At 47.4% G+C, this 57,671-nt stretch carries 48 protein-coding genes (2 of these 48 running past the window's edge); 26 read left to right on the top strand and 22 right to left on the bottom strand.

Annotated features, from left to right (window positions below; all coding sequences use genetic code 11):
• Both RIG68_RS18105 and RIG68_RS18100 read left to right on the top strand, forming a co-directional pair.
• A protein-coding gene (locus tag RIG68_RS18105) for a metal-dependent hydrolase family protein (RefSeq protein ID WP_350125791.1) crosses the window boundary here: on the top strand, window positions 1–102 show its 3' end. 1,176 nt of this gene lie to the left of the window's left edge; the window shows 102 of its 1,278 coding nt (coding positions 1,177–1,278); the start codon falls outside the window, past its left edge; it ends in the stop codon at window positions 100–102.
• A gap of 82 nt (window positions 103–184) precedes the next feature.
• Window positions 185–688 (top strand): hypothetical protein, encoded by a 504-nt coding sequence (locus RIG68_RS18100; RefSeq protein ID WP_350125397.1) that lies wholly within the window; start codon window positions 185–187, stop codon window positions 686–688.
• Window positions 689–761: 73 nt separating this feature from the next.
• On the opposite strand, the gene RIG68_RS18095 is transcribed toward RIG68_RS18100, so the two are convergent.
• Complete coding sequence (locus tag RIG68_RS18095) at window positions 762–1,664, bottom strand: YybH family protein (RefSeq protein WP_350125394.1); 903 nt, start codon at window positions 1,662–1,664, stop codon at window positions 762–764.
• 302 nt (window positions 1,665–1,966) lie between these two features.
• Here RIG68_RS18095 and RIG68_RS18090 point away from each other — a divergent pair, with 302 nt between their 5' ends.
• From RIG68_RS18090 to RIG68_RS18075, 4 genes are all read left to right on the top strand, one after another.
• Complete coding sequence (locus RIG68_RS18090) at window positions 1,967–2,515, top strand: thioredoxin family protein (protein ID WP_151997222.1); 549 nt, start codon at window positions 1,967–1,969, stop codon at window positions 2,513–2,515.
• A 414-nt stretch (window positions 2,516–2,929) separates the two neighbouring features.
• The gene (locus RIG68_RS18085; protein WP_350125391.1) at window positions 2,930–3,724 is read left to right on the top strand and encodes a sulfite exporter TauE/SafE family protein; all 795 of its coding nucleotides are present in this window, start codon (window positions 2,930–2,932) and stop codon (window positions 3,722–3,724) included.
• Window positions 3,725–3,858: 134 nt separating this feature from the next.
• The gene (locus tag RIG68_RS18080) at window positions 3,859–4,416 is read left to right on the top strand and encodes a YeeE/YedE family protein (protein WP_350074521.1); all 558 of its coding nucleotides are present in this window, start codon (window positions 3,859–3,861) and stop codon (window positions 4,414–4,416) included.
• Window positions 4,417–4,425: 9 nt separating this feature from the next.
• Window positions 4,426–4,836, top strand: coding sequence for a DUF6691 family protein (locus RIG68_RS18075; protein WP_350125388.1), 411 nt, complete (start codon window positions 4,426–4,428; stop codon window positions 4,834–4,836).
• A 36-nt stretch (window positions 4,837–4,872) separates the two neighbouring features.
• On the opposite strand, the gene RIG68_RS18070 is transcribed toward RIG68_RS18075, so the two are convergent.
• The 6 genes from RIG68_RS18070 to RIG68_RS18045 all read right to left on the bottom strand — a co-directional run bounded on the left by RIG68_RS18070 (window position 4,873) and on the right by RIG68_RS18045 (window position 13,241).
• A complete protein-coding gene (locus RIG68_RS18070; RefSeq protein ID WP_350125385.1) occupies window positions 4,873–5,271 on the bottom strand; it encodes a response regulator in 399 nt (132 codons plus the stop codon).
• 348 nt (window positions 5,272–5,619) lie between these two features.
• Window positions 5,620–6,387: a YdcF family protein gene (locus RIG68_RS18065; RefSeq protein ID WP_350125382.1), complete on the bottom strand. Its 768-nt coding sequence runs from the start codon at window positions 6,385–6,387 to the stop codon at window positions 5,620–5,622.
• A 4-nt stretch (window positions 6,388–6,391) separates the two neighbouring features.
• Window positions 6,392–8,734, bottom strand: a complete 2,343-nt coding sequence (locus RIG68_RS18060; RefSeq protein WP_350125380.1) for a S9 family peptidase — start codon at window positions 8,732–8,734, stop codon at window positions 6,392–6,394.
• 53 nt (window positions 8,735–8,787) lie between these two features.
• Window positions 8,788–9,189: a hypothetical protein gene (locus RIG68_RS18055; RefSeq protein WP_350125378.1), complete on the bottom strand. Its 402-nt coding sequence runs from the start codon at window positions 9,187–9,189 to the stop codon at window positions 8,788–8,790.
• Window positions 9,186–12,224: an ATP-binding cassette domain-containing protein gene (locus RIG68_RS18050; RefSeq protein ID WP_350125375.1), complete on the bottom strand. Its 3,039-nt coding sequence runs from the start codon at window positions 12,222–12,224 to the stop codon at window positions 9,186–9,188. The genes RIG68_RS18055 and RIG68_RS18050 overlap by 4 nt, the downstream gene beginning before the upstream one ends.
• Window positions 12,225–12,329: 105 nt before the next feature.
• The gene (locus RIG68_RS18045; RefSeq protein ID WP_350125373.1) at window positions 12,330–13,241 is read right to left on the bottom strand and encodes a hypothetical protein; all 912 of its coding nucleotides are present in this window, start codon (window positions 13,239–13,241) and stop codon (window positions 12,330–12,332) included.
• A 167-nt stretch (window positions 13,242–13,408) separates the two neighbouring features.
• On the opposite strand from RIG68_RS18045, the gene RIG68_RS18040 reads away from it, so the two are divergent.
• Both RIG68_RS18040 and RIG68_RS18035 read left to right on the top strand, forming a co-directional pair.
• Window positions 13,409–13,609, top strand: coding sequence for a hypothetical protein (locus RIG68_RS18040; RefSeq protein WP_339816184.1), 201 nt, complete (start codon window positions 13,409–13,411; stop codon window positions 13,607–13,609).
• A 117-nt stretch (window positions 13,610–13,726) separates the two neighbouring features.
• Window positions 13,727–14,650 (top strand): S1C family serine protease, encoded by a 924-nt coding sequence (locus tag RIG68_RS18035; protein ID WP_350125370.1) that lies wholly within the window; start codon window positions 13,727–13,729, stop codon window positions 14,648–14,650.
• A 1-nt stretch (window position 14,651) separates the two neighbouring features.
• Here RIG68_RS18035 and RIG68_RS18030 read toward each other — a convergent pair whose 3' ends face one another.
• Entirely contained in the window at window positions 14,652–14,939 is a 288-nt protein-coding gene (locus RIG68_RS18030) for a YciI family protein (RefSeq protein WP_350125367.1), read from the bottom strand.
• 111 nt (window positions 14,940–15,050) lie between these two features.
• Here RIG68_RS18030 and RIG68_RS18025 point away from each other — a divergent pair, with 111 nt between their 5' ends.
• From RIG68_RS18025 to RIG68_RS17995, 7 genes are all read left to right on the top strand, one after another.
• Window positions 15,051–16,883 (top strand): 7TM diverse intracellular signaling domain-containing protein, encoded by a 1,833-nt coding sequence (locus RIG68_RS18025; protein ID WP_350125364.1) that lies wholly within the window; start codon window positions 15,051–15,053, stop codon window positions 16,881–16,883.
• 240 nt (window positions 16,884–17,123) lie between these two features.
• Window positions 17,124–20,162, top strand: a complete 3,039-nt coding sequence (locus RIG68_RS18020; RefSeq protein ID WP_350125361.1) for a SusC/RagA family TonB-linked outer membrane protein — start codon at window positions 17,124–17,126, stop codon at window positions 20,160–20,162.
• The gene (locus tag RIG68_RS18015; RefSeq protein WP_350125358.1) at window positions 20,162–21,676 is read left to right on the top strand and encodes a RagB/SusD family nutrient uptake outer membrane protein; all 1,515 of its coding nucleotides are present in this window, start codon (window positions 20,162–20,164) and stop codon (window positions 21,674–21,676) included. Before RIG68_RS18020 ends, RIG68_RS18015 begins: the two co-directional genes overlap by 1 nt.
• A gap of 43 nt (window positions 21,677–21,719) precedes the next feature.
• The gene (locus RIG68_RS18010) at window positions 21,720–22,991 is read left to right on the top strand and encodes an Ig-like domain-containing protein (protein WP_350125355.1); all 1,272 of its coding nucleotides are present in this window, start codon (window positions 21,720–21,722) and stop codon (window positions 22,989–22,991) included.
• Between the two features lie 79 nt (window positions 22,992–23,070).
• Window positions 23,071–25,071, top strand: a complete 2,001-nt coding sequence (locus RIG68_RS18005; RefSeq protein ID WP_350125352.1) for a glucoamylase family protein — start codon at window positions 23,071–23,073, stop codon at window positions 25,069–25,071.
• 6 nt (window positions 25,072–25,077) lie between these two features.
• A complete protein-coding gene (locus RIG68_RS18000) occupies window positions 25,078–26,430 on the top strand; it encodes a glucoamylase family protein (protein WP_350125349.1) in 1,353 nt (450 codons plus the stop codon).
• A gap of 72 nt (window positions 26,431–26,502) precedes the next feature.
• Window positions 26,503–28,896, top strand: a complete 2,394-nt coding sequence (locus RIG68_RS17995; RefSeq protein ID WP_350125346.1) for an ABC transporter permease — start codon at window positions 26,503–26,505, stop codon at window positions 28,894–28,896.
• 6 nt (window positions 28,897–28,902) lie between these two features.
• Here the strand turns inward: RIG68_RS17995 and RIG68_RS17990 are convergent, their stop codons facing one another.
• From RIG68_RS17990 to msrB, 4 genes are all read right to left on the bottom strand, one after another.
• The gene (locus tag RIG68_RS17990; RefSeq protein ID WP_350125343.1) at window positions 28,903–29,373 is read right to left on the bottom strand and encodes a hypothetical protein; all 471 of its coding nucleotides are present in this window, start codon (window positions 29,371–29,373) and stop codon (window positions 28,903–28,905) included.
• A gap of 51 nt (window positions 29,374–29,424) precedes the next feature.
• Window positions 29,425–30,342, bottom strand: coding sequence for a class I SAM-dependent methyltransferase (locus RIG68_RS17985; protein WP_350125340.1), 918 nt, complete (start codon window positions 30,340–30,342; stop codon window positions 29,425–29,427).
• A 142-nt stretch (window positions 30,343–30,484) separates the two neighbouring features.
• Window positions 30,485–30,883 (bottom strand): RNA-binding regulator, encoded by a 399-nt coding sequence (gene rbp / locus RIG68_RS17980; protein ID WP_151997202.1) that lies wholly within the window; start codon window positions 30,881–30,883, stop codon window positions 30,485–30,487.
• Between the two features lie 214 nt (window positions 30,884–31,097).
• Complete coding sequence (msrB, locus tag RIG68_RS17975; protein ID WP_350125337.1) at window positions 31,098–31,547, bottom strand: peptide-methionine (R)-S-oxide reductase MsrB; 450 nt, start codon at window positions 31,545–31,547, stop codon at window positions 31,098–31,100.
• 262 nt (window positions 31,548–31,809) lie between these two features.
• Between msrB and RIG68_RS17970 the strand changes: the two genes are divergently transcribed.
• The 4 genes from RIG68_RS17970 (at window position 31,810) to RIG68_RS17955 (ending at window position 36,619) form a co-directional block, all read left to right on the top strand.
• Window positions 31,810–32,778 (top strand): Kelch repeat-containing protein, encoded by a 969-nt coding sequence (locus RIG68_RS17970; RefSeq protein ID WP_350125334.1) that lies wholly within the window; start codon window positions 31,810–31,812, stop codon window positions 32,776–32,778.
• 593 nt (window positions 32,779–33,371) lie between these two features.
• Window positions 33,372–33,884 carry a hypothetical protein gene (locus tag RIG68_RS17965; protein WP_350125331.1) on the top strand — a complete coding sequence of 171 codons (513 nt, stop codon included), beginning with the start codon at window positions 33,372–33,374 and terminating at the stop codon, window positions 33,882–33,884.
• Between the two features lie 100 nt (window positions 33,885–33,984).
• Window positions 33,985–35,025: a bifunctional transcriptional activator/DNA repair enzyme AdaA gene (locus RIG68_RS17960; protein WP_350125328.1), complete on the top strand. Its 1,041-nt coding sequence runs from the start codon at window positions 33,985–33,987 to the stop codon at window positions 35,023–35,025.
• A 331-nt stretch (window positions 35,026–35,356) separates the two neighbouring features.
• Entirely contained in the window at window positions 35,357–36,619 is a 1,263-nt protein-coding gene (locus RIG68_RS17955) for an IPT/TIG domain-containing protein (protein ID WP_350125325.1), read from the top strand.
• A 337-nt stretch (window positions 36,620–36,956) separates the two neighbouring features.
• Here RIG68_RS17955 and RIG68_RS17950 read toward each other — a convergent pair whose 3' ends face one another.
• The 3 genes from RIG68_RS17950 to RIG68_RS17940 all read right to left on the bottom strand — a co-directional run bounded on the left by RIG68_RS17950 (window position 36,957) and on the right by RIG68_RS17940 (window position 40,156).
• The gene (locus tag RIG68_RS17950) at window positions 36,957–37,391 is read right to left on the bottom strand and encodes an HU family DNA-binding protein (protein WP_350125322.1); all 435 of its coding nucleotides are present in this window, start codon (window positions 37,389–37,391) and stop codon (window positions 36,957–36,959) included.
• A gap of 965 nt (window positions 37,392–38,356) precedes the next feature.
• Complete coding sequence (locus RIG68_RS17945) at window positions 38,357–39,475, bottom strand: GmrSD restriction endonuclease domain-containing protein (protein WP_350125319.1); 1,119 nt, start codon at window positions 39,473–39,475, stop codon at window positions 38,357–38,359.
• Window positions 39,476–39,478: 3 nt separating this feature from the next.
• On the bottom strand, window positions 39,479–40,156 hold the full coding sequence (locus RIG68_RS17940) for a hypothetical protein (protein WP_350125316.1): 678 nt from the start codon (window positions 40,154–40,156) through the stop codon (window positions 39,479–39,481).
• A gap of 275 nt (window positions 40,157–40,431) precedes the next feature.
• Between RIG68_RS17940 and RIG68_RS17935 the strand changes: the two genes are divergently transcribed.
• The 4 genes from RIG68_RS17935 to RIG68_RS17920 all read left to right on the top strand — a co-directional run bounded on the left by RIG68_RS17935 (window position 40,432) and on the right by RIG68_RS17920 (window position 44,936).
• Window positions 40,432–41,202, top strand: coding sequence for an HNH endonuclease (locus RIG68_RS17935; RefSeq protein ID WP_350125313.1), 771 nt, complete (start codon window positions 40,432–40,434; stop codon window positions 41,200–41,202).
• Between the two features lie 2 nt (window positions 41,203–41,204).
• Window positions 41,205–41,423, top strand: coding sequence for a hypothetical protein (locus tag RIG68_RS17930; RefSeq protein ID WP_350125310.1), 219 nt, complete (start codon window positions 41,205–41,207; stop codon window positions 41,421–41,423).
• Window positions 41,424–41,758: 335 nt separating this feature from the next.
• Entirely contained in the window at window positions 41,759–43,141 is a 1,383-nt protein-coding gene (locus RIG68_RS17925; protein WP_350125308.1) for a discoidin domain-containing protein, read from the top strand.
• Between the two features lie 139 nt (window positions 43,142–43,280).
• Window positions 43,281–44,936: a DUF4139 domain-containing protein gene (locus RIG68_RS17920; RefSeq protein ID WP_350125305.1), complete on the top strand. Its 1,656-nt coding sequence runs from the start codon at window positions 43,281–43,283 to the stop codon at window positions 44,934–44,936.
• 509 nt (window positions 44,937–45,445) lie between these two features.
• Here RIG68_RS17920 and RIG68_RS17915 read toward each other — a convergent pair.
• Window positions 45,446–46,546, bottom strand: a complete 1,101-nt coding sequence (locus RIG68_RS17915; protein WP_350125302.1) for a sialidase family protein — start codon at window positions 46,544–46,546, stop codon at window positions 45,446–45,448.
• Window positions 46,547–46,639: 93 nt separating this feature from the next.
• Entirely contained in the window at window positions 46,640–48,361 is a 1,722-nt protein-coding gene (locus RIG68_RS17910) for a PQQ-dependent sugar dehydrogenase (protein WP_350125299.1), read from the bottom strand.
• 354 nt (window positions 48,362–48,715) lie between these two features.
• Here RIG68_RS17910 and RIG68_RS17905 point away from each other — a divergent pair, with 354 nt between their 5' ends.
• Window positions 48,716–49,105 carry a DUF983 domain-containing protein gene (locus tag RIG68_RS17905; protein ID WP_350125296.1) on the top strand — a complete coding sequence of 130 codons (390 nt, stop codon included), beginning with the start codon at window positions 48,716–48,718 and terminating at the stop codon, window positions 49,103–49,105.
• A 4-nt stretch (window positions 49,106–49,109) separates the two neighbouring features.
• On the opposite strand, the gene RIG68_RS17900 is transcribed toward RIG68_RS17905, so the two are convergent.
• The 5 genes from RIG68_RS17900 to RIG68_RS17880 all read right to left on the bottom strand — a co-directional run bounded on the left by RIG68_RS17900 (window position 49,110) and on the right by RIG68_RS17880 (window position 54,054).
• Entirely contained in the window at window positions 49,110–49,676 is a 567-nt protein-coding gene (locus RIG68_RS17900) for a hypothetical protein (protein ID WP_350125293.1), read from the bottom strand.
• Between the two features lie 79 nt (window positions 49,677–49,755).
• Window positions 49,756–51,477, bottom strand: a complete 1,722-nt coding sequence (locus tag RIG68_RS17895) for a M28 family peptidase (RefSeq protein WP_350125290.1) — start codon at window positions 51,475–51,477, stop codon at window positions 49,756–49,758.
• 159 nt (window positions 51,478–51,636) lie between these two features.
• Entirely contained in the window at window positions 51,637–51,852 is a 216-nt protein-coding gene (locus tag RIG68_RS17890; protein ID WP_350125287.1) for a hypothetical protein, read from the bottom strand.
• Between the two features lie 51 nt (window positions 51,853–51,903).
• Window positions 51,904–53,343, bottom strand: a complete 1,440-nt coding sequence (locus RIG68_RS17885; RefSeq protein WP_350125284.1) for a GH1 family beta-glucosidase — start codon at window positions 53,341–53,343, stop codon at window positions 51,904–51,906.
• 18 nt (window positions 53,344–53,361) lie between these two features.
• Window positions 53,362–54,054 (bottom strand): hypothetical protein, encoded by a 693-nt coding sequence (locus RIG68_RS17880; protein ID WP_350125281.1) that lies wholly within the window; start codon window positions 54,052–54,054, stop codon window positions 53,362–53,364.
• A gap of 158 nt (window positions 54,055–54,212) precedes the next feature.
• On the opposite strand from RIG68_RS17880, the gene RIG68_RS17875 reads away from it, so the two are divergent.
• Both RIG68_RS17875 and RIG68_RS17870 read left to right on the top strand, forming a co-directional pair.
• Complete coding sequence (locus tag RIG68_RS17875; RefSeq protein WP_350125278.1) at window positions 54,213–55,022, top strand: hypothetical protein; 810 nt, start codon at window positions 54,213–54,215, stop codon at window positions 55,020–55,022.
• A gap of 34 nt (window positions 55,023–55,056) precedes the next feature.
• Window positions 55,057–57,671, top strand: the 5' portion of a protein-coding gene (locus RIG68_RS17870; protein ID WP_350125275.1) for an ATP-binding cassette domain-containing protein. Its footprint extends 481 nt past the window's final position; the window shows 2,615 of its 3,096 coding nt (coding positions 1–2,615); the start codon lies at window positions 55,057–55,059; its stop codon lies off the right edge, out of view.

The following is a 57,671-nucleotide window of genomic DNA, read 5'->3' as shown; positions in this document are numbered from 1 at the left end:
GCTGATATTGTTGCCGTGAAAGGCGATCCTTTGAAAGATATTAAAGTGCTACAGGACGTAAAGTTTGTGATGAAAGCTGGGGCCGTTTATAAAAGCGAGTAAATTTTAGCTTCAAAGGAAATCAAATGATGGGGAAAAGCGTTTATTGGATGTTATATTTGATAAACGCTTGCCCCTTACCGTTATGAAAAAGCATCACATTTTAGTTTTGGCCATTGGAATGCTTGCAATGGTTTCTTGTAAAGACGAGGAAGCTGACCCTACAGCACTCACAGGTAAAAGTGTTACTTACTCGCTTTTTACAGGCTCGAATGATTGGGGCTACCAGGGTGAGGTGACATTCTCTGAGCGAAATGATGGTCTGGCGGTAATAGGCATCAAACTCGATGGCCCCACAGGCACATCAAAGTTTCCCGCACACCTTCACTTTGGGCAATACAGTGTTGAAGCAGACATGGCAGCTATGCTGAATCCGGTGGATGCGGCAACTGGTGAAGGCAAAACACTGCTCACACAGCTAGCCAATGGCGACGAGATCTCATACGCAGAGCTTATCGATTTTGATGGGCACATCAAAGTGCATTTGGGTGACGGCGACAACAAAAGCGTGATTTTGGTCTACGGAAACATCGGCAGCAACCCTGCTACTGCCAATGCGGCTAACGTCGCCAATTGTGCCAGCTGGTAAGCCTGGTAGTTATTTTCCACCTAGGTAATTAAAGGGGTTACTCTGTGCTTCAGCACAGAGTAACCCCTTTAATTTAGGATCTGCTTTTCACATTGTCGGACAGGATTTCCGCAGCCAGGTACCAGTATCCTTGCGGGTTTCTCCTCCAAATTCTGACGAAATAACCTTTTTCTTTCATCAGCGCATCTATTTCATAACTGCCGTAGCTGTAGCCAAGGTCTTGCGAAACTGCCGTCCCGGAGTCGATGGTGGAAAAAATAGCAGAGCCTTTCATGTAGGGCGATGCTTCTGAAGATATCCAGGATAAAAATGAGCGTTTGTTGTAGAAGGGGTGAAACCCATTGATGGTTGACAGGAGATTAGTGGAAGCCATTTTTTGGTAGGCCGCTTTGATGCCGTTGGTGGCCATCACATTGAACAAGTAGTCGGCTTCCTCCAGGCTCCTCGCTTTGCTTTTGCCATTGTCAGCCTCTCGTTTTCTCACGTCGTATTCTGCGCCAAACACATGCTCAGGGCCCGCTGCAGGTGCAGTGGTGCCGAGGTCAAGCAATACTTTCCATTCCCCCGAAGGCTGCTTTTTCCACACTGAAAAGAAATAGCCGTATTGTGGAGGCTGGGCGTTTGAAGTGGTTGCAGTAATTCTCCATGGGCCGGTGTTGAAGCCGAGATCCCCACCAATGGACGTGGTGCCATGATAGGGCTCCCAATAGAGGGTGCTGGCAGGTGGTTTAGGGGAGGGGATTTTATCTTTATTGGCTTCCAGTGCATTTTTAGGGTGCGGTTGGAACACCAAACCATCAGATGCAAAAAACTTGACCCATGCCTCTGGCACGCCATTGTCGCCACAAAAAGCTGCAAAGTCCCTTTCCACATTAATGAGCCCCTCGACGGAATCTTGCGCTGCCGTTTTTTGGGGCAACACAAGCAAGGCAACAAAAAATATCAGGCTCGATACTGACGCTACTTTTACGTGCATATAATTGAGTTTGAAATCAATAAACATCTATCCGCCAATTACCCTTAACCCTATTTATCGCAAACTGCTATTTTCCGCATTTTATCAGGCACACCATCTATTTGATTCGTCGGGGTTACATGTTGCCCCTGATCGCTTCATGTATGAATATAGCTAATTTTTCATTGAGAGGTAGCTTTAAAACCCAAAATGAAACGAAGTTGGCGAGCGGCAAAGAACCTAATCGCATGCCGTAACGTTATGGCTGAACGGTTACTTTTTTGGCCGGAAGTTTATAAATTGGCAAAGTAATTCACTTGGATATGAGTTTTAGGATAAAGACATCTGTAGTTCTTTTGGCTCTTTTTGCAGCATTTACCTCATTCAACGTGCCCGAAAAAAAGGCAGAGGAGGGTGGTATTAAATGGATGACCTTCGAAGAAGCCGTTGCTGCCAACAAAGTGGCACCTAAAAAAATATTCATTGATTTATACACTGACTGGTGTGGGTGGTGCAAGGTAATGGATAAGAAAACCTTTTCTGTTGAGGCCATTTCGTCCTATGTCAACGCCAACTATTACGCAGTGAAATTCAATGCAGAGCAAAAGGAAGATGTAATTTTCGATGGACACACCTTTAAGTTTGTCGCCAGCGGTCGCAATGGCTATCACGAGCTCGCCGCCACACTTACTCAAGGCAAGCTGAGTTATCCAATGGGCGTTTTTATGGATGAGGAAATGAGAATACTCACCCTGTTGCCAGGCTTTCAGGAGGCCAAATTTTTCGACACGGTCATTAAGTATTTTGGTGAAAACGGCCATAAAAAAGTTTCCTGGGAAGAGTGGCAAAAGTCTTACCAGTCCAATTTGTAGGAACTTTCGGATCTTTCAACCTTTTTGTACCTGAACGGCTCGGTTCATCAATCGTTCGTCACCATGAAATACCCGGTTAGCCTTCCTCACGCCCCCACCCACGCTAAATTCACATCAGCGGTTCCCCGAGTTTATGGTATTGATTAATCCTATATCTGATGCGCATTGTCGTCAAATTCCGGATCAAGCAACATTTCCGGGGGATTGATTTTCTTGACAAGGGTATTTTGTCTTTACATAAAGAAGCAAAACTGGTTCAATGCGTCCCGCCCGGCCGGGTTAGGTTTGGACCTTTTGCTTCTTTATGATCTCCAATCGCTGAATAGGATAGCTCTATTTTTGAGTTTTACTCCCCAGGTTTATTGCTTGATCCCAAATTCCCCTAGTTTTATGACTTACTAAGGGAGCGAGAAGATGATTGTAGCGGGCTATGTTGCGGCTGTTTTTATTGGACTGGTGTTGGGCTTAATAGGGGCAGGTGGTGCTGTACTTGCTGTGCCTGTGTTGGTTTATCTTTTCGGCATCGACCCAATGCTGGCAACAGCCTACTCGTTATTTATCGTCGGTGTTACGTCCTCCATTGGGGCAGCAATTCGCTACAAACTCATTATTATGCACTTGCGCATCGCCATGCTGTTTGCTGTGCCCTCGCTCACCACCATCTTCCTCACCCGCATGTACGTGATTCCCGCCATCCCTCCGGTGATTTTTGAAGTCGGTGGATTTCAACTTACCAAAGGGGCAATGTTGCTGTCTATTTTTGCCATCGTGATGTTTTTCAGTGCGTTTTCCATGATAAGGAATGAGCAACCAGAGGAGGAAGCTGCGCCAACCGTGATCACCAATTACTTTATACTTGTTTTAAGGAATGCATCGATAGGTGTGCTCTTTGGTTTGGTAGGTGCTGGCGGAGGTTTTCTCATCGTGCCCGCATTGGTGATTGTCATGAAACTGCCGATGAAGCATGCCATTGGTACTTCACTTTTCATTGTCAGTATCAATACGCTGCTCGGCTTTCTTGGCGATGTGGCCAATCAAGTGATTGACTGGCAGTTTCTTGCCGGTTTTTGCGGTATTTCAATTGCCGGGATGCTATTTGGAAGCTTCCTCGGTAAGAAAATAGACGGCAAACATTTGAAAAAGGGTTTTGGCTGGTTCGTACTTACCATGGCTGTTCTCATCTTCGCAAAGGAACTCTTTCTCTTCTGATGCTATTTTAAACTAAAGATGTACCTACATGAACTATTTTGAAGTAGAACCGTTATTTTCGAATCTGCGAGAAGAATGGAATTCCCGACAATAACACCTTCTTGCAGCAACTTCAACACCTGAAAGAGTAACTTATGATGGAATGGTTAAAATCGCCATGGCCGTGGTACGTGGCTGGCCCGCTGATTGGGCTCATTACCCCTGCTTTCCTTTTGCTAGGGAACAAGACTTTTGGTATATCGTCGTCCCTGAGGGATATCTGTGCCGCATGCTTCCCATCAGGGATTGAGCTGTTCAAATACAACTGGAGGGAACGCACCTGGAACCTCGTTTTTGTTGCTGGAATTGTCATTGGTGCATTTCTATCCAGTCAATTCCTTTCTGACGGATCACCTGTTGCTATTTCTGATTCTACAAAGAGTGAGTTGATGGCCCTTGGCATTTCCGATTTCCATGGCCTGGCACCTGTAGAGCTTTTCTCCTGGCCCAACTTATTGACAGCCAAGGGATTTATTTTTATTATCCTCGGTGGTTTTCTCGTGGGCTTTGGCACCAGGTATGCAGGGGGCTGCACCTCAGGCCACACCATGTTTGGCCTTTCCTATTTTCAGATGGCTTCCCTTGTGGCTTCTATTAGCTTCTTTGTTGGGGGGCTGATTATGACTCATTTCCTGTTTGACTTTCTTTTTTAAAATTGCGCCATGAAAAATATCAGGTATTTATTTTTGGGAATCGTCTTTGGTGTTATTCTGACGAAAGCTGAGGTTATTTCCTGGTTCAGGATTCAGGAGATGTTTCGGTTTCAGTCCATACATATGTATGGGATTATTGGCTCAGCAGTAGTGGTGGGCGCTGTACTCGTATTTATTATCCGGAGACTTTCCCTGAAAACAATTGATGGAGAAACCGTTACCCTTCCGGCCAAGCGGATGGACAAAGGAGTAGTGATTGGCGGCACAATTTTCGGTCTCGGCTGGGCATTGACCGGCGCTTGTCCGGGTCCGCTGTACGCTCTGGTTGGAAGTGGAACCACCGTTATGATAGTAGCACTAGCCAGTGCACTGCTGGGCACGTGGACGTATGGAGCCCTTCAAAAGAAACTCCCGCATTAAAAGGATGAAGGATTGGATTAACACAGAGCCTTGCCTTTAGCTGAGCCCAAAGTGTTCTTTGGCGATACTTCTGAGATTAGACTCAGACAGTGGCTTTATGATGAATCCGGTTACTGATTTATAAGACAGGGCTTTCTCTTTGTCCTTTATATCTACTGAGGACGAGAGGATAAAAACCTTGCAGTTTTTGATGAAACTGGATCCTGCTTTTTCTAAGCCCTCTATTATTTCCCATCCATCAAGTAAAGGCATGTTGATATCTACCATCAGCATGGTTGGGTAACTTTCTTCAGTCAGTTGTTTGGTGAGATAGTCAAGCCCTTTCTGGCTGTTCGTGAACTTTTTAATCTCTTTAGTGAGTCCGATGTTTTCCAATGCTTTGCTACAGAGAAACTGGAAAATTTCATCATCATCTATAATTACTACTCGCTTCATAGAGATCCAGAGAATGTGTATTCAATTAGTTTGTACTATTGATTTTAAAAGGAGTGATGGCCTGCAAATTGATACCTACTTATAACAACCGTTGTTTAATGACTGTTCTCTAATCTAGTTGAAAGACTGAATTATTTGTATGTATCTACTTTAAATTTTATCGAATGCTTTTGGAGAGTAGATTTTGGCAGGGAAGAAGATTTTCACCTGCTTTTTTTTATTGATAGCGAGCCGAATAGGTCGAACTTAAATGTATATTATCAACAAAATTATTGCTGATAATAACATTAAATATACCAATTTGTTTGGCGAAAGCCAGTTGGCGGCCGTTGTTTATTTTAGAAGTAGTTAGATATAACCAGCCACTTTGTAACTAGTGATGCCGACCCACTCTCTAATTAACACTTCCCAAATGCGGAGGCTGTTGCTGGACGGAATTATTAAATCCAAAGGATTCCATTCCCATGGGCCCGAGTAAAGATCGGTGCTGAACGCCACAGGTTGGAGCCCAACCTTTCTGAAGCAAGCCAGTGATCGCCGCATGTGAAAAGCGGATGTGATTAACAGAAACGGTTTTTCTGGCCAGTTTTTTTTAATAAGCTCGGCACTGTAAAGGGCGTTCTCTCTGGTGTTGCGGGAATCACCCTCAACGAAGAGGTGGTCGGGAGAAACGCCAGCCATTAGAGCGGTTTGTTTCAATCCCTCAGATTCGGATACTTCCTGATGAAGCAGAGAACCAGAACCACCTGTGATCAGGATGTTGTCTATTTTGCCTTCATGGTAGAGCTGAATAGCGTGAATGATTCTATCGGCACCCTTGTTGAAGTGTACCCTATCTTTTGGCTCTTGGATAGGGTTGGTAACACCTGTGAGAACAACGCCAACAGCAGCGTGCTCAGGGAGACTGCTGATCAAAACAGGCTTCACTTCCCATAGCTTCATGGCTAAATTAGAAATAGCAGGATTGGTGAAAAAGACCAGCAGAGAAAGCCCAATAAGTCTCAGCCTCTTTTTTAAGCCTTTTCTTTTGATAAAGTAAGGCAGCAACATGCAAAGCATTACCCAGCTAATGGGCGTAAGCAGCCAGCTAAGAATTTTGGAGAGGATGAAAAACATGGTTTTACTTGTTGTCTTCGCTTAGTTCAAGACCATAATTGATGCCTTTTTCAACCGCTGGAACGCCCTCAGTCATCCATAGTGGGGCAGGGGCATCCATCAGGTAATAATCGAAATACTGTTGCATACGTATCGTCCAGTCTTTTCTGTTGGGATACCTCAAAGGCCAGTGTGGCTGGTCGTTGTACGAAATCATCCAGGTGGGCTTTCCGAGCCTTTTGAGCGCTGAAAACAATTCAATACCCTGGTACCAGGGTACATGCCCGTCGGCGTCGTTGTGCATGATCAGCAGCGGTGTATTGACCTTGTCGAGCCAGAACAGCGGAGAGTTCTCCAGAAACCTTAGTGGGTATTCCCAAAGAGATCCACCGATACGGCTTTGTGTATGTTCGTATTGGAACATTCTGCTTAGCCCTGTTTGCCAGCGAATGCCACCATAGGCACTTGTCATGTTTGGCACAGGGGCACCTGCTTCGGCTGCTTTGAATAGCTGGGTTTTGGTAACCATATAGGCTATCTGATATCCACCCCAACTATGGCCCTGTACGCCTATTCTGTCCTTGTCAATAAAGCCCTGCGATATGAGCGATGTAACGCCGGGCATGACGCAATTGATGGCGCTTTCTCCGGGATAGCCAATTTTGTAAACGATGTCGGGCACAAACACCACATAGCCCCTTGACGTGTAGAAGGTGAAGTTGATGATTGACCTCCCAAATTCAGGAGTGATATGATTGTGAAAGTTATCGGCATTTTGCTCGTAGAAATAGACCATCATCGGGTACTTTTTCTTTGGGTCAAAGTTGTCTGGTTTAAAGAGCATACCTTCGAGCGGAATGCCGTCGAGTGACACCCAGTTGAACAATTCTTCCGTTCCCCAAAGGAAATTCTGCTGCTGCGGATTTACGTCGCTTATTTGTTCTAAGTTCAAGAATTTGCTGTTGGTGAGCTGCAGGTTGGGAAACTCACGGTAGGTTTCCCAGGTAACGAGCCACGTGTCAGCATTTAAAGCTTTCTTTTCAAATTGAAGCTGGGCATCTTCCATTATCAACTGTGAAGGAGCGGCACTTTCTTTGAGCTTAAGCCCAAAAAAGCCGTGCTGCTTTTTCTCATTCTGGAAACCCTTCAGCACTATCTCAGCATTGGCCTTGATCGAAGTTTCCTCTGGATCCGTCTTTAAGTAACGATAGGTAACAGTAGTTTCACGGCCGTTGCGGGTAATCCGCTCTTTGGTGGCAGGGTTCAAGGGATCAATTTTCCAAATATCATACCTGTCGTAAACGAGGATGTGGCTGTCGTTCTCCAGCCAGCCAGCAATGCCATAAGGAGAGGGGAAATTTGGAGAGTCGTTTTCCTCATCCGAAAAGAGGACTTTTGAGTTGTCAGTTAGCTTGCGAATGGTGCCGGATGCCATTTCCAGACTGTACCAGGCGCTGTCGGCCACATCGTACCAGTAGCCGAACTTGCCGGCGGGTGAAATATTCTCCATCACCCGGGCCTTTCTTTTTGCCAGCTTAGCTGCGCCAGTGTTGATATTGATAATGTAAATGTCCTGATTAATTGGCGACCCTTCCCATTGAGAAACCACTCTGTACTCGGCTGATTCATAGCCGCCAAGGGCAAAGTTGCCGACACCTTCCTTTGTGATTTTTACCTCCTGCAACTGAAGGTTTCCCAGCTGTACGGGTTTCTTGCTGTCAAAATGGTATACGGCCAGATAGCCTCTTTTGAGTTGCTCGTCCGACAGCACTTTCTGCCTTGGCTGCAGATAATCATCTTTGTAATGCCATACATCCACTTTGGCTTTTTCTTCATCCAGCAGCGTAGTGTCTCCCACAAGAGGCTTGGGTTGGGTGCCAAAAAAAAGCCGCTTATTGTCATCGCTGAACTTCAAGTCCTGAGGAGCCATTTGCCAGTCTTTCATCAGAAAGGCGTCGTCGGCCTTTACGATCACCCTGCCGCTGTCCTGGCCCGGCGTCCATTGAAAAAGGCCATACGTTTGAAAGGGCTTTTTCAATGTGTCGCTATCAAAAAGAAAGGCCAGTCTGCTGCCATCGTTTGACAGCCTGAGACCATCGTATTTTCCCTTGCTGCGAAACACCGGTTTCATGGCAAGGTCGCTTTTGCTCACGGTATAAACGCCTGGCGAAAAGCCTTTGTCGTCACCAGTTGACTGAAATGCCAGCCTGCTGCCATTTTCGCTAAACTCGTAGCTGGTTACGAACGGATAGCTCTGGTGCGATCCATCCGCTAGCCTAAGCACATGTAGCGTGTAGCCGTTGTCGTCGCTTATTTTTTTAGTTTTTTTTGACGTAGAGTCTTTCTTATCTGGTTTTGCTGCTGACAAATAGGCCAGCCACTCTCCGTTCTTTTCCGGCAGTTTAAAGGATTTTACTTCTGCTATTTTTTCAAGGGAACCATCGGCGAGCTTGTAGATAGCCAGCGAGTCTTTGGTAGCTCGTCTTTCTTTTTCTTGAGCCGTTTCAGGGCTCTCACCGAGTCCAGCTGTGGCTCCACCAGAGCGATCAGGTGCTTTGCGTCGAAAGTGAATTTTGGCTTGCTGCCACGGGGAATGAAAAAGTCGGTTTTGGTACTTAGATTTTTAATAACGAGGGTGTTGTCACCTTCATCAGGGCCGAAAATGTATTCGGCCCATTTGCCATCGGACGAAAGGTCTTTGGTTTTAATTTTGTTCCAACCGGCCACATCGTCGTGTGTCAGCGCTCTTTTTTGAGCCAATAGATCAGAAGTGCCAAAAGCTACTGCCAGGCACAGGCAAATTTTGAAACTACGGTACATCATTTTCTTGGTTTTCGCATAGAGGGGACGCCACTGAATCCCTTCATTACTTTTTTGGGTATATCAAAATAAAGGGTGATGATAAGGATGATGCTCATCACCCAGATAATGGCAGCGTTGAAGTACAGGGTAGGGTAGTATGTTCCCAGAAAGTGTTTTTCCGGCACAAAGAACCCAGCCCTGAAGTCAAATGGGTGCAAAGGTTGGGGCCTGCTATAAATAGGGTATATTTTTTGGATAAGGTGGCCTCTTTTTTCGATGATTCTTTCCTGCACGGCAGTGTTTTTCACCATCTGCCCAATGCTTTCATTTTCGTACTCATTTTTCAACGCAATGTACTCCTGCCTCTCCTCATCAGTTTTTGTAAGTGACTGAACGGTTTCGTCCTTTTCTTTGAAAGCCTTATTGTATCGATTGTTGTAGAGCTTTCTCATGGCTTTCATAAAGTCCATGCCCGCCTCAAAGGTGGCTTCATCGAAGTCCTTTACGTTCAGCTTTTCGTAGGAAGGTAGCTTGTCGTAGCCGATCATATCGAGTTCCTTGCCCAACTCGTTGCGGAGTAGTGTGAATCTCTCTTCCAGGGAGGCGGCATATTTTTCCTTGTCAGTTACGTTGTGGCAATACTCCAGTGCTGCTTCCAGCTTTGGCGCCCAGTACACGGTTTTGAACTCCGACTGGGCCATGTCTTTATCAAACTGATAGAATTGGCTGGTGAACGGGTTGTCTTTGTACTGGGTAACAGCCAGGGCTTCAAAGGCCCACCTTGAGGCCATTATTTCACCAATGACCGGCACTTTAGTGTTGTTGGCAAATGTTGGGTTGAGCTTGTCGAAGTTTACCACCACTCCGCTCAAAATCAGCTGTGGAATGAGCAGGATGGGAATGATAATATAAATAGTAATGGCTGAATTGAAAGCAGATGATATGTTCAGGCCCAACACGTTGGCAAAGCAGGATACTGAGAAGAGCACCAGCCAGTACGACCAGGTCATGCTGTCAATCTCGAGAATCCAGTCTCCTATGAGAACATAAAACAACGTTTGGATGGCAGAGAATGAAAAAAGAATCAGCAGCTTGGAAACAAGATAGCTCATTCTGCTCAGGTGCAGAAAGGCCTCTCTTTTCAGGATTTTACTGTCTTTAATGATCTCCTCAGCACTTACTGTGAGCCCCATGAATAACGCTACAATCACACTCATGAAGAAAAATGCCACTATGTTGAGATTCTCGTAGAAGCTGTATGATTTGGAGGGGTCATAATACCTGACGATGTAGGCCAGGAGAGCGGCCAGCAAGGGCGCCTCCAGCAAATTAATGGCCAGGTACTGTTGGTTGGAAAACTTGGATAGGAGATCTCTTGTAGCGAAGATTCTTATCTGCTTAAGTCTGTTGGGTATACTGAGCGTTTTTTCGGGCAGCGACGGTTCTGGCTTTACTCTGGGTAGCGTGATGTGCTTTTTGAAGAAACCGTACCAGTCCAGGGGTTGGAACTTTCGTTTGTCAGTCACGTGCCCGTACTCGTTTACCACCTTGGTTTCGATGATGTTGAAAATTTGCTCGGGATTAACGTTGCCGCATTCAATACATTCGCCTCGTTCCGCATCTACCAGGTTCACAATGTTTTTAAAGTAGATTACTGCGTCCACAGGGTTGCCATAGTAGATCTGGTAGCCGCCCACGTCGAGGATCACCAGCTTGTCAAACATTTTGAAAATCTCCGACGATGGCTGGTGGATGACCACAAACACCATTTTCCCTTTTAGAGAGAGCTCCTTCAGCAGGTCCATGATGTTCTCAGAGTCTCTTGAAGATAGTCCACTGGTTGGTTCATCTACGAAAAGCACAGAAGGCTCCCGGAGCAGTTCAAGGCCGATATTCAGCCGCTTACGCTGTCCCCCGCTGATAGTCTTTTGAAGAGGAGAACCTACTTTTAAATCCCTGGTTTCGATAAGGCCCAGCGATTGGAGCGTTTTTACGACTAACTCGTCAATTTGCTCGTCGGTTTTATCAGTAAAACAAAGCTTGCCTGCATAAAAGAGGTTTTGGTAAACTGACAACTCTTCTATGAGCAGGTCATCCTGTGGCACATAGCCAATGACCCCCTCTATCTTTTTTCCGTCTTTATGAACATTGATGCCATTGATAAGCACTACCCCTTCCGAAGGCTTTTCGGTGCTGTTCAGCACATTCAGGAGGGTCGACTTGCCAGCCCCACTGCCGCCCATTAGGCCAATGAGTTTTCCGCCGTCTTCTGCTATATTAATATTTTGCAGGCCCAGCTTACCATTTCTGAACTTGAAGGAAACGTTGTCTGCCTGAAAGCTAATTTTAGTGGAAGCCGTTTCGTTTCTGAATTTGGAAACCACGTCGCTGTAATAAAGCGATTTTGATATTCGGCTTCGCACACTGCTTCCTGAAGAAAACGCTTGGATTCTGTTGCTTTTCAGGTGTATGCCGTTGAGGTGAAGAGATCCCTTCCCTACATATTTGATGAAGTAGTTCTCAACAACGGGAATTCGAAGAATAGCGATAAAGCCGGGGAGGCCGTCCAGTGTAATGTGGTGAGATTTAGCGGGACTAATCTCCATGCCATCATCTGCCACCAGTATGTTGGTGTCGTCAAGCTTGGTGCGATCCGTGTACATGACAAACTTTTTCATCAGATCGATAGCCGGGTCTTTGATATTGAATCGATCCCCAATGAAATAAACCAACTCCCGCTCCCGCTCGCTGATTTCTCCGTCGGCCACAATCACCTCCAGGAGATCAATCATTACTACGATTTTCTGCGACTGGGTGAGCTCTTTGTTGATACCCTCAGTAAGCGATACGATCTCAGCCTTGTCGTCGAAATTTTCTTTCTGAAGCATTTCGGCCGTCAGGCTATCGAAAAAGCTCATGTACTTATCCTGATCCTGCCTGCTTATATTCTCCTCAAGAAATTGTAGAATGGATAGCCGTTCGTCGTCCGTTACGTCGTCTTCCTTGGCTACAATTGCCAGCAGGTGTATAATCGCTTTAAGTAGTTGTTCGCTCATGGCAAAGTTGTCGGTTGTGGTCAGGGCGCCTCTAAATATAAAAAAAGCATTGAATGGAATGTTCAATGCTTTGATGAAGGGTCAAAACTTTAATACTTTTTTCAATTAACCGGTAATGTCTTTTCTTACCCTTTGTATTTCAGTGGCAAGTTTTTGAAGGTCATGCTGATGCAGAACCACGCCTCCTTCATTATTGTTTATTTTCTGCTCCAATTCAGCCAATTCTTCATACTGAAACCTCAAGATATTCATTTCGGAGATCACGTTGGCAATGGTTTCGTCTTGCTCCACGTGCTTGAGAACAGAAATAAGATCCAGTAGCGCCATTTTTTGGTTCAGCACGATCCTCATAAGCGGTTCAAGAATCAAGTCCCGGTTGCTCTCGCTCAGTTGGTCGGCTGGATATTGTTCAATTACCTGTGTCGAAATATACAGGCCTTCCACAAATGACCCTGCCAAAACAAGGGCTGCCATGGTGAGCCTGTCGCCGGCCTCCAGCTTTTCTTCAGCCACCTTTATGGCCTCGTTGATAATGAGGCCCAGCGAGTCATTGTTTCCAATGCTCTTTTCAAACCGGGCAAGGAGCGACATGTCAAACGCCGAAGCAATGCCGATTTTGTCGGCCATTTTTTGGCAGCCTTCCATGTAGTCCAGCGCTTCCTGGGCCTGATTGTATGAGGAAAGATAGCCTATATCGGCGGCGTAGATGCCGAGGTTAAGAGCGGACTTATCGTTGGAGGTAAGGTAGCTCTCTATTTTGCTTAGGTCGTTAACAAATTCTGCTCTGAAATCAGCGCCAGTAGCCTCCAGAAGAAAGGGTACTTCTGACGGAGAAGGCAGGTCGTGTATAACTTTGTCGATTTCATTTTCGAGTTCCTGTTCTGCTGCATCAAACTCTGCGGCAGCCAGGTCTTCAGTATTAGCTTTCGATTTGTCAGGAGAGCTGCATGACGTAGGGAACAGAAAAAGGGAGGCCAGCATTGACACCACCCCAAGTTTGGTAAGGTTAGTTTTCATGTTTTGCATAGTGAACGGTTCGCTCGATAGGTAGAATTGGTTATCCAATTTTAACACATTTTGACCTCTTATTAAAATATCACATTACTTTATGTATACCTGCGTTTGGCTAAATCTAATCGCAGTCCTAATCTTGTAATTTCTTACAAAACTTTTTTTCTTCTTCCATGGGCATTGCGTTCAACAGCTTAAGGGTAGGTAAAAAATACAGACTGGTGAATTATCGGGAGGTTTTTGACTTTGAACTAATGGAGATAGTGGACAGGCACGAGTTCAGGTTAAAAGATATCCACACCCTGGAAGAATATTTTATGTCGGATCTTCTGCGGTTCGGACGGGGTAACGACTTTTCCATCATCGAAAGGTAGTGGCTGCCATTTTTTCCTGATTAGTATCACTTGATACCTGTGATATGGCCTTTCTGGCAGCTTTATACCAAATGGATATTCTTTTGTGATAGCTGAACCAAACGAAAGGATATTTGAATGGACAATTTCTCGAAGCTCATATACAACGCCGTGAACAAGGCGAAAAATGCTGTAATAAAAATTGACGTCCAGAAAAAGAAAGACGGGAAGCTGCAGCCCGGCGGCTCAGGTTCTGGATTTATCTTCTCATCCGATGGCTTGTTTCTTACCAACAGCCATGTGATCCATGGCGCCGATAAACTCACTGTGACATTGCTTGACGGGACAAGGGAAGAAGGCTTTGTGGTCGGAGAAGATCCGGACGCTGACCTGGCGGTGGGGAAGATTTACGGAGGCAACTTTACGCCAGCCACACTCGGCGACTCTTCAAAGCTCAGTATTGGGCAGTGGGTAATTGCTATTGGCAACCCACTGGGCTATCAGCATTCCGTAACAGCCGGGGTAGTGAGCGCTTTGGGAAGATCGCTGCGCACTCAAAGTGGAAGACTGATTGACAGCGTGATACAAAGCGATGCTGCGCTCAACCCGGGCAACTCTGGCGGGCCCATGATTGATACCAATGGCGAAGTGGTTGGGGTGAATACGGCTATTATCGCCAGAGCGCAGGGGCTGAGCTTTTCAATAGACATCAACCTGGCCAAGGATATAGCAGGGCAACTGATCAGAAATGGCAAGGTGGAAAAGGCTTTCCTCGGGGTGTTGATTCAGGAAATTGATTTGCATCCACGACTGATCAATTTCTACAAGCTGGAGTCCACCAGAGGCCTGATGGTGACAAAAATTGAGAAGGATTCACCCGCTTTCCGTGCCGACCTGCTGGAGGGCGACATTATTCTTCAGCTCGACGGAGAAGACATCACCTCATCGACAGATCTTTTCAGAAAGCTTTCGCAGGAGAAGGTAGACAAGCAAGTGAAGCTCACCATCGTGAGGAACTACCGGACACTGAAAGAGGTAGAGGTAGTACCTCTGAAGCGATAGCTTACAAATCCACTAAGCGGATCGTCTTAATCTCTATTCTGTCCCAAACTTTGCCGGTTGTGTAGGGGTCGGAAGCGATATAAGCATCTACTTCCTGCCTTGTGTCGAACCGGAGGTAGAGCGTGGAGCCGATCATTTTGCCGGTAACATCCAGCATGGCCCCACCAGCAATCAGGTGGCCAGCTTCCTTCATCTTTTTGGCATTGTCCAGATGTGCCTGGCGTACGGCCATGCGCCTGTCGATGGCGGCTGCATCGGTGAAATCGTAAGCGTTGATTTGAAAGTCCATGTCGAAAGGTAAGCCCGAAGCGTGCAATTGAGCAACTGGTTGTGCGTTTTCTTATCAAGTGGCTTGAAAAATGTTAACTTTAAAACCTGCAAAGCCGTCAAATTCCAGCTCATGGTTGTTTTCTCATTCCTCATAGCATTTTTCACTAACTGGATTTCCTACCCACCGGTTTATGACGTAAGTACCATTGATGGGGAGAGAATCCTGTTCATTCAGGAGCTGGAATACATCGAGGACAGCACAAGGTCACTGACCTTTGAAGAGGTAAGGGAGCAGCGCTTTCATACCAACGCCTCCTTCCAACCCAGAGACTACAATCCCTCATCGGCCTACTGGGTCAAGGTGCGGCTCTACATCCCAAAAGACAATCAGGAGCAATGGCTCATTGAGTTTTATGACCAAACCATTGATAACCTGAGGGCATACGTCCCCACAGTGCAAGGTGATTATCGCCAGTTGCAGTTTGGAGACCAGTTTCCTTTTGAACAGAAAACATTTGAGCACAAGAACTTTGAGGTGCTCATTAATGACAGGCTTGAAGGAGTGCAAACCTTTTACTTCAGAATTGAGTCGCACGCTTATGTTGATATACGCATTGTGCTTAGCACTATCAACCAGTTTGTGCACTATGCTCTCAACGAGTACTTCCTGTATGGCATCTTTTATGGAATGATCCTCATGATCATTTTATACAACATCCTCATTTACATAGCCATTCGTGAAATCAAGAACCTTTACTACACCTTCTACATCCTGAGTGTGGGGGTGTTTGCCATGTGTGTGGATGGCATTGCTTACCAGTACCTGTGGCCTAACTGGCCCGAATGGAACCAGGTAGCCCATGGGGTGGCCCTTTTCTCAGTTATTTTCTGGTCTATTCTGTTTTCAAGAAAGTTTCTCAACGTTACGGCACGGGCACCTAAGCTGACCAAAATTATTGATGCTGTACTCATCCTGAGAGCCTTGTGGTTTGTTTTTGCGCTGGCGTTTGATCATGAGCTTTTTCAGCTTCGAAATATTGAGATCATACCGCTTTCCATCATTTTCTACGCAAGCATATACGTTTGGGCAAGGGGTTACAAGCCGGCCAGGTTTTTCGTGGTGGCTTACGGGTTTCTGTTCTTGGGCTTCCTTGTCAAGGCCATGGTTATGCTATCCATTATCCCAATCAGCATTCCGTCGTACTACAGCCTGCATGTTTCGTTCGTTGTAGAAATGCTCTTCTTGTCTTTTGCACTTAGCGACCGGGTGAGGATCTTGAAAAGCATGAGAGACAGGGCGCTGTTCCGAACAATTAAACAGCACGAAGAGAATGTGCAGCTGAAGGACAAGGTGAACAAAGAGCTGGAGCAGCGGATTAGGCTGAGAACGATTGAGATGGAAGACAAAAACAACCTGCTGAGGGAGGTGAATGAGAAGCTGACCGCCCAAACCAAGGAAATTTCGCAAATCAACTCCATTCTGGATCTTGACAACTGGAAACTGAAAAACAACATCAAGGAGATATTGCAGAACAGGCTGGTGAACAAAAACCTTACGTTGGAAGAGTTTAACGGGATATTTCCTGACAAATTGAGTTGCTACAGGTTCCTGGAGAGGATCAAATGGGAGGAGTCGTTCAAATGCAACAAGTGCAATAATGACAAGTACATCACCGGCAAGGATCATTTTTCCCGACGGTGCAGCCGCTGTGGCTATATTGAGTCGGTCACCAGCAACACCATTTTTCATGGCATCCGTTTTCCTATTGAAAAAGCCTTCTACATCCTTTACGTTACCAATAACCAAAGTGAGCGCTTTACCCTTGATCAGCTTTCTGAAATGTTGGACTTGCGCCGCAATACGATATGGAGTTTTAAAAAGAAAATTGAGGAACTATTGAGTACTGTCGACAAGCCTGAGAAAGACTATCTGAGAAACTTTTTTATGGTGCATTCCAATTAAAACAAGCGCCTTGATAAAGCTTGTTACCGAAACGTGACATGGAATCGTTTTCGGTATCAGTAAACGTACTATACGTCATTTTTTAATGATACTGAAGCGATATAAATAAGGTGACAATACCTTTTACTAAAGGGCTCATTCTGTTTCTTTTCGCTCTGGAAGTTAACAAATGAGTGCTAATGCTGGTATCTTTTCGTTATTGTTCAAAGGCAACTTTAAATATCTACTTATAAACTGCAAATGAAACACACCTTACGATTAGCATCTGTAGTGCTTTTCATCATCATGTCGATGGGTAGCCAGGCAACTGCTGTGGCCCAGGCCAGCGTTGTGAAAGGCAAAGTCACCTCTCAAGATGATGGGGAGGGGCTGCCTGGAGTGAGCATACAGGTGGAAGGAACCAGCCGGGGTACAGTTACAGATTTTGAGGGTACCTATTCAGTAGAGCTGCAAAGCGGAGATAGCAGATTGATTTATTCTTTCATTGGATACAAAACTGTAACACTGGACGTTGGCAGCCGGTCGGTAATCGATCTGGTGATGGAGCCTGACGTAGAGCAACTGGAGGAGATTGTGGTAGTGGGCTACGGTGTGCAGCGCAAAAGCGATGTGACAGGAGCCGTGGCCTCAGTCCGTGGTGCCGACCTCACCAAGATTCCAGCCGCCAACCCCATGCAAGCGCTTCAGGGCAAAGTGGCAGGTGTGCAGGTAAGCAGCGGCTCAGGTCAGCCTGGTGCGGCGCCGGTCGTTCGAATCAGGGGCGTGGGCACGTTCAACGATTCCTCCCCTATATATGTAGTGGATGGCGTTATTCTCAGCGATATATCCTTCCTCAACTCTTCTGATATTCAATCGATGGAGGTGCTGAAGGATGCCTCGGCAACAGCCATTTATGGCTCAAGAGGTGCTAATGGTGTTGTCATTATCACTACCAAGCAAGGTAAGATCGGTGACGAGCAGACTACATTTAGTGTCAATACTGAATACAGCGTTCAGAAGCTTTCCAAAAAAATCGACCTATTGAATGGCAAAGAATTCGCCACGGTGGTGAATGATATCAATCCAGGTTCTTACAATAATGTGGATGCCGTGCCCAACACCGATTGGCAGGATCTTATTTTTGATGTGGCGCCTATACAGAACCACCAGGTGTCTGCCACCGGTGCCACTAAGAAGACTCAATACTACGTGGGCCTCGGCTACTTCAACCAGCAGGGCATTATCGACAAGTCAAAGTATGAGCGACTTACGTTGAAGCTGAACAATACGTATAAGTTTTCCGACAATGTGCGGCTGGGCAACAATATTACCGTGGCTCCCTACTCTCAGCAGGTAGCGCCCGGCGTTGTGTACCAGGTGTATCGGGCGCAGCCTGTCGCCGTTCCACGATATGACGACGGCAGTTTCGGCGTGGTTCCCAATGTGGGCAATCCTCTCGCCGACCTGGAAAACTCCAACAACTTCAACAAGGGCTTGCGAACTGTGGGCAATGTGTTTACCGACATCAAGCTGTTCAAGGACTTTACCTTCCGGTCGAGCTTTGGCGTGGACATGGCCTACAATAAGAACAAGAGCTTTACGCCCGCCTACACGGTTTATAATGCTGACGGCACTGCTTCGCAACAGCAGAATTTGTACAGCGACCTGAGCAAAGAGAATAGGGAGAACTTTACCTGGTTGTGGGAAAATACAATGACCTACAACAAAGAGTTCGGTGTACACCGGGTGGAGGGCCTTACTGGTTTTACCAGTCAAAAAACGACTTCGGAGTACCTGAGCATCAGGGGCGAAAACATCCTCAGAGACGGACAGGATTTCTGGTATCTCCGGCCCAGCTATATCGTGGATGAAAGCAATAACATCAATACGCTGAACAGCATTGCCAATGGTGTAGACGCCGGGCAGTACTACTCCATGGCTTCCGTTCTTTTCAGGGTCAACTACACCTACGACGAACGATTCCTGTTTACCGGCACGTTCCGGAGAGACGGCTCTTCGAAGTTTACCGACAACAACAAATATGCAAGCTTCCCGTCCCTGGCGCTTGGCTGGAATGTGATCAACGAAAGCTTCATGCAAAACATCAACGCTTTAACCAACCTGAAAGTGAGGGCAAGCTGGGGAGCGATAGGCAACGAAAAAATACGGTACAACCGCCAGTTTTCTTTGGTGCAGAATGAGCTGAACCCAGTGTTTGGTGTGGAAGAGGCCTTGAACCCGGGTGCAAGCTACGGCGTAACTGGCAACCCCGATTTGAAATGGGAAACTACCTACCAAACGGACGTTGGGTTGGAATTTGGGATGCTTAATCAGCGGTTAACCGGTGAACTTGACTACTACCGTAGAGAGACGCAGGATATTTTGGTAGACCTTCTCACACCGGGCCACCTAGGCAACGGGCAAGGGCAAAGAGTCACCTATAATGCTGGTTCTGTTTTGAACAGCGGCTTCGAGTTTAACTTAGGCTGGTCCGATGAGGTTCAGGGAGTAAAGTACCGTATTGGCGCCCTGGGATCCACGGTGCATAACGAAGTGCTCAGCGTAGGTGGCAATAGTGGTGTGGACTCTACGCTGGTGGGTGGCTACCTGGGCGACGGGCGTCCTGTGACATTGAGCAGGGAAGGGCTGCCTATCGGCGCTTTCTATGGCTATCAGATTGACGGTGTTTTCCAGAACCAGACTGAGTTGGATGCCTACCCGCATGACTCGCAGGCCCGGCCTGGCGACGTCATCATTAGAGACGTGAACGGTGACGGCAGGATTAGTTTGGCTGACCGCACCTATATGGGCTCGCCTATCCCAACCTTTATTTATGGCTTTAACCTGGAGGCTTCTTATAAGGGGTTCGATATTAACGTCGATTTTCAAGGGCAAATGGGCAACAAGATCTTCAATGGCAAGGAAGTGGTGCGGCCCGATCCCTACAATTTTGAAAGGCATGTGATCAACCGCTGGACGGGAGATGGCACAAGCACCACAGAACCAAGAGCGAGCTTCGGAGGCCTTAACTTCTCACCATCCTCCAGGTTCATTCAGGATGGCTCTTTCCTTCGTTTCCGTAACATGACTGTTGGCTACACTATCCCTGAGGCAGCTCTTGAGCGGATAAACATGAACCAGGTCAGGGTGTATGTAAGAGGCACCAACTTATTCACCGCTACCAAATTCACGGGCTATTCGCCAGAGTTTGGTAGTGAAGATGTGTTGAGCAGCAACATCGACAGAGGAGCTTATCCTGTGTCGGCCATTTATTCAGCCGGTTTAAACATTTCCTTTTAATGAGCTACAAAATGAATTTTGCACAACATATACACCAAATAGTAAAAAAAGGAGCGCTGGTGCTGCTTGTACTGGTTCCTTTTGCTTGTCAGGACTTTCTCGATGTTAGCCCCCAGGGTGACCTCACGCAGGCGTCTTTTCCGCAGTCGGCCGCTGATGCGCTGCTGGCTACCAATGCTGCTTACAGCACCCTTCGCAACTGGTCCTACCATTCGGGTGGTTATCCGATACTGGATATTATGTCGGACGATGCCCGCAAAGGCAGCAATCCCAACGATCAGCTTCCCACTCTAGGCCCTTTCGATACATTTACCTTTAACACCACAGCTGATGGACTTGATCGCTGGTGGGCTGCCCTTTACGAAGGAGTGAAAAGAGCCAACGTGGTGATTGAAAAAGTACCTGAAATAGCGATGGATCAGGCGAAAATTGACTTGTATGTGGCCGAAGCCCGTTTTCTGCGTGGACTGTTCTACTTTGACCTTGTGCGTGCCTGGGGTGGTGTGCCTCTCATTACTACGCTAACTCCTCCTTTGAGAGCGGCAAGAGCGAGCAAAGAGGATATCTATACACTGATAGAAGGAGATCTTTCTTTTGCTGCGGGTATGCTGCCTGAGAAAAGTGAACTAGCCACCGAAGACCTTGGGAGGGCTACCAAAGGTGCCGCTAAAGCCCTGCTGGCCAGGGTTTACTTGTTTCAGGGTGATTTTGTCAAGGCTGAATCCTATGCCCTGGAGGTAATCAACTCAGGCCAATATGACCTGGAACCTGATTTTAACGATGCCTTTGGCGAAGCGGGAGAACACGGTGTAGAGTCCGTTTTTGAAATTGGTGCCCGTCGCAATGAAGGCACCAACAACGGTGGAAACCAATACTCCAATGTACAGGGCATCAGAGGGTCTCCCAACAGGGGTTGGGGATTCAATCGCCCTTCTATCGACCTGATGAACTCTTTCGAAAACAACGACCCCCGTATGGACGCTACCATCATCTTCCTTGGTGATGTGCTGGGTGGCGTTGTAACGATCGGCGATGGCACCACACCTGACGAAACCCGTGATGCCAATGGAAACCTGATTGAGATAGAAACCTATAACCAAAAGGTGTGGACCGAGGGCAGTAACACCATCACCTCGTGGGGGCACAACCGGCGCATTGTGCGCTATGCCGATGTGCTGCTCATGGCTGCCGAAGCATTGAACGAAAACAACAAATCGGCACAAGCATTAACCTATCTGAACAGAGTAAGAGCCCGGGCCAGGGGAGGTAATGCCTCTATTTTACCCGACATCACTGTGACAGACAAGAATCAACTCAGGGAGCTCATTATCGAAGAAAGAAGGCATGAGCTGGCTATGGAGGGGCACCGTTTTTGGGATTTGATAAGAACCGGTAAGGCACCAGAAGCGCTTGGGCCGCTGGGTTTTGTGGCTGGAAAGCACGAACTGCTTCCCATTCCTCAAACCGAGGTAGACCTGTCGGAAGGAACGCTGAGCCAGAACCCAGAATACTAAAGAATTTAAATTTTAAACCTCAATAATTATTAACTACATCATTATGAAGAAGGCAAAATTAATTTTCAACTCGCTGTGGGCACTGGCTATGGTGGCTACGGTTTCTTTTCTGATAAGCTGCGGAGGCGATGAAGAAGCGGCTGTTGAGCTCACAATAGTGAGTCTGAACGCTGGGGATGATGACCTGAATGGTGCCACGAGCCCGGATGGCGTTTCGACTTCGGCAGTTATCACAGGAATTTTCTCAACAGACATTGATCCGGCAACTGCTTCATCCAACGTGACTTTGGTTAGTGATTTTGATGACGCTGAAGTGGCTGTGACAGTAGAAGCAAGCGGCAGATCACTAAAAATAACACCAAATGAGGAGCTGTTTGGGGGGTCTCTCTACATTTTGACTATCAAGGGTGGACTGACTTCAACAAAGGGTAAAACGCTTGGAACAGATCTCACTAGAAACTTTACGACTGTTGGCACTTTCACTCCTCAAAATGTTGTGGCGCATTGGACCTTTGAAGGCAATGCAGAGGATCAAGTGGGTGAGTTTGATGCCAATGCGGAGGTGTCAATCACCTACACGGACTCGAGAAACGCTGCTGCTGGAAAAGCAGCTACATTTGATGGAGACGTAAGTATCATAGAAGTACCTAATGGTGATCAGCTGATGGATGGTGCCGAATTTACTTTAGCGTATTGGGTTAAGACAAATTCCGAGGGGCATGTGAATGCTGATGGAAACCCAACTGGTCATTTTGTGATGGGCCTCGGTGCATTTAACGGTTTTCAAACTGAAATAGGCGGCGACTACAAGTTTATAAAAATGCCCGCAATGATGGAATATGGTGATGGCACTCTTGGAACAGGTGGTGACCTATTTTGGAATGGGGATGGAAAAACTAAGGACAATGAAGGATGGCAAGGTACAACTTTCAACAAGACGAACTCAGATTTGGCATCTACATTAAAAGACACCTGGATGCACTATACCTACGTTTTCAGCGGCAGTGGTAAGTATAGAGAAATGTATATCAATGGTGCTTTGGTAGTCCGTCAGGAATTCGCATTGTGGCCAGCTGATTCAAAAGAGCCTACTGTAGTTGGTTTGAAATTCAATAGTGATGCGGCTGATGTGGAAAACGTGCTGGCTTTCGGTTTTGTTCAGTCCAGAGGTGGCACTTTGTGGCAAAATGAGCCATGGGGCGGCTACAACTTCCCGACGGCAAATCACTTCAAAGGCAAACTTGATGACGTAAGAATATTCTCTGCAGCGATCACTGCTGAAGAGGTTAAGCTTATGTACGATTCAGAGAAATAATAATTTGTAGTTAGGTAGATTGAATTGGTTTAGTAAATGAGGGTTCCTGTGTGGGAACCCTCTCATTTTCCCTAAAACTTTGATACGCAATAAACTTACTCCCTTCTTTTTAGTATTCAGTTTACTCCTGACCTCCTGCGGAGGCGAGGACGACGGCGGAACAACTCCCGACCTCGTCCTGCAGCTGTCCAAGGGTAATATAGGCACCTACTCGTTCAACCTGAGTAATCCAGACGAAAACATCGATGCCCCAATTGATAAGCCCCTGGTTTTCACATTTACCTCTCCGCTGGAACAGACCACTGTGGCATCGTCCGTGGAGCTCAAAGACAGTCATGGCGCAGTAGTTAGCCTCGATTTTTCCTTCCTCGATGAAGACAAAACTTTTTCTGCATCCACTGAGAATGGCCTTCAGGGCAATGAAAACTATACCCTGGAGATAAAAAACACCCTAAGAGGAACCAGCAATGAAAAATTTGGCGGGCTAACTGTGTCATTCCAAACTGTTCCCAAAGAAATTAACGTCACTCAGCTACTCATCGATGGGGTGGACTACTTCACGACGGAGCGGATTGTCGGCATTGGCTTAACACCCTCTTTTGAAATTACCTTTTCTTCTCCGGTCGATGCATCCACTATCACAGATACCAATGTCCGTATTTTCTCCTCCAGCGGATTAATACCTTCTGCTATCACGCTTTCTGAAGATAAAACTACCCTTACCATCGTGCCTTCCACGACGTTAAAGGGCCTTCAGAAAACCCAGATTTGGCTGTATGAAGCCATCAAAGGTGCGGACGGAGAGGTATTCAATTTCTATAAAAAAGACTTTTACACCACTTTCGACCCCACACCGGTGTTCCCGGAAATAAGCGACGAAGCGCTGCTTACCCTTATCCAGCAGAAGACGTTCCGGTATTTCTACGACGATGCCCACCCGGCAAGTGGCATGGCCCGGGAAAGAAATTCGTCAGGCAGCACAGTAACGACTGGCGGCACTGGGTTTGGCCTGATGGCCATCATTGCAGGCATAGAGCGTGGCTTTATTACCCGGCAGCAAGGCATCGATCATTTTGCCAAGGTCATCGGGTTTCTTGAAACTGCCGACCGCTTCCATGGCGTTTGGCCCCACTGGCTCAACGGCGATACCGGTGCCGTGCAGCCTTTCAGCAGCAAAGACAATGGTGGCGATTTGGTGGAAACCTCCTTCCTGATACAAGGCCTTCTCACGGTTCGCCAATACCTCAACGCCGACAATGTTGCCGAAGCTGACCTGGTTAGCAGAATCAACACCATGTGGGAGGAAGTAGAGTGGGACTGGCACACCAAGGGCGGAGAGAAGGTGCTGTACTGGCACTGGTCGCCCAACTTCGGATGGGAAATGAACCACCAGATCCGTGGCTACAACGAGGCACTCATTACGTACTTCCTTGCTGCCGCCTCACCAACGCATGCCGTAAGTGCCGACGTTTATCATAGCGGCTGGGCAGGCAACGGCTCCATCAAAAACGGCCGCAAGTTCTACGACATTGAGCTTCCTTTGGGTTACGACTACGGTGGCCCGCTTTTTTTTGCGCACTATTCCTTCCTTGGTTTGGATCCGACTGGATTGAGCGACACGTATGGCGACTATTGGGCGCAGAACGTTGCACACAGCCGTATCAACCAGGCCTACTGCGTGGCCAACCCGCAAAACTTTGTGGGCTACAGCGACCTTTGCTGGGGCTTAACCGCCAGCGACAACCAGAACGGCTACTCGGCCCATTCTCCTACAAACGACCTGGGCGTGATCACACCTACTGCGGCCCTTTCTTCATTCCCGTACACCCCCGTGGAATCGATGAAAGCGCTTAAGTTTTTTTACTACTCCTTAGGCGATAAGCTACTGGGCGAAAATGGCTTTTACGACGCCTTCAATATCACACAAGGCTGGACAGCCAACTCCTACCTGGCCATCGATCAGGGGCCCATTGTGGTGATGATAGAAAACTATAGAACAGGGCTGCTGTGGGATCTTTTTATGAGCGCCCCCGAAGTGCAACCCGGGCTTGACAAACTTGGATTTACCTCAGAAAGATAAACGACTATGAAGAACAACCTTTCTATTCTTGTGGTGCTGGCAGTATTAGGGTTAAGCGCCTGCTCGCCAAGCAAACCTGCAGCGGATACCGCTACAGATGAGGCTACCATCAGCGACGATTCCCTCATGACACTGGTTGAATACCGGACTTTCCAGTACTTCTGGGATGGTGCCGAACCCAACTCAGGCATGGCCAGGGAGCGTTTTCATACCGATGGCAACTACCCCGACAACGACAAGCACATCGTTACCTCCGGCGGCAGCGGTTTTGGAGTGATGGCTATTCTGGTGGGAATCAAAAGGGGCTTCATCACCCGGGAGCAGGGGCTGGAGCGTATGAAGAGAATCGTAGGCTTCCTGGAAACTGCTGACCGTTTTCATGGTGCCTGGTCGCATTGGATCAACGGCGAAACAGGCAAGGTGAAACCCTTTGGCGAAAATGATAATGGCGGCGACCTGGTGGAAACAGCCTACCTGGTGCAGGGGCTTTTGGCGGTGCGCCAATTCTTCAACGAAGGCACAGAGGAGGAGCGGGCCCTGGCCAGCCGCATCGATACCCTCTGGAAGGAAGTAGAGTGGGACTGGTACCGCAATGGTGACCAGGACGTGCTGTACTGGCACTGGTCGCCCGACAAAGGCTGGAAAATGAACTTCCCTGTCGAAGGGTGGAACGAATGCCTGATCATGTATGTGCTGGCTGCATCGTCACCTACGCACGGTATCCCGGCGGAGGTTTATCACAAAGGATGGGCCAGAAGCGGCGCTATTCTGAACGACTCCACCCATTCGCAGTATGGCTACCACCTGAACCTGAAGCACAATTTTGCTCAGCAATATGGCGGCCCTCTTTTTTGGGCGCACTACTCCTTTGTCGGGCTGGATCCCCGCAACCTCAAAGACAGATATGCCGACTACTGGCAGGAAAACAGGAACCATACGCTGATCAACCGACAGTGGTGCATCGAGAACCCCAAAGGATATAAAGGGTACGGCGAAAACTGCTGGGGGCTCACAGCCAGCTACTCCACAGGGTTTTATGCGGCCCACCGGCCCATGGACGAAGACCTCGGGGTTATTACCCCCACGGCGGCACTCTCCTCGTTTCCTTACACGCCCGAAGAAAGCATGAAAGTGATGAAGCACCTTTACTTCGACCTGGGCGACAAGGTGTGGGGGGAGTATGGCTTTTACGATGCTTTCAGCGAACAAAAGGACTGGTATGTGAAGTGGTACCTGGCCATCGACCAGGGCCCGGAAGTGGTGATGATCGAAAATCACAGATCGGGCCTTCTGTGGGACTTGTTTATGTCAGCGCCGGAAGTGCAGAGTGGTTTGGATAAACTAGGATTCACTTATTAGTCTGTAACAAAACAAGGAGTCTCTTGCATTAAAACTAATTTGTTAGTTTATTGACTAACAAATTAGTTTACTATGCGTTATCACCTTTTATTCTCGCTCCGCAGCCTTTGGAGGTTTCGCTCCACTGCGTTTCTGCAAATCATTGGCTTTGTAGTTGGCCTGGGTGCCCTCATACCCGTGCTAATGGTGTTGTATTACCACATAAGCTTTGATAAGTTTCACGACAAGGCCGACAGGATTGTCAGGGTAAGCACCCGGGTGAGCCTGCCAGAATCGACCTCGATTTATGCCGCCACTTCGAAGTCGCTGGCGCCGCTGTTGAAAGAGCAATTGGCCGATGTGGAAGAGGTAGTCAGGTACCGGTACATGCCGGCTTCCGTTACCCTGGGCGACCAAAACCTTGGGCAGAGCTACCCGCTTTTTGCCGACCCCGGCTTTTTCAACATGTTTTCTGCGCAAGTTGTCGCCGGCAATATTGAAACGGCATTGCAAACGCCTGACGGACTGGTGATCAACCAAACGACGGCTGTAAGATTTTTTGGAGAGGACGACCCCATCGGGCAGACCGTATCACTTGAAACACCGGCTGGTAGTTTTTCGGCGCAGGTAAAAGCTGTTATCAGAGACTATCCTGAAAATGTTTCTTTTGCCTTCGACATGGCCACAAGCTATTCGCATGTCGAAAATGCCATGAGCGACAACCCGGGCGCTTTGGTGCCCGGCAATTTTACCTACCTGCTGATGAAGGCAAGAACTGACGAAGCCGGGCTTGCGGAGGAACTCGCTTCTATTACAGAAAAGCATTTTCCTGAAGGGATGAGAGACGTAATAAGTCTGCTTCCGGTGGCCTTTACTGAGGTTCATTATACCAGTGGGCATCAGTTTGACTCTGGAAGAAAAGGCAGCAAACTCAACGACCTGGCCCTGGGAGTGCTGGCGATCTTTCTGCTGCTGGTGAGCATTGCCAACTATGTGAACCTGGCCACGGCCTTGCTAATGAGGCGGTCCAAAGAGCTGGCCATTCGAAAAATCATGGGAGAGGCTGTTGGTCAGCAGTACGCTCAGCTGCTTGTCGAATCTGTTTGCATGCTATCGCTGGTCATTCTTTTGATCAATGTGCTTACGTTCTTTCTGGTGCCTGAAATTGAAGCCATGCTCAACATCACTTTGAGAACAGGGCTCTTCACAGGTGTCACTTATTACCTGTTTACTTTCTTTTTTGGCCTCGCCGTGGCCGGTATTTCGAGCATTATCCCGTTTTGGTTGGTGTCCCGCACCATTTCTGTCACCAACCTCAAGGGAGCAGCCGCCGGCCACTCGAAGTTGAGCCTTCGCTATGGTCTCCTGGGCCTTCAGTTGATTGTGTCCGTACTTTTTGCAGTGATCGCTCTAGGCATGGATGAGCAGTTGCGGTTCATAAAAAACAAAGACCTTGGTTTCAGCAAAGAACACGTGGTGACGATGAGCATCACCGACCCTCAGGTAAATGCCAAGGCCGATGCCATCAAGCAGGCTTTTCTGCAACAGTCGTATGTTAAAGCAGCCTCCATATCGCTCACTCCCATCACCGGCGACCATGTGCGGGCGCAGTTCAGGCTTGGGGCAGACAGCACCGGAGCCACCCCGATGATGAATGCCAACTACGTTGATGCGGATTTTGATGAGGTGTATGAGGTGAAGCTCGTAGCGGGACGGTTTTTCTCGAAAGAGTTTTCATCTGACATAGGCCGGGCATTTGTGCTCAACAAAAAGGCGGTTGAGTTGTTCGGCTTCGATTCTCCCGAGGCTGCCATTGGTGAAACGTTCTCCAAGGTGGTTGCCGATTCGCTGAACACAGGCACCATCATAGGAGTAATGGAAGACTACCACTTTCAGTCGCTGTACCAGGAGCTGGAGCCCATGATTTGGCAAATTGTGCCTGCAGCTTCCCGCAATCTGCTTGCCGTGAAACTGGACGAAGGGGACGTGGAGGAGCAAAAGAAAAAGCTGAGCACCGTGTTGAACGACCTTGGCATCACGCAGGAAGTTGAATTCACCTCTCTCACTGATGCCCTCGACATTGCCTACAGAGAAGACGACCGGCTCTCTTTTTTCATCCGGATCTCTGCCGGTGTCATTGTGCTTATTTCTCTGCTGGGTGTTTTTGGGCTGGCTGCGTTTATTTTGGAAACCAGAAGAAAGGAGATGGGCATACGCAAACTGCTGGGAGCAGATTTGTGGCACATCATGACCCAAATGGGGCGCCCGTTTGCTGTGGTACTGGCCGTTGGTCTTGTGGTAGGTGGCCCGCTTTCGTACTACTTTCTCGGCAACTGGCTCAACTCATTCGCTTTTCATGTAAGCGCCTCTTGGTGGTATATACCAGCAGCAGCGATATTGATCGGCGTGCTTATGGCAACGTCGGTGTACCGGCAGGTAAACAAAGCCGCAGCTACCAACCCGGCGGAAGTGCTGCGGGAAGAATAACAGCCCTTAGTTGTCGTTGAACTGCTCTTTGATGGAATTCAGCGCTTTTGTGAGTGAGTCTACCTGCTGTGGAAACTCGTTCCAGGGAAAGGAGATAGAATTTTCAATGCCGCCCGATTTGATGTCGAGCCAGTAGTCGCAGCCATCGTAGCAGCGGGCACAGGATTCCAGCTCCAGTTCGCCGAACTCCTGCAGAGGCACGAGGCCGATGAGGTTTTCCCAGCCCTTTTGGGTAAAGGCTTGTTCTATGATTTCTGTTTTTGGATCGCCCTCTCCCCAAATGGTTCTCTTATAGATGAGCTTATTGGGCGTTACCGCCAGGGAGTCGAGACAAACGCCAGCACAAAGGCCGCAGGAAATGCCAGTTTTAATGTACTCACTTTCCGACTTTAGCTTTACCGAAAGAAGTTCTTCATCCTCACTACCGCAGGCTCCCAGAATAATAGTAGCTGTAACAAAAAGCAGAATGGCTCTCATAAGTTTGACTGTTTGGATAGAAGACCCTTGATCAAAAGAGAAAGTTGTAACTCAGTGGCTGGGCTTTTTGCCGGAAACCAAATACATCAGGGCTCCGCCTGCCGAATGGAAGTCGTTGTTTTTGAGGGCCTCAAAGATCCTTTCGGCATGACCTTCGTATTTTTGATGGTACTCGTCGTAAAAGGAGAGATGCCTGTCCCCGAAAGCTTCGAAATAAAACAGGTCAGAATTGTTCATGGCATCGCCGGCGTTGCCTTTTTTCCAATGTTTCGCAGTGGCCATTTGCTCCTGCGTGTCGTAGGGCGGCACCATCACAATGGCCTTGTCGGACAGGCGGACGTCTATTTGCTGAAAGCCCTGCTTCGACAGCATGCCAGGCAGCAGGTCGCCAAGGGAGTTGTCGCCAAAGCCCAGCCTTTTCTTTCCCTGCTCCACAATCAGGGCGTACTTCACATGGTCAATCATCTCGTCGATGGAGGTATTTTCCGACTCGGACGTTCTCAGCAGGCTCTGAATTCTGTTATTGGGCTCCACACAGAGAATAGTGCCTCCGGGCTTCAGCACCCGCTTCATTTCCTCTATTGCCTTTGTGGGGTTGCCAACATGAATAAGCACCGTTTGGCAGGTAACAATATCAAAAGACGCATCCTCAAACGGGAGGTTCATGGCATCGCCCTGGTAAAGCTCAAACCAGGCTGCCTGGTCTTTAAAAAAGCGCTTAAGCTCAGCCGATCCTTTTGCCCAGGTGGGGTCCTTGTCTACACCCACCACATAAGCAGGCTTACCCAGGTAAGGAGTAAGAATCTTGCTCCAGTGGCACTGCCCACAGCCCACATCAAGCAGGGAGGTATGCTTGCTCAGCTTGATCCTTTTGGCCATCAAATCGATAAAGCCCTTGTTCCACCAGAAATTCCGGTAGTCGGCGAATTGGTTTTCTGAATGAGGGGTTTTAGTCGAGGACTGGGGCATTTTAAATGATAATCTTTAAAGACTGATAACTATTAAACAAGTTGGGAAACCAAACTTGCCAGACTTTCTTAACAACAGACAATAAAAAAAGTGGTTCAGATCATGAACCACTTTGTTAATTTCTTTTAGCGACTGATAGTTCTCAGTAATCAGAGTCACGGTTGCCACGGCCGTATCCGCCGCCGCCGCCGCCACGGTTGAAGCCTCCGCCACCACCGCCACCACGGTTGTAGCCTCCGCCACCTCCGCCACCACCACGATTGAATCCGCCGCCACCGCCGCTTCTTCTTTCGCCTTCTGGTTTCGGCTCTGACTTATTCACTACTATAGCTCTTCCTTTTACTTCGGCGCCATTCAATTCTTTGATCGCTTTCTGAGCAGCCTCATCATCCGGCATCTCAACAAAACCAAACCCTTTGCTTCTACCCGTGAATTTGTCTGTGATGATCTTTACAGAAGAAACCTCACCGTAGTCTTCGAAATAACCTTTTAATTCAGCCTCTTCAATACTGTAAGGGAGACTGCCAACGAAAATATTCATGCCTTATTAGTTAAATAAATTTTTATAAATGTAGCGGATTTAAAACGAAATACTAGTTTTTTGAAAACTTAATCTAAGCGCCGGTATTTTGAAAAAATTCGCTTAAAGGAAAATAGGCAACAAAATTAACAATATGTTACGCTCCTGTTGCCGCCAACATGTGTTGATTCACCTCACCTTTCAGGTATTCTAAAGTTCGGAAACAAGGGCTTTTTCAGGCTTCTTTCAGTTTTTTTAAAGCAACGGCATTCATGCAATACCTCAGCCCTGAAGGGGCAGGGCCGTCAGGAAACACATGGCCCAGGTGGGCGTCGCAGGTGTTGCAAACAGTTTCGATGCGGTACATCCCGTGGCTCTTATCGGCAATGTAGCCGATGCTGTTTTCCTTTACTGGCTGTGTAAAAGAGGGCCAGCCCGTGCCCGACTCGAACTTCTCAGCCGCATCGAACAGTAAGGTGCCACAGCAAACACAGCCATATTGCCCGGGCTCAAAAAGGCTGCACATTTCCGAGCTGAATGCCCGTTCTGTTCCCCTGAGCCTTGTTACCTGGTATTCCTCAGGCGTAAGCTTTGCCTTCCATTCGGCTTCCGTTAGTGTTATTTTTCTGTCGGGTGCGGGGTTGCCATTTTTGGCGAAGCTTGTTATATCAGTCCACTTGAGCATATGAGGGTTCTTTTTGGTGATTGAGTAACAGCAATTGGTGGGGAATAGTTTTGAAGGTAATAAAGCGAATTTAATTTAAAGAACCCCAAGGGCTGTCCCCCGACAGCCCTCTATCCAATTCCAACCTGTCTTATGACAGGCCTGGGCTGCTGACCCAAGAATCTTACCCTTCTTCCCTTTTTCGCTGGCAAAGCATATCTTCAATCTTGTATCTTTACTTTTGAACCGTTGTCTGAAACGCTAAACAAAAATTTCCCTGGTTATGAAAAAGACCCTTGCCTTTGTAGTAATAGTAGCACTTTCAACCACCTGTGCCCTGGCACAAAGCTGGCAAAAAGTGACACCTGCCAATGAGTGCACCAATCGCCATGAGAATTCATTGACTGCCATCGGCAACAAGCTGGTGCTGGTAGGCGGCAGAGGCGTGAAGCCGGTCGAGTCGTTCGATATCAACACCAACACCTGGACGAAACACGTGGAAACACCTTTGGAGATGAGCCATTTTCAGGCGATCAACTATAAAGGCGAAATGTGGGTGATCGGCGCTTTCACAGGAGGCTATCCTCATGAGGTGCCTATTCCTGATGTATATATTTTCAATATTGAGAAGAACGAATGGCGCAAAGGCCCGTCTATCCCCGAAGATCGTCGCCGGGGAGCAGCGGGTGCTTTTGTGTACAAAAATAAAATCTACATCATTTGCGGGGAGACTGATGGACACTGGGATGGTACCAACGCCTGGTTTGATGAATATGACCCAAAGACCGACAGATGGAGGAGGCTAGCCGATGCGCCGCACATCCGTGACCATGTAGGCGCTTCTGTGGTAGGCGACAAGCTGTACCTGGCAGGCGGCCGTCGCTCGACAGCCAAAATTCAGCAGGTGCTTAATCTCACCGAACCAGCTGTGGACGTGTATGACTTCAAAACAGGCCAATGGTCGACCCTCAGCGAGGCGCAGAACTTGCCAACGAAAAGGGCAGGGGCTTCGTCAGTGGTGTTGGGCAAAAAGGTGCTGATTATGGGGGGTGAAAGCGATGCTCAGGAAGAGTCGCATGCTAACGTGGAGGCGTTCAACACGCAAACCATGCAGTGGGAGATGCTGCCTATGCTCAACAAAGGCCGCCATGGCACAGGAGCGGTGAATGTAAAAGGAAAGATCTACACCGTGGCCGGCTCCGGCAACCGTGGCGGCGGCCCCGAGCTGAATAGTATCGAGGTGTTCAATTAAAGAGGTTATATCTGCTTCAAATTAAAGAGGTTACTCTGCCACAAAGAAAGTCGTAACCTCTTTAATCTTAGAACAACGATTCGTTACAGACTAAAGAGGTTACATCTGCTGCAAATTAAAGAGGTTACTCTGCCCCAAAGAAAGTCGTAACCTCTTTAATCCTCGAAGCACGATTTGTTGCTGAGTAAAGAGGTTACATCGGCAGGGACGCATAGAGTAACCTCTTTAGTCCAAGCCGTCGCAATTAAAGAGGTTACTCTGCCCCACAGAAAGTCGTAACCTCTTTAATCTTAGAACAACGATTTGTCACAGACTAAAGAGGTTACATCGGCAGGGACGCATAGAGTAACCTCTTTACTTCGAGAACGATTCCCCACAAACTAAAGAGGTTACATCGGCAGGAACGCATAGAGTAACCTCTTTAGCTCAGGCCGTTTTTGCAGGGACGCAGAGAGTAACCACTTTGGCTCAAACCCCGTTACTGCGCCATACCTTCCTTTACAGGCGTCGGTCTCAATAAAAAAATACCTGTCAATTTTTCGGTTGCCAGCCTTGGGAGAAGCCATGTTCTTTGCACAAAAGACCACACAAACATGAAAACAATCTTCCTTGCAGGTCTCCTGATTATTGTCGCCCAGGGCTGTAGCGCACAACGGCTGACCGCCAATATTTTTGCCCGCACCCCCCACCTCATTAACTACCACTTCAAGTCCGCTCAATGGTCCTACACCCAATTAGCCTCGGCTGGCATAGGCATCAGCAAAGGGCCGGCCTTTTTGGAACTAGCCTCTTTCATCAGCAGTAGCGACGTGATTGGCTACTACACCTTTTTCGGTGGTGCTGTACACAAACGCCAGCTTGACAACGCCGGCGCTATCACCACCACGTGGTTTGGAGAAGTCACACACATTCCTGGCTCATCAGCCGAGAGCACACCCCGCTGGATAGAAACGAGTGGCCTGTGTTTCACAGCCAACCAGCAGGTGGGCAGCGTCAATATTGGTTTTCCGGTATGCGTTGGCGTGGCCTACTCCGGTCAGGCACTCAGCCTGAACACCAGAATCATGCTAAATGTATCGATGCAATTACCACACAAAAACAGATAGCAGACCATCCCGACAAACCAGCCCTGACCAACGGCTGCCAATCTGCACATTACCACCTATAATCTTCCTTTTTGTTCTCCACTCTCGATAAATTCAAGCAATGAAGCTCAGTAGAAAAATCATGTACCAGGCCATTCTGGATAAAGATACCTCTTTTGAGGGCGTCTTCTTTACGGCCGTAAAAACTACCGGCATCTTCTGCCGCCCCTCCTGCACGGCACGAAAACCAAAATCGGACAATGTAGAATTCTTTAGCACGTCAAAAGAATGTTTGCACCGGGGCTACCGGCCATGCAAAGTATGCAAGCCCCTGCACCACCTCAACAAAACGCCCATTGAAATGAACATCCTGATAGACGAGTTGGAAGCGAACCCAGGCAAACGGCTCAAAGACGGTGACCTGCTAAAGCGTGGACTGGAGCCCCATACTGTCAGGCGCTGGTTTTTAAAAAACCACGGCATCACCTTCCATGCTTATCAGCGAATGTTCAGGATCAATACGGCTTTTAAGAAAATACAGCAGGGAGATGGTGTTACCGGCGCAGCCTTCGATGCCGGTTTTGAGTCGCTGAGCGGATTTGGAGAGTCGTTCAAAAACATCTTCGGCGTGGCTCCGAAAAAAAGCAAAGCGAAACGGGTAATTGACCTGAAAAGAATAGAAACCCGACTCGGCACCATGATCGCATGCGCTGTCACGGAGGGCATCTGCCTGCTGGAATTTAGTGACCGGAAAATGCTGGAAACCGAATTCATCTCCCTCGCCCGGCACTTCAACGCTACCATTGTGCAGGGAAGCAATCCTCACTTCGAGCTGCTTGAGCGTGAGATAGCCCGCTATTTTGACGGACAACTGAGAGATTTTACCGTTCCGTTGACATTGCCGGGGTCGGCCTTTCAAAAAAGTGTGTGGCAGCAGCTGATGAGCATCCCCTACGGCGCCACAGCCACCTATGGAGAGCAGGCAGCAAAGCTGGGAAAGCCAGAAGCCGTGCGGGCTGTGGGCAGGGCCAATGGCATGAACAGGATATCGATCATCATCCCCTGCCACAGGGTGGTGGGCAAAGACGGTGCCCTCACAGGCTACGGCGGCGGCATCTGGCGAAAGCAGTTCCTGATTGATTTGGAAAAGAGCAATAAGTAGGTGGTAATCAGGCCAACCGCACCGTCATTCCGTTCCACGTCGGCCGGTTTGGAAGGATGCAACGGCAGGTATCTCCATTCTACACACTCATGCGTTTCACCTCGGAGAGGCCTGCATCACGCAGACATCCCCGAGTTTGCCGGTGCCCAGATTCCTCTGCTTTAAAAAGCTTCACAAAGTTTGAACAAGCATGTGCCGTCATAAAAATCGTATCTATCGGATTAACAGCGATCAGTCAAATTTTCAATGAGTCTGAAAAATACCTGTGAAATAGTTGTCTGTAATTATTTCCTAGCGAACTTTCAGGCAAATTTAACATCATTACCTCAACATGAAGTTCTTTATAAAAAACAACCCGAGGGCTTTACTTATCCTGGTCACCATTTTAACCGCCTGCGGACAGCAAGACGATGCAATAGAAACGCCGGCAGTCCCTCAGATTATTGACTTTTCGCCCAAAACCGGACTGGCGGCTGACACCGTTACCGTCACAGGAGATCATTTTGAGGCCAATAGTGCCAATATCAGTGTCTTGCTGGGCGATACCGAGGGCAGCATCAGTAAAGTCACCGAAACAACCATCAAGTTTGTTATCCCGGAAAACAGTACCAGCGGCATGGTTCGGGTGACTGTTGGCGATATCGCATCGGACTTTATTGAGCCGCTTGAAATACTGAACCTCTACCTGGCAGGATATGAAAGTGACGGAACCTACGAGCCGAAGTACTGGACGAACGGAATCGGTACAAGCTTGGGAATAGACGGCGATTATGAGGGGGTGTCCGCCATGGACGTTTATCAGGGAAGTGTTTATTTGGCAGGCCAGAGTTCCACCTTGAACAGTACATCCGTGGCTAAATACTGGGTGGATGGCGTGAGTTATGATCTAACAGATGGCACTACCCTTGCCCAGACATTCGGCATTCGGGTTGTTGATGGTGATATCTATGTCTGCGGCTACGAAAAAAAGGGGCAGGCTAACCACGTTGGCACATTATGGAAAAATGGAGAAGTGGTATTTACCACCAACGGTCAAAAAATAGCTTATTTCAGTAGTATAGACATTTTTGAGAACTCTGTTTATCTAGCCGGGCTTGAAGGCAATACAGCTACCTACTGGAAAGACGGGCAACCTGTGAAGATAGGCGGTGGAACTGAAAATAGCCGATTAAAGGGCATCAAAGTAACAGGAGATGGGGTGTATGTGGCAGGGTACGAGAGCAAAGTAGCAAAATACTGGAAGGACGGCGTGGGGTATCCTTTGGCAGGACTCACTTCTAACGCCCAGCGGAGTGACGGGTTTTCAATTGACGTTGAGAACGGACACGTGTATGTATGTGGCTACGAAAAAAATGTAAATGGCAATTTAACGGCAGTGCTTTGGGTTGACGGCGCTCCGGTCAATCTAACCCCCGCCGTAGGGCGAGCGGAAGCGTACTCCGTTCGGGCATTGAATGGAAATGTTTATTGCGCAGGCTACGAACTTGATCAGGGGCATGGGCCTCGTGGTAAATACTGGCGAAATGCACAGCCCAATATTGTTACCGGTAACGATAAAAGTGGTGAACTTACAGCAGTTTTTATCGGCAGATAACCATTGATGAAACAACAAGAGAGAAGGAAGCTACCCAAATTCTTTAGTGACGGCTTTTGTCGCCATGTGCTCTACTTTTGAATAGGCTAACAGTGAACAGATGCCAGCTTTATTACCTTCTAAAATTTGGTAAAGCTCACTGACAACTTCTATTCATAGGGCAGCCAGCCTGAGCGTTTACTAAACCCCCAAGGTTTAGTAGACCAGCTGTTGCCAGCTTCGAACGTTTCCCTACTTCCAACCCTCCAACAAAAAAAAATCCCGCACTTTCATGCGGGATCCTACTCTCTCTGCTGGTTGTCGCCAATTGGCAAGCCAACAGCACTTTTTACTACGCTCATGCGGCCTCCTCGTTTGGTCCAACATCCAGGTTGTCAAACGCATCTGACGCTCTGGTAAACTTCAGCTCGGCGAGCTTCATCTTCATCTCGGCGCTGGGCGAAAACACCACCCTGGCTCCTCTTACGCTGTACATGGTCACCTTCTCGGGTTGATCATGCCCGTTGCTGCTGATGTTGATACGGAACGTACCCAGCTGCCCCAGGTTCACGATATGGCCCTTTCTTACATACTTCGGAATCAGGTCGAGGAAGTTCTCCACGGCGTTGAGCGCATCGCCCTTGGTAAGGGTGCTCATGCTGGTAATGTCCTCGATGATCTCCCGAAGGCTGATCATGGCAGGTCTTTTAACGAAAGCGTAGTACTTCTGGTCGCCTCCCCCAGCCACTCCCGGCTGGCCACGACGAACTATTGCATATGGTATTGCATTCATGATTGTAAAATTTAAATGGTTATTAATTTGATTAAAGACAGGACCCGGCCGGGTTTCCTGGGTGTGCGCTGAGCCAGCTTATCGCTCTCAAAAAAATCCCTGAGGCGCCTTCAGCGGAGCTCCTGAAGAGGGATAATTTGACTCGCTGCGTACGGTAAAAATGATTTCAATAACGGTGCCAAAAATCACATTTAGAGTTGAATTATTATATAATTTTTAAAAGAAATTTTAATTTTTATCTCGACCGATATTTTTGTGCTTTTTACGCATCCAACACAGGCTTATTTTCGTTTACCGACGATCGTCTAATAGCTCTAATAAAACTCATTTCAATCGATTGAATTCGAGCAAGTTTTCAAAAATAATTTCAGAAAACCGCACGCCGGGAGAGAGGCAAAATTCAACTGACTATTCATTCCTCTTTAATTGCACTTTATGGGGTCGTTCATGCTTTCATTTTTTTTGGCCTGAAGGGGTGTATGGCAGACCCTTTTTTACTCTTGCGCAAGAGGCATTCCATTCCAGCGCTAGAGTCAACCAAATCTAGCGCTAGATGCTTCCCACTCTAGCGCAAGACTCAGCTCCTTCTTGCGCTAGACTTATCGGCCTGTTAAGCCAAAGATTGCTGCCTCCTGCGCTGGAGCCAGGTGGGTTCACGGCAAGAGACAGCTGCTTCCTGCGCCAAGCCATGCTGCGTGTTGCGGCAAAGGTTGATGCATCTAGCCGTAGATTGAGTTCAACCTAGCGCAAGATGCGGGTCAGTCTTGCGGTAGATACAGATCGGTCTTGGGGTAGATGAAAACAGGGCTGGGGTTAGAAGGAGTAGGGTGTTGCTATGGACAGCGGTTCATCGAGTGATTTCAAAGCTAAGTCACGGCAATCAAAGATTTTAAACTCATTGGCTATGCCAGATATAGAAACTATAATCTTAAAGCAAAATGGATGTTGGAATTATTTAAGGTGCTTTAGCTACTAGCCTTCATGCTTTGCGTCAACAAGCGAGAGATGAACTGGCCTCGATATTCACGAGATGGCTTATCATTTACGGCCTCCTTTGCTAAGTCAAAATATCGGATGTCTTCGCCCGGCAAATCAGGCTGCAAACCCTCAGATTGAGCCAACAAATATTGTTTGTTTTCCTGTTCTAATAGTTCTAATTTCGTTCTAAAGGTTTCAATATCAACACTCGATGTATCCAATTTGTAACACTCAACGATTAGAGTGAAAATATTGGACTTATTAAACCAGTAGGAACCACTAGCGAGTCCTAAACTTTCTATAAAACTAATCGCAGAGATGAGCTCGATCTCAGTTTCGCCTGCATTATTGAATTCTTCAAAGTAGCTTTCGATGTATTCCTGCACTTTATCGTTTCTCCTGAAGTATTCCCCTTCACAAATGGTAGCCAAAAGTGTTAGTACAAATTGGAGGGCAAGCATTCTATTGATGTCGTTGTCAGTGAATATCTGATACCTCTCATGAAAGAAATTTAAAAAGGTGTCTCTATTTTCCGGTGATATCTTGTATGAGATTAGTGAAGTGTCAACATCCAAATCCTTCTCGATTATTTGCTTTCCCAAACAAATAAATTCGCTATCTCCCCACTGAGCATTAATCCTTTCTGTAGTATTTAGAGAATACTCAGTGCTATTAATTCTTTGAAATATTTCTCTTATTTGAATTTCGCTGGCATTTTTCAGATACCGGACTGAAATCTCATAATTGAGAAAATCTTCTTTTTCGGATTTCGAAAGATCACTAAAAGCCTTGATTGGAGTACTTTTTAAGCTGAAAACATCCTTGGCTTCAATGTAATTCAGAATTGTGGTGAGTCTTTGCTGCCCATCTACAATTTGATCAGTCAAGACTAGGGTCTCGGTATCGATTTCTCCTGGGGCAATGTAAATCTCTGGAAATGGAAAATTCCAAAGGATCGTTTCTATGAATTTATACTTATGCTGTTTTCTCCACACTAGCTTGCGTTGATAAGAAGGGCTGGGGTCAAGTTCTCCTTTTTTTAACTTGTTATACAGCTCAATAATTTTTTGATTATTGGCTGGAATACTAAAATCCAGTTTTTTCATTTCTTAGATAATTTCTGTTTCAACCCGATAAGAGAGCGCCTTGAGGTTATTTATATGATAGTTCTTGAAAAAATACCAATCCTGGTAAATACCTAACCCGGTCTTTCTTCGAAAATTATCAAATAATTCCTTCTTCATTTGTTCGAATGTTTTTGTAATACAAAACTCATATCCTTTCGGCTTCATATCAGGCCGAAACCACCCTTTAGAGAAATACTCAAAATATTTAAAGCAAATTGGGACTCCAAATGCATCCTCTTTCCCGCCGAAGTAATATTCATTTTGAGTCCACTTGTCCCTAAATGCGTCAGTGTATTCAAAAATGCTATGGCTGATACTGTTGAACAATGAATTTGAAACAACAGCTATATCTAGATCAGACTTATCTTTGGTTAAACGTGTACTCCGAAACTTCGAATCAAATTCCCGGTACAAATTTTTAGGATTTAAGCTATAACCAAGCTTAGCGGATCCAACAAAAATGACTTCGTGGATATGAACTCCCAAATACCCAGCAATCAATGACTTAACTTGGTATTCTTTTGATTTATCTCCCAGAACAGATTGAAAAAAATACGTATCTCCATCAACAATATGCTTTTGAAAGATTTCCTCATGAGAAAGGTGCCGAGAGGTTAGATCATCCTTCAGTTCGCTTATTTTTTGGTCAGTATAACTCATAGTTCCAGGCCTTGATTTTCCTTCAAAAAATGGTTCATTGAAAAAATTTGATAACAATCTACCAAATATTATCTTGAAAAGTATTGAGGCTAACTTAACAAACGTGATTTCGGACATCACGGCAAAACAACATCGATTCGGCGCCTAGGTTACTTTTTTTGACCGAAAAAGAAAAATGCATCTCATTTAGCGTGTTCAATTAGCAAATTGAAAAGGTTCTGTATTGAATAGCGCATTGTAGCAATTTTACAATAGTTCATTTATAATATTAATTTATGAAAGAAGGCCAACGACTTTGGACTAGGGATGAACTAATTCTCGCACTGAACCTTTACTGTAAGCTACCATTTGGAAGACTCCATAGTCGAAATCCAAAAGTCATACACCTTGCTCAGCTTATTGATAGGACACCGAATTCCGTCGCCTACAAACTTGTGAACTTTGCCAGTCTCGACCCTAGTCTTCAAGCCAGAGGAATAAAAGGTGCGTCCAATACGAGCATCCTTGACAAAGAGATATGGAGCGAGTTTTTTGAGGCCTTAAATATCTCCTCCTTTGAAAGTGAGAAATTATTGGCTAAGCTGGAGAATACAACCGTTGAAAAATTGAATAACATCTCTGAAGAAGAGTTGCCGAAGGAGGGAAAAACAAGAGATCAAGTTATTAAGGCGAGAGTGAATCAATCCTTTTTTAGAAAGTCTGTTTTGGCGGCTTACAATAACACCTGTTGCATTACCGGAATTCAACAGCCTGAGCTACTTATAGCGGGACATATCAGACCATGGGGTATGGATGACGCAAATCGTTTAAATATCCGAAACGGAATATGCATTAATGCTTTGCATGATAAAGCGTTCGAAGCTGGGTTGATCACGATATTAGAAGACTATACAATACAAGTTTCCTCAATTCTCAAAAAAAGTAAAAGCAAGGAAACTCAAGATTACTTTATGAAACATCACGGGCAAAGCATCATACTTCCTTCGAGGTTTTTACCCGAAAAGACATTCTTACAATACCATCGTGAGGCTAGATTTAGACCGTAATCATGAATAAAAAGATTTTAGAAGCCATAGCCGACATTGCCTACTTTGCAGGAGCAAAAAATTATTCCTCTGGTGATTCCAGACTAGATGCTTCAGAATTTATTCTGTGGGCAGAGCAATTTGAGAGCCTAAATAGCGACGCCAACTGGGATCAACGAGATTACATTCTTGAAATAGAGGATTTTGCCAACGCAAAAATTCAAGAAGCTTCCCAGACTTAATTCATCCTATACCCTTACTCCTGATACGGCTCATATTATAGCTTCTCACCTTTGGGCTGTGCACGTCCATAATCAAAGTTAATAGATTCTCCCGCACACTATATAATAAGGAGTGGGTGGTCGGCCACTGGGTGAAATACCTGAAGCTGGAGTAGGGTTGTCCGTAATTGAAGCCGTTCGTTCTCCGTCCAGATTAAAGACATTACTATCTGCGGAAGTGCAGATAGTAATGTCTTTAATTTTCAACTCCGCACGTAGCATAGTAGTGTCGCCCAATTATGAACCTGCCCTATCTTTTTGCTACATTAGTATTGCAGCCATCAACCAGTCTCATTATGCGCCTATACACTTTTCTTTTACTTTTTTTACCCGGGTTGGCGTCAGCCAACGGCGGCACCATCCATTCTTCCCTGTTTAAAGAAACAGGAAATATTAAGCTCATTAACACGAAAGATATTCTGCTTTTGCGTGAAGACCTGACGCTTGACTTTTCAGCTAAAAGTACCGTCAAGGCTACAGTGTTGTATCAACTGAAGAATGGCGGGAAGGCTCGATCACTTTTATATGCCTTTCCGGTAGACTTCTACCTAAGCAAGGGCGGCGAGTCATTAGAGGAAGAGAATTTACCAATAGAGGAGTTGATTGAGAATATACACTATTCGATGACCCTCAATGGAAAAGCCATTTCCACCGATTCCATCGTCAGCGAGCAATACCAGTTGAAACGGAATAGAACCCCAGATGAACTACTGCGGGTATGGTTCATTTCTAAGGTTGATATCGAGGAAGGTTTAGAAAACTTTTTGCGCATCACACTAGCCACTCCCGCCGAGTATACCACCTCAAGCATGCATGAACCGGCCTACGATTACGAAATATATGATAGCGGCAACAATTACAAATACCTTTACGACCTGTCACCGGCGGGTAGCTGGGGTAATGGGCAAGCAGGAAACATCACTGTGAATATTGTTCGACCAGGTGAATACGACAACTTCAGGGTGCGTGGACTTGATGGATTCACGCAGCATGCAGAAAATAACACGATAGCCTTTTCGTCTGACAATTATGGTTTCACCGGAAACTCAAAAATATTGGTTGACTATGGCGATACAGATGCCCAACACTTCAGAGAACTATTTTATATCAATCGGGCTCCGGAAGCTGTGAAAGCAATTACGGCGTCGTCCACCCTTGGAGCAACCTATGTTGTGGGAAATCTTATTGATGGTGACTTAGCAACAGCTTGGGTGGAGGGTCACTCTGGTAATGGCATTGGGGAATGGATTGAACTTGATCTAAACCCCAGCTTTACCCTCACCGGGATTGCGATAGTTAACGGCTACACCAAGAATACAGCGACTTTTGTGGAAAACGGGAAGATTAAAAGCGGCTCATTAACTGTGTCCGGCACCTGCTACAATATGGAAAACAGTCAAAGCGTTAAACAATGCAAGGACGAAACGTCGCTTTACATGAACGAAATTTCTTCGCTCCCTGCCGGGTCTGCCAATCTATTGAAAACAGTTGAGTTTCTGTCTTATCAGCCCTTTGAAGGCCCGGAACTCGCCAATTGGGACGACAGTACGAAAATCGAACGAGGCTTCGAATTTATGAAGCCTACTTCCATAAAGATCAAAGTAGATGAAGTATATGAGGGTACCAAATATCAGGATATGTGTATTTCAGAATTACTTGTCTTCGGTTATGTTTACTAGCGCCATTTAGTCGACTTCTGCAGCCCTAACATATGATAAGGAGTTGATCTCTTAGTGCTGTTATATTGTTACCAATCTGCCATGGTCCGATGGCGATTAGTCAACATTTACTACATTTAATCAAACTGCCATAAGCACCATGACAACACTTCGCCGCATCCTCCTTTTCACCCTCCTGGCTTTCTCCACCCATTTTGCCTCGCTGAGTGCCCAGCCCCTCAAAGAAACCGAGTTGAAAACTACCATTGGCGAGGTCACGGTGTTTTTGCAGGGAGCGCAGATTACCCGCACGGGCAAGGTGGAGATAGCCAGTGGCAAGTCGGCGCTGGTGCTGAAGGGGCTGTCGCCGCACATAGATGAGAAGAGCATACAGGTGAAGGCTACGGGAGCGTTCACCATCTTGTCGGTCAACCACCGGTTCAATTACCTGAACCAACTCAGCAAGAACGCCAGGATCGATAGCCTCCGCAACGTGCTCAATGCGCTGACCAGGTCAATAGGCAGCTACCAGGCTATGCTGGAAGTGATTGCGCAAAAGGAAAGCCTGATGAATGAGAACAAGAAGCTGGGCAGCAACAACGCTGCCGCCAGCCTCACGCAGCTAAAGCAGGCGATGGATTTCTTCGAAAAAGAACTCTCGGCGATGAAAGAAGACGAGCTGGATGTTTTAACGAACATCAGTCGGCTGGAGTCGGAAAAGCTGAGATTGGAAAGTCAAATCGGGATGTTGCAGAACGAGCAGGAACTGCCGACATCTGAAATAGAGGTTCGGGTCGAAGCCAACAGCAAAGCCACGGGCGAATTCACCGTTGCCTATGTGGTTACCCATGCGGGCTGGCAGCCCAAATACGACCTGAGGGTAGAGAGTGTGGAGCAGCCGTTGAGCATGACCTACAAAGCGGAAGTGTACCAAAACACTGGTGTCAACTGGGATAACGTGAAGCTAAAGTTTTCGAATGGCAACCCGAATCAAAGCGGCACGGCGCCTAAGCTGGAAACTTGGTATCTGAGCTTTTATAGATATTGGTACAATACCAGTAGTCTTTATGGCTCACGCTCACAGGACTACAGAACTCAGCTCAAGGCTACGGGAGCAGTAGAAAGAGCAATGGCTGTTCCTGAGGAAGAAGTAATGGAGATGGCGGAACCAGAAGCCAAGGCTATCGCCACCACCACCGTCGAAAACCAAACAACGGTGGAGTTTGCTGTCGAAAAGCCCTACTCCATTCAGTCCAACGGCGAGAAGCTCACTGTAGACCTGAGCCAGTACGACATAGAAACCATTTACGAGTACCACGCCGTGCCCAAGCTCGACAAGGACGCCTTCCTCATCGCCCGCATCATCAACTGGGACCAGTACAACCTGCTGGAGGGCGAGGCCAACCTCTACTTTGAAGACGGCTTCGTCGGCCGCTCCATCCTCGATGCCCGTGCCCTCACCGATACGCTGGACATTTCGCTGGGCCGGGACAAAAACATAGTGATAGGCCGCACGAAGGTGGACACGTTCAGCAAGCGGCGGTTTGCCGGTACTAATACCATAGAAACCCGGCAGTTTGAGATATTGGTCCGCAACAAGAAGTCGCAGGCCATCAAGCTTACGCTGTTCGATCAGGTGCCGGTCTCGGCCATTGGTGAGATCACGGTTACCCCCACGGAGCTTTCCGGCGGCAAGCACAATGAGCAGACCGGCGAGGTGAAGTGGGAGATGAACCTCACCGCCCAGCAGCAGCAAAAGCTTACCCTCGGCTACGAGGTGAAATACCCGAGGAAGGAGAAGGTGGTGTTGGAGTGAGGGTAATTAAAGAGGTTACTCTGCCACAAAGAAAGTCGTAACCTCTTTAATCTTCGAAGCACGATTTGTTGTTGAGTAAAGAGGTTACATCTGCAGGGACGTAGAGGAGGTTACTCTGCCCTAGAGAAAGTCGTAACCTCTTTAATCTTAGAAGACGATTCCTTACAGACTAAAGAGGTTACATTTGCAGGGACGCATAGAGTAACCTCTTTAATCTTCGAAGCACGATTTGTTGTTGAGTAAAGAGGTTACATCTGCAGGGACGGATAGAGTAACCTCTTTACTTCGAGAACGATTCGTTACAGACTAAAGAGGTTACATCGGCAGGGACGTAGAGGAGGTTACTCTGCCCCAAAGAAAGTCGTAACCTCTTTAATCTTAGAAGCACGATTTGTTGTTGAGTAAAGAGGTTACATCTGTAGGGACGGATAGAGTAACCTCTTTACTTCGAGAACGATTCGTCACTGACTAAAGAGGTTACATCGGCAGGGCTGTAGAGAGTAACCTCTTTAGTTCTTTACCAAAAAGCTCTTAAACGCAATCTTCTGGCGTTTCCAGGTGTACGTAACGGCCACGGTGTCGCCGTATTGGATGATGGCAGGGTAGGAGAACTCTTCCTCTTCTGTGCCTTTGTCGATATCAACGATGGTGGGCCAGGTGAGGCCGTTGTCGGTAGAAATGCCAAGGGACAGCGGTGACCGTGACCCCCAGTTACCCGAGGTGTTGTTGAAGGCCAGGGCCAAAGTGCCGCCGGGCAGCCTCACCACGTCGATGCCGCTATTGGGATTGGGTAGGTCCGTTTTGTACACCGGCGACCAGGTAACACCACCATCTTCAGAATCACTACGGCAGATAGCGCCGGCAGAGCTCCTTAGCAGCATGTGCACCTTGCCCGGAGCCGACTCCCACAGCGTAGGCTGGATGATGCCTTCGCCTTCAATGGCTGTTCTGTCGAGGGGCAGGAAGTCAGATTTTGTCCATGTTTGTCCATTGTCGGTGCTGCGGTCTACAAAGGCATCCCACACTTTGTTGGTTTCCTTCGACGAGCCCGACAGCAGGGTGCCGTCTGCCAGGGTGATGGGCTTGTTTCTCACCGGGCCACGGCCTCCTTTGTCGCCTGCCACCAGCTCGGCAGGGGCCGACCAGGTTTCGCCGTTGTCGGTGGTGCGGATCCACCAGGTTTCCCAGTTGTCGATGGTTTTGCCCACTTTGAAATAGAGGATGATGTCGCCGGAGGCTTCTTTGAAGAGCACGGGGTTCCAATGGGCATCTTCACGGATTTTGGCCACTTCAATAGGTCTCGAGAAGTTGCCGGCGTTGCCTTTGGTGAGCCAAATGCCTACATCGTCGTGCTTTTCGTGGGTGCCGCCAAACCAGGCTACGAGGAAGTTGCCGTCGTTGGTGCGGACGAGGGTGGAGGCGTGGGCCTGGGCGAAGTCACGGTCGTCGCCGAAAACGAAGTCGGAGGTGAGGGGGGGGACGGTGGGTGTGGGTGCTTCTTTCACGGCTTCTTCCTTCGGTTTTGACTCCTGGGAGCATGCGGTGGCAATGAAGAAAAAGAGAAGATAAGCTGATGAAATTACGGTGTCGTTAAAAAAGGCTGTTTTCATGATGAGGTCTTTGGTAGCAAGCAGTGATCCTTCTAAAAACCGAGATGCCTGTCTGCACAGGCATGACGATTCGTGTCGGGATGAAATGTATTATTACATCGGCTTTGAGCCTACTACCTTGTAGGCTTTGCCGTTCGATTTGGTGAAAATGTAGAGCTCGCCGGCTGCATCGGTGCCTAGTCGTAAGTCTACTTTTTGTCCATTGTTCATTTCTTTGAAGCTGACTGGCTGACCGTTCATGCTTACCTGTAACTTTTTGATGGTGGCTACCTGTCCCAACTTCAAATCACTTACTTCTACGAAGGCCATCCATCCTTGCACAATGTCGCCAAACACATACTTTCCTTTTAGCTCAGGTACGTCCGAACCGGTGTATTCGTACCCGCCCAGGATAGCGTTGCCTTCATCGTGGTCATATTCCGCCACCGGGTAAGTGATGGGGTCGTTGGGATCCATTTGCCTGGCATACACCTTATTCATATCGTCGTACGGATCGATGATGAAGGAACCCTCCCGGTAGGGCCAGCCGTAGTTGTGTCCGGGTAAAATGATGTAGAGCGCTTCGATCATGTGGTGACCAATATTGGACGCCAGCATTTCGCCAGACTGCAGCCAGGTGAGCCTGTGTGGGTTTCTAAAACCCTTGGCATAAATTTCTTTTACTGTATTAGGATCGCTTTCGTTCACGAAAGGATTGGAAGCAGGAATGCCGTACTGCCCGTTTTTGCTGTTGGTACCTGCCGGGTCGATCCGGAAGATGGAGCCCCAGGCGGTTTCCAGGTTGTCGATCAGGAAGGGGTAGCCATTTTCTGATGCCCCTCCGTCCCCGAGGCCGATATAGAGGAGGCCATAATCGGCATCGCCTTTTTTAACGGTTGGGTTGAACCTGATGTCCTGCATGCCATGGATTTGGGTGACCATGTTGATCCGAAACAGTTCCTTGCTTTTACTGGCTTTAAAAGGAGCCTTTGCGGCAGGGTCGGTTGTCCATTCGGTTAATACCCACTGCAGCTTGACCCGTATTGAATCAGCATAGGCAAAATCTGCCGGTGCACTTCCTGCAGGTTCGGTGTGGGTGGTGTAGAGTAAGCCGTTGCTGGTAAATTCAGGATGAAAAGCGAAGCTGCCAAACCCTGTGCCATGGCCCGGCGTGTTGATAAATTTGGGTTGCAGCGCTTCCATGTCCATGTACACCCTGGGTTCGCCGTTGACCAGTTCATAGAGTTTCCCCCGCAGGTCTACCACAAAAGACCGATCGGTGCCGGGGATTTGATCCATTTTGGTTTCCCTGTTAATGAGTGGTGCTTCTCCAGAAGGTGGAAGGCTGGTGATCTCCTTTATTTCCACAGTTATGTCGGACGTCTGGATTGTGTCGGGAATAGGGTTTTCCAAAGCCTCGCCTGCGTTGGTGCCGCTGAAAGCAGGTCCGTCTTTGGTATTGATATAGGCAATGACCTGGTCTATTTGCTCATCCGACAAATAGGAGAATGCAGGCATATAGGAATTGTATTGTTTGAAAAGAGCGACAGCCCGCTCGTCACCAGCGTCGATCATTCCCTGCGGGTTCTTGATGAACTTTTTGATCCAGTCTGCCGATACTTCTTTGGTGAGCCCTCCCAGCTGGGGCCCAATGCCTGCCTGCATAAAATTGTGGCAAGCCCCGCAGGTCATCTCGAAGGTGGCCTGACCAGCTGCTATTACTGCTTCATCGGTGGAAATATCGTTGTTGTCTTTTTTTGTTTCGCCGCCGCAGGAAGAGACTATCAGCAAGATTAAAAGCAGATAGATGAGGCTTAGAAGGGAGGTTGTTTTCATTCTCAAATTAGTTTGTAGCAAGTAAGTGCAGTATCAAATAAATAACGAGGGTCTATATTAATCAAAGATCAGCAAAGGGGAAAAGGAATAGTTGGTCAATGGGTGCGTCATTTCGTTACCTGTGCGACTTGGTCAAAAGCATTTAAAACTCCTTTTCTTCGAAAATCTTCTTTTTTACCCTGATCCGCCAGCTGGCGGAAAAACAAGACTTTGGAAGCCAAGGGTAATTAAACAGCATCGAAAGTCGCCGACCAATTTGTTTTAAATACTTTTGACTTACCACTAGGACGAAATTTTCTTCTCTGCCACCTACCAATTCGTAACTTTGCGTCAATATATTTAAGGAGGTACCCCATGAGTGAGAAAGGATTAAAGTTTTATGCCATCACCAAAATGAAATGTCCCCGGTGCCATGAAGGTGATTTGTTTCCCGGGAGCAATCATTTCAGCTTTTCGAAGTTCACTCATATGTACAAGGTGTGCTCGGTATGCAACCAGTCGTTTGAGCCAGAGCCTGGCTACTACTACGGAGCCATGTTCGTTAGCTATGGCATCAATTCGGTTATTTTTGTGGCTGTTTGGGTGATCCTTGCTTTGATTGTTGACGAGGTGACGCTCACCATGATGATGGCGGCCATTGTCACGATAGTTGTAGGTTTGTTGCCGTTCAACTACCGCTTTTCCAGAAGTATCTGGATCAACATGATGGTGAAATACAGGGGGCTGGCTGCAAAAAAAGAATAGTCTGTCAGCCTTTCTTGAAAAGGTTGAACTTCAGGAGGCCTGACTCGTCTCCTGACTCATCTTTTTCCTTTCTGTGCTTCTGCCGTTCCTTTTTCCGTTTTCTCTTTTCCCTGGCTTTTTGCCTTTTCTTTTTAGTGTCTTTGGCGATGATGTAATGAGCAGAAAGACCTGTCGAAAAAGTGAACCAATCGGAGTGATTAACTTCATAGGCCGGCTTGATGTCGGCCGAAATCACAATGGGTAGTCCGGGTAGCTTCATTTCAGCGCCGAGTATGGCGTCGTAGCCATAATAGTTTCCCTGTTCTTTTTGCTCGCCCAAATGCATGCCGACGCCGGTGTAAATATTGAAGCCTTTGCCAATCAATGGAAAATGTTGTTCAATAAGTAGTGTGCTGCTGTATTGGCTGGGGTAAGCTGCAAAAATACCTTCGAGCGTCGTTCTGGAAAACAGCTTCTGCTTTGCCGTGATGCCATAGTGCTCATTGCCAAACCGGACGCCGAGGGCTGTGGAATATTTCTGTGCCTGGACTGAAACAGCCAGGAAAAGCAATGGGATAAATATTTTGGACATGGCTAGCTAATACTTTTAACTGAACGAAGTATTGGTTCAGTTATTCTCTCAAAGCCTGTCTGTGCTAATATCTTGCCAACTAGCGCATTTGCCCGATTATTTCTCCTGAAAGCTGCTGTATTTCTTTTTGTGAAGCTTCAATGGTTTTGATAGTCTCCCCACTGGAGCCACCCACTTCCATGTCTTTTACACTACCCAGGGCCTTCATGTACCAGTCGGTCCAGGCGCTGATGATTTGAGTTTCTTCCGATGTACTGGCTCCATCCTTTACGGCTTGTCTGCTCAGCTCGGCTTCGGCATTCAGCCTGTCGATGGCTGCCTTTTTTATTTCGCCGATAATCCCCAGAGCGGTTTGATGATCGGCGTTAACAAGTGTGAAAGCCGATGCCAGCGCAGCGGTGGCAACATTTCGCTCTGTCTCTTTCGATACTTTGTCGAGCCGGTCGTTGTCGGTGTGATAAAACTGGTCGGTGAAATGCCAAAGCAGCAAACCCGGAATGTTGGCTTCCAAAAAAGGCACATGGTCGCTGCCTCCTTCGAATGGGTTGTAGCTCACCTGCCAGCTGGCATGGGCTCCCTGTTCCACAAACCGGTTAAATATGAAGTCGTTGAAGTAGTGAGGTTTCATGTCGGCCAGGGTCACGTCGCCAGCTCCCCACTCAGTATGTTTGTCGTTACCTCTCGTCCAGATAGCGCTGGGGTCAGGCATTTTTTCAATCAGAAAAGAGCCACCCGTTACCGCTGTATTTTCCCCCACCATGTCGAGGCTAATGCCCCATTTGATGTTCGAAGCCCTCAGTGAGTCTTCTTCTATGTAGCGCCGGGTGGAGACAATTTCGTCGCCCCACAAAAAGGTAATGGTTCGTTTGGGGTCAAATGAGCCACTGTTCACCAGCCTGGCCGTTACGGCAGCCATTTCCACCTGAGTTCCTGTGCCCGATGCGTTGTCGTTGGCGCCGGGCTCCTGCACATGGGCGCTGAATACCAGTCTTTCATCGGGCACTTGCGAACCTCTCACATTGGCCACCACTGTGAGCTCTTCGGAAGGATAAATCTTCGTTTCAATCTTCACGTTCAGCTCCACCTTTCCCTTCGCCATGGCGTTCTTCAGTTTTTCTCTGGCTTCCCACGACAGGGCAACACACCAGGCTTCTTTGCCTTCCTGATAAGGAATGCTTCTGAACTGAATGGACGTGACGTTTTTCTCGGGCTGGAGATAGCCGGGGTTATTGTAAGTCAGCAAGGCCAGGGCTCCTCCTTTTTGCACGGCCTGTTCGAATGCCTGCCGGGGATTGGCGTCTGCCAGGGCAATTTTTCCTTTTAAGCTTCCGGCTGCTATTCCCTCAATATCTTCAACAAAAACCACCTCACTGCCAATGCCAGCCTCGGGTGTGCTCGTGGAGTAGATCGGCAGCATGTTTCTGTTGGTGGCGAAGCTAAGCAGTGGGCTGTCGGCTCCTTTGATAGACACTTCCCCATTCACTGGTTCCCAGGTGGGTTTGGCCAGTGCCCTTTTCTCTATGCGGTAAACGAGCCTGTCACCGTCGTTTGCAGTTTCTTCTGTTACATAGCCTGCTTTCTGCAATTCAGAAACAATTCTGTAGATGCTGGAGTCGAAGCCTGCGTTGCCAGCCAGTCGCCAGAACTGCTCCACGTAGGCAGTAGTTTCGTAAGCCAGGTCGCCGGTTACTTCTGGTCTTACCAGGTCAAAATAGGTGCTCGAAGGGTTTGGGGTTTCAGCAGTCGGCTGAGCGCAGCTTAGTAAAACGAATGTGAGAAGGAGCAGGGCTATGTTTTTCATGATCAAAGGTAAAAAACGCCGGGGAATTCACAGTGCCAAAGTGGAACTGGTTCGGCTAATTTACCCGAAAGAAAGCCTCTTAGTGAAGTGTTGAATATTAGTGGCTTGAATAAAAAAGAAAAACTGGTTCAATGCGTCTCGCTTGGGCCTTTTTCTTTTTTATTCAAGCTGATGCTTTTGCTTTTTTGGTGAACGTTTAATAACTCTAAGAACTCTTTGAAATCCTTGCTCAGCTCCATACAAACGAAGATTAACTTCCTGCCTTGTCTTTTCTAACGCTACCATTCGCTCTACCTCCGATAGGCTTAGCCAATATGATAGATTGCCATCGTCCTGTCCTTTTTTCACAATACGAATAGGCACTTTTGTTTCCATTGCTTTTAGGGCTTAATTGATTACTTAAAGGTAATCAATATTGTGGTAGGTTTACCCGGCGGTCAGCAATTCCTTCCACCACCAACCCGAGTCTTTCACCGTGCGTTGTTGCGTTTCGTAGTCGACATGCACAAGCCCGAAGCGAGGCTCGTAGCCTTCACTCCATTCGAAGTTGTCGGTGAGGGTCCACACAAAATAACCGTCAACGTCAATGCCTTCTTTTTTCGCACGCAGCACTTGCAGTAGGTACTCCTCGAAGAATTTGATACGGCGGAAGTCGTTCACTGCCCCATTGTTGACCTGGTCTGGCAGGCAAACGCCGTTTTCCGTCACCACTAGTTTTTTGATGCCCTCGTAGCTGGCAAAGCGCTTGAGCATGTGATAAATGCCTTCAGGGAAGATTTCGAAATTCATCGAGTTCATTTCTACATTCCGCTTTGTGGCAGGCACTTCTTTGGCAAAAAGGCCAAGCGAAAACAAGGAGTATTTGGATACGATGCGGAAGTAGTTCTGAATGCCAATGAAGTCGAACTCAAACGGGAGCTTTTCTTCATCCCCAGCTTTCATGAATTTTTCTATCCGCCTGAGGATAGGAACTGCTTTGGTTGGGTAACCCAGCCCGAGCCCTGGTTCCACATACAGTCTGTTGAAAACGGCGTCCATTCTGTTGGCAGCGTCTACATTCCAGGGCAGTTTGTCAATGGGGTCAACATGAGAGCAGGAATACGTAGTACCTATGTTGGCATGAGGCACATTGTAGCGAACAACTCGCCCGCCCTCGGCCTGGCACATGGTGGTGTGATGCGCTGCACTGAGGAATGCATCCAGCCCTTTTACACCAGGCGCATGGTAGCCAGCCATATAACCCAATCCGGTGAAGGCCATCGGCTCATTAAGTACCATCCAGTTGCGTACTTTATCGCTGTATTCCCGGGTAACGAGGTCGGTGTATTCTGTGAACCATCCAATAATATCCCGGTTGGTCCATCCACCCTTGTCTTGCAACACTTGCGGCAGGTCCCAGTGATAGAGTGTGATCCAGGGTGTGATGCCATTTTCGAGGCAGTAGTCAATCACCCGGTGGTAGAAGTCGATGCCTTTGCTATTGATGTGGCCAGTGCCGCTGGGAAGCAACCTTGGCCATGCGATTGAAAATCTGAAGGAGTCGAACCCCATCAGCTTCACCAGGTCAATGTCTTGCTCGTAGCGATGGTAGAAGTCGGTGGCTATATCAGCCTTGTCACCGGTTTTTATTTTGCCTTTGGTGTGAGTGAACCGATCCCACACCGACTCGCCTTTGCCGTCGAGGTTCCATGCACCTTCAGTTTGAAAAGCAGCCGTGGCCACCCCCCATGTGAAGTCATTGCCAAAATCTGCTTTGCTAAACGGGCGAATGTCTTCCAGAAGCTCATGATTACCAGAGGCCGATGGCCTGCCGGATTGGTAAAATGCATGATTGCTGCTTGTTTTTGTTGTGCCTTTATCTAGCATTCTTGTGGATCGACTTGGCTACGCCTGATATTGTTCGGTTTTCCTGAAACAAACGGCAAAGATAAGGAGGATTATGAAGCCCAAAAATATGGAAGTGGTAAACCTGTTGATCCAGCTGAAATAATCGACAATAGCAAGTGCCAAAAGAATGCCCGGGATAAAAAGAATGAGTGAGAGCACTTTCGAAAGAGAACCCTTTTGGATAAGGAGGGTGCCGAGCCAGGCAAAGATCACGGCCAGCAGCCCCCACTTTGCCCAGGTGAATAATGGTAGAAAACTTGTGTAGGGGCTAAAGCTCATTCCGCCATCTAAGTACTTGGAGGTGATGCTAAGCATCATTACATTTTCTAACAGGTCGCTGGTGAATATGATTAGGCCTGCCCATGCCATACTTTTTACGGCGGGTTGGTTGGAGACAACACCGAGTTTATAAATAAAAAGCGACAAGAAAGAACTGTAAACGGCCATGAAAATGAAGTCGAAATAATTTACCCTGTCCAGCCCCATAATCTCTTCTCTGCTCAGCACCTCCAACGTGTTGGCCACATCCACGGCCGAATGGACAAATTCAAGGGCTATTATCAGGCTGTTATAGGGCGGTCTCGCCTTTTCGTTGGGCAGCGACACACTCCTCATAAGTCCGAGGCAAACAACCAGTGGTAAAATAAAAAGCCCAAGACTGCGAAGAGGATAGTTGGGATTATTGATCATTGAATTAATTTAGCGCACTTAAGCTTTGAGAAACTAAAAGCTGATCTACAATATAAGCCATCTGTGGTTTAGTAGATGTAATTCAAACTAAACATTTAGATTTGTTCAAATAATCCGATAAATTCAAGCCTTCTAGATAAGACCAAAAACTAAGAACTATGAAAAACCTGAAATCACTTCTTTTGCTTGCAGTAATTCCGTTCGTTGTTTCCTGTAGCTCAGGCGACAAAAAGGCTGCATCTGCTGAAGAGGCCACTAAGGAAACCGCCGTTGACAAAGTTGAAAAAGAATTTAACTACCCCATTCCTACCTCTTTTGAAGTGACAAAAATGCTTCAGGATGCGCAGGCAGGATTCGTGTTAGGAATAACCAATGATGCCGAAAACGCTGATCAGTATGTTACTGCCTATAGCAAGGCTGTAAACCTGGGTGTTTACGGTGCTGATTTGAGCTACGCCAGTACTTACAACCGTCAGCAGGAGACAATGGACTTTCTGAATGCTTCAAGAAAGCTGATCCAAAGCCTCAACATCTCTTCTGGCTTTAGCATGGAAATGGCTCGTCGTGTGGAGAACAATCTTCAGAACAAAGATTCACTGATCAACATTATTACTGAGGCTTTCTACGACACTTATACTTTCCTTAACCGCAGCTCACAAGAAAGAACTTCGCTGCTAGTGCTTGCTGGTAGCGTGGTGGAAGGATTGTATATCTCATCAAACCTGGTTATCAGCAGCGGCTATGACCAAAAGCTATTGGACGTTATCGGCGGCCAGAAGTCACAAGTGTCAAAGCTGGTTGACCTACTTGGCGAATTTTCTGACGACGAGAATGTGCAGAAGGTACTTCCTGCTCTTCAGGGAATCAAAGAAGCGTATAGCAAAGTAGGCGATAAGCTGACAGCTGAGCAATTTGATGACTTGCAGGTAGCCATCGAGTCAATCCGTACGCAGATCGTTACACCATAATTTAATTGCTTGAGTTAGTTCCTATTCCCCGGCTATGACCGAGTCGATTGTAAATGCTTTAATGCATCTGTTCGCCATCATTGAGAGTGTCAAAGAGGACGATCAGTTTGACTCGGTTCAATTAGTGATTAAGCCTTATCTTAACAGGAGCCTGAACAACGAGGAACTAACTCAAGCATATCTTGACCTCTACAATAATTACCTCTCTTTTCACAGAAGCCAGCCCCGCACAGGCGACAAGGAAGCCCTTCTGGCCACTGATGTAGAGAGTATTCTTCAGGTTACCAAAATCTGCAATCAGCTCAATCAGGAGCTTCTTCAGCACGAACGTATCATTGTATTTCTCCAGCTTCTGGAGCTCATTTTTGCCGATGGGAAGGTAACCGACCGGGAGGAGCAGTTTGTTATGCTGGTGGGTATGAACTTCAGCATACCCAGCAAAGAAGTAAATGACATCAAGGCTTTTGTCCTCAACAAAGATGGTAAGGGCATGGACACCCAGCGGGGGCTGGTGATTGACAACCGTGCCACCGAATGGTCGGATGACATAGCCTGGATGATGAAAAAGAAGAAAGTGGCCGGGGCCACCGAGTTTCATCACATGCGGGTGGAAAACATGTTTGGGAAGATACTTGTGCTTCATATTGCGAGTATCAACACCTTCTTTTTCCGATACGACGGCCCCCTCAACCTCTATGTAGAAAGCAACAAAATTGTCAAAAGTAAGTCGTATCAGCTCAAGCCCGGGTCTATAATCAAAGGCAAGACGATCAAGCCGATTTACGAAACTGAAATCACCAAAAAGTTCCTTGAAGACCATAAGCGGGGACACATTGTCCTGACCGGGAGGAACCTCACCTTCCAATTTAAAAACAGCGACAATGGTATCCATCCCTTCAACTTTTCGGAGGAGTCGGGTACGCTGGTGGGCGTAATGGGTGGCAGTGGGGTAGGAAAGTCGACACTGCTGAACCTGCTGAATGGCAAAATTGAGCCGACCGAGGGGAGAGTGACCCTGAACGGCTTCAGCATGGAAAATGCCGCCCGTTATGGAATGATAGGCTTTGTGCCACAGGACGACCTGCTATTTGAGGAGCTCACGGTGTACCAAAACCTTTTCTTCAATGCGCAGATGTGCTTCAGCGAGTTTAGCAAAGAGCAACTTGAGGAAACCGTTGACAAAGTGCTTCACGAGCTCGACTTGTATGAGATCAGAGACCTTCGGGTCGGCGATCCTTTGAACAAATCTATTTCAGGTGGGCAACGAAAGAGGCTGAATATTGCCCTTGAGCTGCTGCGTGAACCAGCGTTATTATATGTGGATGAGCCAACCTCCGGGCTTTCTTCTATGGATTCTGAGAAGGTGATGTGGCTGCTCAAAGACCTGACCCGCAAGGGAAAGCTTGTTATTGTGATCATTCACCAGCCTTCGTCGGATATTTACAAGCTTTTTGATAAGCTGTGGATGCTGGACAGGGGCGGTTTCCCCATCTACAATGGCAACCCCATTGATGCGGTTGTTTATTTCAAAAGCGAGAGTACACAGGTAAACGCCACCGAAAGCGAGTGCCCGCATTGTGGCAATGTAATTCCCGAGCAGATTCTTCAGATCGTCGAAACCAAAACCATTGATGACGACGGGCGCCCTACATCGGAAAGGAAAATCAAACCCAGCGATTGGTTTCATAAGTACAAAGAGAAGATTGAGCCGTTTGTTCCTCAGCTGCGTCACGACACGTCCATTCCCAAATCGAATTTTAGGCTGCCCAGCTCGCTCAAGCAGTTTTTGATTTACAGCAAGCGTAATGTGCTCTCAAAGGTCGCTAATAAGCAGTATATCCTAATCAACCTCCTGGAGGCCCCTGTGCTGGCGTTTATCCTCGGATATTTCTCTAAATATTCAAGCGGACTTGAGTATAACCTGGCGGAGAACAAGAACCTGCCGGTGTATCTCTTTATGGCGGTGGTGGTTTCCTTGTTTATTGGGATGTCGGTGAGTGCAGAGGAGATTTTCAAAGACCGAAAGATTATTGAGCGGGAGTCGTTTCTGAACCTTAGTCGGTTCAGTTATATCAATTCCAAGGTGAGCTTTCTATTCACATTGTCGGCTTTTCAAATGCTGACATTTGTGGTCATAGGCAATTTTATCCTCGAAATCCATGGTCTTTCTCTTTACTACTGGCTGTTGCTTTTCTCTACCGCTTGCTTTGCCAACCTGGTGGGGTTGACCATATCGTCCGCTTTCAACTCGGTGATCACCATTTATATTCTGATTCCTTTCATACTGGTGCCGCAGCTGCTACTGGGAGGGGCCATGATCAAGTTCGATGACCTTCACAAATCGCTTACCAACAGGGTCTATGTGCCATTTATCGGAGACGTGATGGCCTCACGGTGGGCGTATGAGGCCATTGCCGTGGCTCAGTTTAAGGAGAATGCCTATGAGAAGCATTTCTTTGAAGCGGAGAAAAAGATCAGTGCTGCTTCATTCAATATCTCATTTAAAATTCCGGAACTGGAAGTCATCACCAACTCGCTGATGCAGGATGAGAACAAGGAATCGGAAAGCTTTGAGGCCAGACTCGATATCCTCCGAAACGAACTGGACGGGCTGGGGAAAAAGGTAGAGATGCAGCCATTTACGTTTGC

This window comes from Imperialibacter sp. (assembly GCF_040222385.1).
In the GTDB taxonomy this organism is placed as follows: domain Bacteria; phylum Bacteroidota; class Bacteroidia; order Cytophagales; family Cyclobacteriaceae; genus Imperialibacter.
This window is presented reverse-complemented; position numbering and strand designations above follow the sequence as displayed.

Bases quoted from the DNA above. Each gene is read 5' to 3' on its own strand.
- RIG68_RS17965 (WP_350125331.1), top strand. From the start codon at position 33,372: ATGAAAACAATCTTCCTTGCAGGTCTCCTGATTATTGTCGCCCAGGGC.
- RIG68_RS17900 (WP_350125293.1), bottom strand. From the start codon at position 49,676: ATGTCCAAAATATTTATCCCATTGCTTTTCCTGGCTGTTTCAGTCCAG.
- RIG68_RS18000 (WP_350125349.1), top strand. From the start codon at position 25,078: ATGAAGAACAACCTTTCTATTCTTGTGGTGCTGGCAGTATTAGGGTTA.
- RIG68_RS17960 (WP_350125328.1), top strand. From the start codon at position 33,985: ATGAAGCTCAGTAGAAAAATCATGTACCAGGCCATTCTGGATAAAGAT.
- RIG68_RS18055 (WP_350125378.1), bottom strand. From the start codon at position 9,189: ATGATGTACCGTAGTTTCAAAATTTGCCTGTGCCTGGCAGTAGCTTTT.
- RIG68_RS17885 (WP_350125284.1), bottom strand. From the start codon at position 53,343: ATGCTAGATAAAGGCACAACAAAAACAAGCAGCAATCATGCATTTTAC.
- msrB (WP_350125337.1), bottom strand. From the start codon at position 31,547: ATGCTCAAGTGGACTGATATAACAAGCTTCGCCAAAAATGGCAACCCC.
- RIG68_RS17915 (WP_350125302.1), bottom strand. From the start codon at position 46,546: ATGAAAACAGCCTTTTTTAACGACACCGTAATTTCATCAGCTTATCTT.
- RIG68_RS17895 (WP_350125290.1), bottom strand. From the start codon at position 51,477: ATGAAAAACATAGCCCTGCTCCTTCTCACATTCGTTTTACTAAGCTGC.
- RIG68_RS18095 (WP_350125394.1), bottom strand. From the start codon at position 1,664: ATGCACGTAAAAGTAGCGTCAGTATCGAGCCTGATATTTTTTGTTGCC.
- RIG68_RS17890 (WP_350125287.1), bottom strand. From the start codon at position 51,852: ATGGAAACAAAAGTGCCTATTCGTATTGTGAAAAAAGGACAGGACGAT.
- RIG68_RS17920 (WP_350125305.1), top strand. From the start codon at position 43,281: ATGACAACACTTCGCCGCATCCTCCTTTTCACCCTCCTGGCTTTCTCC.
- RIG68_RS17990 (WP_350125343.1), bottom strand. From the start codon at position 29,373: ATGAGAGCCATTCTGCTTTTTGTTACAGCTACTATTATTCTGGGAGCC.
- RIG68_RS17930 (WP_350125310.1), top strand. From the start codon at position 41,205: ATGAATAAAAAGATTTTAGAAGCCATAGCCGACATTGCCTACTTTGCA.
- RIG68_RS17935 (WP_350125313.1), top strand. From the start codon at position 40,432: ATGAAAGAAGGCCAACGACTTTGGACTAGGGATGAACTAATTCTCGCA.
- RIG68_RS17955 (WP_350125325.1), top strand. From the start codon at position 35,357: ATGAAGTTCTTTATAAAAAACAACCCGAGGGCTTTACTTATCCTGGTC.
- RIG68_RS18020 (WP_350125361.1), top strand. From the start codon at position 17,124: ATGAAACACACCTTACGATTAGCATCTGTAGTGCTTTTCATCATCATG.
- RIG68_RS18030 (WP_350125367.1), bottom strand. From the start codon at position 14,939: ATGGACTTTCAAATCAACGCTTACGATTTCACCGATGCAGCCGCCATC.
- RIG68_RS17995 (WP_350125346.1), top strand. From the start codon at position 26,503: ATGCGTTATCACCTTTTATTCTCGCTCCGCAGCCTTTGGAGGTTTCGC.
- RIG68_RS18015 (WP_350125358.1), top strand. From the start codon at position 20,162: ATGAGCTACAAAATGAATTTTGCACAACATATACACCAAATAGTAAAA.
- RIG68_RS18025 (WP_350125364.1), top strand. From the start codon at position 15,051: ATGGTTGTTTTCTCATTCCTCATAGCATTTTTCACTAACTGGATTTCC.
- RIG68_RS18010 (WP_350125355.1), top strand. From the start codon at position 21,720: ATGAAGAAGGCAAAATTAATTTTCAACTCGCTGTGGGCACTGGCTATG.
- RIG68_RS17910 (WP_350125299.1), bottom strand. From the start codon at position 48,361: ATGAAAACAACCTCCCTTCTAAGCCTCATCTATCTGCTTTTAATCTTG.
- RIG68_RS17985 (WP_350125340.1), bottom strand. From the start codon at position 30,342: ATGCCCCAGTCCTCGACTAAAACCCCTCATTCAGAAAACCAATTCGCC.
- RIG68_RS17875 (WP_350125278.1), top strand. From the start codon at position 54,213: ATGAAAAACCTGAAATCACTTCTTTTGCTTGCAGTAATTCCGTTCGTT.
- RIG68_RS17940 (WP_350125316.1), bottom strand. From the start codon at position 40,156: ATGAGTTATACTGACCAAAAAATAAGCGAACTGAAGGATGATCTAACC.
- RIG68_RS18070 (WP_350125385.1), bottom strand. From the start codon at position 5,271: ATGAAGCGAGTAGTAATTATAGATGATGATGAAATTTTCCAGTTTCTC.
- RIG68_RS18075 (WP_350125388.1), top strand. From the start codon at position 4,426: ATGAAAAATATCAGGTATTTATTTTTGGGAATCGTCTTTGGTGTTATT.
- RIG68_RS18080 (WP_350074521.1), top strand. From the start codon at position 3,859: ATGATGGAATGGTTAAAATCGCCATGGCCGTGGTACGTGGCTGGCCCG.
- rbp (WP_151997202.1), bottom strand. From the start codon at position 30,883: ATGAATATTTTCGTTGGCAGTCTCCCTTACAGTATTGAAGAGGCTGAA.
- RIG68_RS18035 (WP_350125370.1), top strand. From the start codon at position 13,727: ATGGACAATTTCTCGAAGCTCATATACAACGCCGTGAACAAGGCGAAA.
- RIG68_RS17925 (WP_350125308.1), top strand. From the start codon at position 41,759: ATGCGCCTATACACTTTTCTTTTACTTTTTTTACCCGGGTTGGCGTCA.
- RIG68_RS18040 (WP_339816184.1), top strand. From the start codon at position 13,409: ATGGGCATTGCGTTCAACAGCTTAAGGGTAGGTAAAAAATACAGACTG.
- RIG68_RS17950 (WP_350125322.1), bottom strand. From the start codon at position 37,391: ATGAATGCAATACCATATGCAATAGTTCGTCGTGGCCAGCCGGGAGTG.
- RIG68_RS18085 (WP_350125391.1), top strand. From the start codon at position 2,930: ATGATTGTAGCGGGCTATGTTGCGGCTGTTTTTATTGGACTGGTGTTG.
- RIG68_RS18065 (WP_350125382.1), bottom strand. From the start codon at position 6,387: ATGTTTTTCATCCTCTCCAAAATTCTTAGCTGGCTGCTTACGCCCATT.
- RIG68_RS18090 (WP_151997222.1), top strand. From the start codon at position 1,967: ATGAGTTTTAGGATAAAGACATCTGTAGTTCTTTTGGCTCTTTTTGCA.
- RIG68_RS18045 (WP_350125373.1), bottom strand. From the start codon at position 13,241: ATGAAAACTAACCTTACCAAACTTGGGGTGGTGTCAATGCTGGCCTCC.
- RIG68_RS18100 (WP_350125397.1), top strand. From the start codon at position 185: ATGAAAAAGCATCACATTTTAGTTTTGGCCATTGGAATGCTTGCAATG.
- RIG68_RS17945 (WP_350125319.1), bottom strand. From the start codon at position 39,475: ATGAAAAAACTGGATTTTAGTATTCCAGCCAATAATCAAAAAATTATT.
- RIG68_RS17905 (WP_350125296.1), top strand. From the start codon at position 48,716: ATGAGTGAGAAAGGATTAAAGTTTTATGCCATCACCAAAATGAAATGT.
- RIG68_RS17970 (WP_350125334.1), top strand. From the start codon at position 31,810: ATGAAAAAGACCCTTGCCTTTGTAGTAATAGTAGCACTTTCAACCACC.
- RIG68_RS17880 (WP_350125281.1), bottom strand. From the start codon at position 54,054: ATGATCAATAATCCCAACTATCCTCTTCGCAGTCTTGGGCTTTTTATT.
- RIG68_RS18050 (WP_350125375.1), bottom strand. From the start codon at position 12,224: ATGAGCGAACAACTACTTAAAGCGATTATACACCTGCTGGCAATTGTA.